Genomic DNA, 56,511 nt, shown 5'->3' with positions numbered 1-56,511 from the left:
TGGTGCCGGGTCTTCGATCCGGCGTCGGCGATTGCCATGCGCGTTGCGGAGATCGAGGGAAACGTCATCGGCTTCGCGCTCTACCTCACGCACGAGGGAACGTGGATCAGCGGCAAGGACTGCTATCTCGAGGATCTCTTCGTCGATCCCGAGGCTCGCGGCATGGGTGCCGGGCGGGCGCTGATGGACGACCTCGTCGCACTCTGCAAGATAAACGGCTGGGCGCGGCTTTACTGGCACACAAGCGAACAGAACAAGACGGCGCGGGCGCTGTACGACAGCTACGTCGAAAGCGACGGCCATATCCGCTATCGGGTCAATTTCTGAGCGGCGGGAAGCCCTCGTAGAACGAGGCGTGATCGCCTTCCCAATTCGCCATGCCTGGCTTGGTGAGAATGCCGCGCGGCCTCACATAGCTCTGGATCACGCGCAGCGGCCGCTCGTGCCATTGGATGTTGAAGGCCCAGAGCTTGGGGAAAAAGCAGAGCGCGGCATAGGGCAGATGATCGTGGATCCACCACGCCAGCTTCTGCCAATCCTGCTCGTTGCCGTAGGTGTCGAGCATCCACGGCACGACGATGCAGGCGGTCGCCCCCACGCACCCGTCGATATCGCGCCGGTCCCAAATGTGATCGGCAGCCGTTGCGGCGTTCGAGGAACAGTTGAGATTGTTCCTGTTGCCGAAGTGATTGACCTCTGCCGAGCGATATCCGGAGCGGATGTGCAGGCGGCCGAACGTCGCCTGAAGCGGCTCAAGCAGTTCCTCGCAGAGACGCTTTCCGGCTTCGATCGCGAGCTGCGGATCGTCGGGGATGTTCGGGATGCGGTAGAAATCGGCGATCTCAGAATGCAGGAAATCGCGCAGGAAGAAGTTCTTCGACAGGCGCGCGCGACCCAGATCCTCCAGCCCTTTCATCGATCCCGGCTTCTTCATCTGCGCCCCTCCTTTGAGATCAGAGTGCAACTTTGCCCGTTTTCAAACGCAACGCCACCCGAAACGATCGGAACAATTCGCAGCTCGCCACCACCGCCGCAAACCAGCGGCCCGGTCTTGCCCATCGGGTTCACCGAAACCGAAGTACCGATCTTGCCGCACTGTCTCATCGCGCTATGCTTTAACATAAAAGCCCGGGAGGCGAGACATGTCGGATCAGCAGGCAGTCGAGGCGGTTGTCCATCTCTACGTCGAGGGCATGACCTTCGCCAACGAAGCCGCGTTGCGAAAGGCGTTTCATCCGCAATGCGCGGTCATCGGACATTATGAGAATGCGGTGGAGTGGCTGACCCGCGACGAGTTCATTGCCGCCATCGTGGCCGAGGGGGCTGCACCTCCCGGCACACAGCCGCATATGGATATCCAGATGCTGGATATCGTCGGCGATGCAGCCAGCGTCAAAGTCAGCGACAACTTCGCCGGGATGCTCTTCACCGACTACCTGTCGATGCTGAAGATCGAGGGCCGCTGGACAATCGTCAATAAGCTCTACTATCTGCACACTTAAAGAGGCCGGCGACGAGGCTTTTGACCGCCTCATTCCTGTGCTTGTCACAGGAATCCAGCCACGGCGCGTCCGCGCCGTGAAAAGAGGTCTTCCGTGCTCAAGGACTTGAGCACGCTGGATCCCCACCACACGGGCGAGGATGAGGGGAGATTGGGGGCCTCGCCGGCCTCTAATCTCACGACTGCCTGCACTCAGGCTCTCAGGACGCCGCCGGTGAACTTCGTCACGCCGGCGACGATCTTCAGGGTCAGCGCCTCGAAATCCTCGTCGGTCAACGTGCGATCGACCGGCTGGATTTGCACTTCGATCGCCACCGACTTCTTGCCCTCGCCGACTGAAGCACCTTCAAAGACGTCGAAGACGTTGACCGACGTCACCAGCTTGCGGTCGGCGCCCGACGCAGCCTTGATGATCGCGCCCGCTTCGACCGACTTGTCGACCACGAACGCGAAGTCGCGCTTGACGGCCTGGAACGGCGAAAGCTCCAGCGCCGGCTTGGTGCGGGTGGCCTTCCTCTTCGGCTCAGGCATCGCGTCGATATAGACTTCGAAGCCGCAGAGCGCGCCCGACACATCGAGCGCTTCGAGCGCCGAGGGATGGAATTCCCCGAAATAGCCGAGAACGACCTTCGGGCCGATCTTGATCGTGCCGGCGCGGCCGGGGTGATACCATTCAGGACCGCCTTGCTCGATCTGGATGTTGCCCGTCGGCAGGCCGCAGGCTTCGATCACCGCCAGCGCATCGGCCTTGGCATCGAAGACGTCGACCGGCTTGCCGCCACCCTTGGAATTGTTCGACCACAGGCGGCCGGCGCCGGCAAGCGAGGCCGTGCCGCGGCGGATGCCGCCGGCAACGCGGCGCTGGCCTTCCGGCCTGTCGTTTTCGTAGGTGCCGGAGACTTCGAACATCGCGACGTCGCCATAGCCCTTGTCGGCATTGCGCTGTGCGGCAGTCAAAAGACCCGGCAACAGCGAAGGACGCATATCGGACATTTCGGCCGCGATCGGATTGGCGAGCTTGAGTGCCGCCGAGCCACCGCCAAAGAGCTTTGCCTGATCCTCGGGGATGAACGACCATGTCACGGCTTCCAGCATGCCGCGCGAGGCAAGCGCGCGTTTGGCCGTACGGGTGCGGATCTGCAGCGTCGTCAGGATCTTGCCGTTGATGGCCACACGGCTTTCCAGCGGCGCCGGCTTGATGTTGTCGACGCCGTGGATGCGCATGACCTCTTCGACGAGATCGGCCTTGCCGTCGACATCGGGCCGCCAGGAGGGGACGGCGACCGAAACGCGCGCGCCGGAACCGGACGCCTTGAAGCCGAGGCGCGTCAGGATCTGCACGCTCTCGTCGGTCGAGACTTCCAGACCGGTCAGGCGCTTGACCTCAGAGAACGGGAAATCGACGATCTTTGGCGTATACGCCTTGTAGCCGACGACATCGGCCTTGGCGGGCACGCCGCCGCAGAGTTCGAGAACGAGTTCCGTCGTGCGTTCGATACCCGGAACCATGTACTCCGGATCGACGCCGCGCTCGAAGCGGTAACGGGCGTCGGTGATGATGCCGAGACCGCGGCCCGACTTGGCGATGTTCATCGGATCCCAGAGAGCGGATTCGATCAGCACGTCCGTAGTATTCTCATCGCAGCCGGAATGCTCGCCGCCCATGATGCCGCCGATCGATTCGATGCCGTCGTCGTCCGAGATAACGACGTTGTTCGGATTGAGCGTGTACTCGCGCTGGTCGAGTGCTAGGACGGTTTCACCGTCCTTTGCCCGGCGAACAGTCAGATTGCCGGTGACCTTGGCGGCGTCGAAGACGTGCATCGGCCGCCCCTGGTCGAAGGTCATGTAGTTGGTGATATCGACGAGCGCGTTGATAGGACGCAGGCCGATGGCGGTGAGCCGTTGCTGCATCCATTTCGGGCTCGGGCCGTTCCGAACGCCGCGCACGAGGCGGAGCGCAAAGCCGGGGCAGAGCTTTTCGTCGTCGAGATCGAGCGTCACCTTGACGGGCGTTTCGCCTTCGACGGCAAAAGAAGGGGCAGGCCGCGTCTTCAGCGTGCCGAGGCCGGAGGCGGCCAGATCGCGGGCGATGCCGTAGATGCTGGTGCAGTCCGGACGGTTCGGCGTCAGGTTGATCTCGATCATGGGATCGTCGAGATGGGCATAGGCGGCGTAGCTGGTGCCGACGGGCGCATCCTGCGGCAGATCGATGATGCCGTCATGGCTGTCGGAGATCTGCAGCTCCTTTTCGGAGCACATCATGCCGTGGCTTTCGACGCCGCGAATGTTTCCGACGGCGAGCGTCACGTCGATGCCGGGAACATAGGTGCCGGGTGCCGCGAAGGCGCCGATCAGGCCGGCGCGCGCATTCGGTGCGCCGCAGACGACCTGGACGGGCTTGCCCGCGCCCGTGTCGACCGACAGAACCTTCAGGCGATCGGCCTGCGGATGCTTTTCGGCCGAGAGGACCTTGGCGATGACGAAGGGCTTGAACGCGGCCTTGTCGTCGACGTCCTCGACCTCCAGCCCGATCATCGTCAGGCGGGCGCAGATTTCATCGAGGGTGGCATCCGTTGCCAGATGATCCTTCAGCCAGGAGAGTGTGAATTTCATGATCTCAATCCTCCTTACGCGCTCAGGCCGCCGAACAAGGTCGGCATGTCGAGCGGGCGGAAGCCGTAGTGGGTCATCCAGCGAACGTCGGCGTTGAAGAAGTCGCGCAGGTCGGGCATGCCGTATTTCAGCATGGCGATGCGATCGAGGCCCATGCCCCAGGCGAAACCCTGATACTCGTCCGGATCAAGCCCGCCATGGCGCAGCACGTTCGGATGGACCATGCCGCAGCCGAGGATCTCCATCCAGTCGGTGCCTTCGCCGAACTTGACGATCGGGCCCGAACGGTCGCACTGGATGTCGACTTCGAAGGACGGTTCGGTGAACGGGAAGAAAGACGGGCGGAAGCGCATGGTCACGCTGTCGACCTCGAAGAAGGTCTTGCAGAACTCTTCGAGGACCCAGCGGATGTTGGCGACGTTCGCCTTCTTGTCTATGACCAGGCCTTCGACCTGGTGGAACATCGGCGAATGGGTGGCGTCCGAATCCTGGCGGTAGGTCTTGCCCGGGATAATGATGCGGATCGGCGGGCTCGAGGCCTCCATGGTGCGCACCTGCACCGGCGAGGTGTGCGTGCGCAGCACCTTGCGCTCGCCGTTCTCGTCCGGATTGAAGAAGAAGGTGTCATGCATCTCGCGGGCCGGGTGACCCTCCGGGAAGTTCAGCGCCGTGAAATTGTAATAGTCGGTCTCGACATCTGGACCTTCGGCGATCGAGAAGCCCATGTCGCCGAAGATCGCGGTGATCTCGTCGACGATCTGGCTGATCGGATGGATGCGGCCGCGCTCGGCAGGCGACGAGCGCACCGGGAGGCTGACGTCGACGGTCTCGGCCTTGAGGCGGGCATCGATCGCGACCTTCTTGAGGTCGGCCTTGCGGGCGTTGATCGCGTCCGTCACCGAGGTCTTCAGCGCGTTGATCGCGGCTCCGCGCATCTGCCGCTCTTCCGGCGACATGGCGCCGAGCGTCTTCAGCAGCTCGGACACCGAGCCCTTCTTGCCGAGCGCGCCAACGCGCACCGCTTCGATCGCGGGCTCATCTGCAGCGGCTGCCACATCAGACAGAAGTTGCTTTTCCAGAGTGTCGAGTTCGGTCATCTTTTCCTGCCTCACGGGGGCGTCAGTCTTGTCGATAATTCACGAAACATGCGTCAGATAGCTCGTCGCCACGATGAAACGTCGCAGATCACTACCCATGTGCACGCGGCCGATCAACCGGGCAGCCGATAAAAAGCCGCCCAGAAAGCCGGTAAGCTTGTGCAGCTCGGCAACGGCCTGCGGGGGTGCAACGTCTGCCCACGCCTTGTAAGCCCGATCATGCGTTTTCCTGCCCAGTTGCGCGCGTGTTGCCACCTGCAGAAAGAGCAGCCAAATATCGCGCGCCTGGGCGACCTCCAGCGGCATGACCGTGCCGGGCTCTTCCTCGAAATCCATGAAGCCGATGTGGCCCTCCTTGAGGAACATATCGCGCGGATAGGGGCGACCGTGGCACAGCCCCTTCGCATGCAGCCGGCCGAGTTCGGCCGCGCAATGGATCAGCATGTCGTCGTGCGCGGCGGCATCGACGTCAACGATCTCGTGCAGATACCGGTCGACCGTGCGTCCAGCATCGCTGAAGACCACGGCAGCGCCGGACGAATAGATGACACGCGCCGTCGGGACGTCGTGTGCGGAGAACTCCGCGATGCGGCGGATTTCGCGCTCCGCCATGCCTTCGTCACCGAGGACCGGCGACGGCCGCAGGAACGGCGCACGAAGAAGGTCGGCGATCGTCCGCTGAAGCGCGACCCACCGCGAGGCGCGCTCGGTGCCGTAGCGCTTGATCCAGACCGCACCACTCGACAGGACGACGCGCTCGACGCGCCCGGAGCCGCTGATGAGCGCCGATAGCAGGACGGGAACGTCCTCCTCGCGCAAGCCCCGATCGGCTATCAGATTTTCGAAATCGGTCGCCACGTCTTTCCGACGTCCTTGTCCAGTTGAAAACGAAAGAACCCGCGCAAGCATTGCCAGCGCGGGTTCCAAATCGTCGAAACGAGAGTCCGAATTGCGCCGGCTTAGTTGACGGCTGCTTCGAACTCGTTCTTCGTGCCGGCGTCCTTGAGGTACTCGAGAGCCTTCTTGGAGGCTGCGACGAGCGCGCCGAATGCTTCCGGCTCATGGATCGCCATGTCGGAGAGAACCTTACGGTCGACTTCGATGCCAGCCTTGTTCAGGCCGTCGATGAAGCGGCCGTAGGTCAGGCCGAATTCGCGGACAGCAGCGTTGATACGCTGGATCCAGAGAGCGCGGAAGTTGCGCTTGTTGACCTTGCGGTCGCGGTACGCGTACTGCTTGGAGCGATCGACCGCTGCCTTGGCCGTACGGATGGTGTTCTTGCGGCGGCCGTAGAAGCCCTTAGCCTGCTTCAGAACCTTCTTATGCTTGGCGTGAGACGTTACGCCTCTTTTTACACGTGCCATTTCATGATCTCCTTAATCTACAACGTTCGCGGAATAGTCTTAGAGACCGTTCGGCAGGTAGTTCTTCACGACCTTGCGGCCATCTGGTTCTGCGAGAACCATCGTGCCACGTGCATCGCGAATGAACTTGTTGCTACGCTTGATCATGCCATGGCGCTTGCCAGCAGCGGCGGCCTTGACCTTACCGGTTGCGGTGATCTTGAACCGCTTCTTGGCAGAGGACTTCGTCTTCATCTTGGGCATTTTGCTACTCCGTTTCTGTACCCCCTGCGCACTTCATCAAAGAAGCCTTCTCGCGATGTCCGGTTTTCCGGTCGTCGCAACAAGGTGCGGGAGCGTTCGTTGTTGATCTGCGGCTCCGGTGATGAACCGTTCCGCAAGCATTCGACACTGCCACGGCATGCCCTGCCGGTCAGTTCGGACGCGCGCTTATAACCGCAGCGCCATAAAAGTGCAACGGGGCGGACCGAGGAATCTTACCGGACCGGCTGCGGGACCCGACGATCGCCCAAAATACAAAAGCCGCCCTTGCGGACGGCTTTGATACGGTGGCGACGCGCCTTACTTTGGCGCGAGTACCATCATCATCTGGCGGCCTTCAAGCTTCGGCTCGGCTTCGACCTTGGCAAACTCCAGCGTGTCGGCCTTCACCTGCTGCAAAAGCTTCATGCCGAGTTCCTGGTGGGCCATTTCGCGACCACGGAACTTCAGCGTCACCTTGACCTTGTCGCCTTCTTCGAAGAAACGGCCCATTGCCTTCATCTTCACTTCATAGTCATGAGTGTCGATGTTCGGGCGCATCTTGATTTCTTTGACTTCAACGATCTTCTGCTTCTTGCGCGCCTCGGCGGCCTTCTTCTGGTTTGCATATTTCAGCTTGCCCAGATCGAGGATCTTGCACACAGGCGGTTCAGCATTGGGGGAAATTTCCACCAGGTCGAGGCCAGCTTCTTCAGCCATTCTCAGGGCCTGGTCGGTCGCCACGACGCCTAAATTCTGTCCTTCAGCATCGATCAGCTGAATTTTGGGAATGCGAATTTCCCGATTCGAGCGCGGCCCTTCCTTAACGGGCGCGTCGGTTTTAAAAGGTCTGCGAATGGTCGTATTCTCCTCGCGTTGTTTCGGATCGCTGCAGCAAGGTACCCCCCACCAAGGAGGGCAAACCTAGTTTCGCCGTCGCTGCAACGCAGTCATTAGCACGCTTTAGCGGAAAAATCACCCGCTGTCAGCCTGTCAAGAATCTGTTTTATAGGTCAAAACAACCGGAGTTCCGCCATGTCTGACGCAAATCTCGCTCATGATCACCAATTTCTGACCGTCGGAGACGGTGAGGCCGCCCGCGAGATTGCCTACATCGTGCGCCCCAGCGCCACGGCTGCGGCCGGCCCCGCGCTCGTCTGGCTGTCCGGATACCGATCCGACATGAGCGGAACCAAGGCGGTCGAGCTCGACAGGCTGGCGGCAGAAAGCGGGCTCGCCTGCATTCGGCTCGATTATTCGGGCCACGGGCTCTCCGGCGGGACCTTCGCCGACGGCACCATTTCACGGTGGCTCGAAGAAGCGCTTGCGGTCATTCTCCATGCCGGCCCGGCTCGCGCCATTCTGGTCGGGTCTTCGATGGGAGGATGGATCGCGCTTCGTCTCGCGAAGGAGCTTTCGAAGAAAGCCGGGGCGCCGGCGCTTGACGGAATGGTGCTGATTGCACCGGCACCTGATTTCACATCCGACCTCATCGAACCAAACCTCACCAAGAAAGAGCAGAAATCGCTGGCCGAGCGCGGCTTTTTCGAGGAACGGTCGGCCTACAGCCTCGAACCCAACATCTATACCCGCAGCCTGCTCGAGGACGGTCGCGAGAACCGCGTGCTGACGGGCATCATCGAAACCGGCTGCCCGGTGCATATCTTGCAGGGAATGAAAGATCCGGATGTTCCCTACCAGCACGCGATGAAGCTCGTCGAGCATCTTCCCGCAGACGATGTGGTCCTCACTTTCGTTCGCGATGGCGATCACCGGCTGTCGCGCCCACAGGACATCGACCGCATGCTGCAGGCGGTGAAAGGCCTCATTCGCTAACTCGACATCGAGGGGAACGGACGCGAAATCCTAACGCATTTTAACCATGTCCACCGCTTCTCACCCCTCCGCCAGAAGTATCGATTGACTCTCCGAGCGTCTCACCGTTAACTTTTTGTTAACAATATAAGGGCGATGCAAGGAACGGTGGGCGTGCGGATCAAGGGATTCCTGGTGGCCATGATGGCCATGTTTGCTATGTCGACAGCCGCGACGCCGGCTTCGACGAACACCCTCTCAATGGTGACCGGCGCCGCTACATCGCAGCCAATCGGCCACTACGAGTTCTGCCAGACCCATCACGATGAGTGCGGGGCAAACCGAATCACGGCCGCCGCCGAAATGTCGAACGAAAAGTGGGCGCTCATCCGCTCCGTCAATGGCACGGTCAACAACAGCATCACGCCTATGACGGACAAGGAAATCTACGGCAAGGATGAAGTCTGGGCCTATCCGACCACAGCCGGCGACTGCGAGGATTTTGCCCTCCTGAAGCGCCGCATCCTCATTCAGCGCGGTTTTTCGCCGGCAAATCTTCTGATGACCGTCGTTCGCAAGCCCGACGGCGAAGGTCATGCCATTTTGACGCTGCGCACGACGAAAGGCGACTTCGTCCTCGACAACCTCGCCTCCACCGTCAAGCCGTGGTTCGACACGCCCTATTCCTTCATCAAGCGCCAATCGAGCTACAATGCCGGCCGCTGGGTCACCATCGAGAATGGCCGTGACGTTCTGGTCGGCGCGCTGAAGTAGGCAGCGTAAGTTTGGATCAACAAAGGCCGGCGCCATGCCGGCCTTTTTCGTCGGCAGACGTCAACTATTTCCAATCAAGATGCCCGCGCCGAGAACAAGCCCGCCACCGACGACGACCTGGAATGCGGCGCGCAGGAACGGCGTTTCCATGAAGCGGTTCTGTATGAAGGCGATCGCCCAGAGTTCGAAGACGGCGATGACCACGGCAAGTGTCGTTGCCGTCAGGAAGTCCGGGATCAAATACGGCAGGGTGTGGCCGAGACCGCCCAGTGTCGTCATGATACCGCAGGCCAGGCCCCGCTTGATAGGCGAACCGCGCCCGGAGATCTTGCCGTCGTCGTGAGCGGCTTCGGTGAAGCCCATCGAGATACCCGCGCCGACGGATGCCGACATGCCGACCAGGAACGTCTGCCACGTGTCCTGCGTGGCAAACGCTGCCGCGAAAATCGGGGCCAGCGTCGAGACCGAGCCATCCATAAGGCCCGCCAGACCGGGCTGCACGTAGGTCAGCACGAACTGGCGCCGCACTGCCTTGTCCTCTTCCTGCCTTACCGCTTCAGGAGCGTGCTTCTCGCCGAGCATGCGCGTAATGTCCTCGTGGCCCTGCTCCGCGAGCGCCAGGTCACCCAGCAGCTGGCGCGTCTGCGCATCGGCAACGCGGCCCGCTGCCTCGACGTAGAACCGATAGGCTTGACGTTCCATGGCTTCGGCTTCGCCGCGGATCGTGTCCAGCGACAGGTTTCGCCGCAGCCAATCCGGCTTGCGTTCATAGAAGCCCCGGACGTGCTCCCGGCGGATCAACGTGATGCGTTCCCCGAAGCGTTGCCGATAGATCGCGATCAAAGACGTGCGGTGGGTATTTTCGACTTCGGCCATTTCTTCGAAGACCTTGGCGGAGGCCGGGTAGTCTGCCTTCAGCATCTCGGCATAGGCCAGATAGATCCGGGCATCATCCTCTTCGGATGCGATCGCGAGCGCCAGGATTTCCTGCTCCGACAGAGACTCGAAGGAACGTTTTGGTGATCTGAAAAGACGACTCAGCATGGCTTCCTCATTTTAGAATTATTCTAAAATATAGCGAGCCGAAATTGAGGTCAAGGCCATCGCTGCCGCAGCGCCGCAAGAGCCGTCTTCCGCGATCTGAGATCGGAGATCTGTCGGCATCCCCAAGAAGGCGCTTATAGTACAAAAACGAATGCGCCATCCGATGGAATGTAGACTTTTCTGCACGCAAAAGTATATTCAACTATTCTAACGGTAGGATTCAGCGCGAAACCAAAGAAAAAGCCGGTTGAATTTTGCAACTGTAGGGTTGAGATATTGAGAAACCTCGGCATAGTACAGGATGCAATTTATTGCTTCACAAGGGAACACTAAAGTGCCAGATCCGGTGGATATAATTGTCGGGCAGAACATCAGAACGCTTCGCGCGAAACGGCGGATCTCGCAGCTGGAACTGGGTGAAGCGCTCGGCCTGACATTCCAGCAAATCCAGAAATATGAGAAGGGCACCAACCGGGTGTCGGCGAGCAAGCTCCACCAGATAGCCGTGTTCCTGGGTGTGGATATATCGGCCTTGTTCGAAGGCGCCAACACGACTGCCAGACCGGGACTGAGCCCAGAGGCGTATGAACTGGGCGTCAGCTACGACAGGCTCCGCTCCACCGCAGGCAAGGAAGCGGTCAAAACCATTCTCGACCTGATGAGCGGCGAAGCCTATGCCTGAGGCCTTCGGGCCATGGCTCGGGTTTTGATAGCGTGATCAGTGCAGGTCACGCTCGTGCAGCGCGACGAGCAAGTCATCCTGCGTATCATGACCGGCATGGTACAGGTCGATCGCGATGCTGGCGATCGCAAGGCCTTGCTGGCTGCGAAGCTTGATATTGCGCTCTGCGCACCACGTGTAGAGTGCGCCCGCAAGTACGTCGACATCATCCGACTGCAAAGACATGGTGGCGGCTACCGTCATGGAAGTTGCCCTTGGTTTAATTTTTCCCCTGCCAGCATAGTGAATGCATTCGACGGCGCTGCAAAGCGCGATCCGATAGCTGCGTTAACGCAAGACAGATGAACCGCGTGACCTGTTTCAGAATGAAACGAAATGATGAACCGGACTACTCGGACGCCACCCTGAAACCGTCCTGCGAGAACGTGCAGGCTTCTATGGCGTCCAGCATCTTCTGGAATCGGGGATGGTCCCGGATCGAATCCAGATCCGAATCGTGCTCGAACCAGAGTATCTGGTAGCACGAGGACTGCGGCAGCAGCGCTTCGAGGATATCGAGCGCCGTATCGCACTCGTTCAACAGCGCGTAGACGCAAGCGACGTTATACTGGGCCACGATGTCGTCGGGGTCGATCGCCTGGGCGCGCTTTACCCACTCCTTGGCGCGTGCGTGATCGCCCATATGCGCCAAGGCAAGCGCGCCCCTGTGCGCCGGGCCGGCGTTCTCCGGATGGCTCTCCAAGGCGCGCTCGGCCCGTTCTATGCCGATGCGCGCCCAATTCTGTCGCTCCTCCTGAAGGCCGAGCGAACGGGAGGCGCTCATCAGATGGATGGGCGACAGGTAATCATCGGGGCGTATTTGCGATGCCCTCGTGAAGAAAGCGATCGCACTTTCGAATTTTCCCTGCATGAACAGGAAACGCCCATAGTGGAAATTGGCCTCATAAAGATCAGGCTCAAGCGCCAGGGCTTTCTCGAACTCGACCAGCGCTTGCTGGTCGCGCCCGTCCTGATGCAGCGCCAGGCCACGCGAGGCGTGCGCCTCGGCCAGATTCGGATCAAGCGCCAGCGCCTTGGCGGTGAGATCCAGAATGCCTTCGAGCGTATAATCCCCGGCGTGCCAATCCCGCAGAGCGGATTCGCAATCGGCAATACCGGCGTAGGCGCGAGCATAATCCGGGTCGAGCGCGACGGCGGTTGAGAACATCCGGCGCGCCATGAGCAGGTAGTGCCTCGTCCAGGTATGCGAAAACTGCCGGCCTCTCAGGTAGTAGGTGTAGGCTTCGACGTTGCGGGTCGGCTCCGTCGATATCGCCTGCTTTTCCTCCGGCAGCAGTTTGATCTTGAGTTGATCGACGATGGCATTTGTAATCTCGTCCTGAATGGCGAAAATGTCCGTCAGGTCGCGGTCAAAGCGGTCGGCCCACATATGCGTTCCGTTCCTCGCGTCAATCAGTTGTCCGGTGATGCGCACGCGCTCGCCGGCCTTGCGCACGCTTCCCTGCAGGACGAAGTTGACGCCGAGCTCGGCCGCAGCCTGCTTCACCTGCACCGACTTTCCCTTGTAGGTGAACGCCGTGTTTCGCGCGACCACATAGAGGTTCGAAATCTTCGAGAGGTCGGTGATGATGTCTTCCGTGATACCGTCGGAGAAATACTCCTGTTCCGGATCGCCGCTCATGTTGGTGAAGGGCAATACGGCGACCAGTTGCTTGTGCTTCTCCTTGGCTGCCGCGAGCGCTGCCTCGTTGACCTTGAGAGGCAAGGCGCGCTTGGCAGAGATCGCATAGACCCTGACGGGTTTTTCGATGTTCTTCAGCGCATACTCGCCCCTGTCCTCGAACGACAGGCTGAGCCGCGTTCCCACATGATCCCTGGCGGAAGCAGAAATCGCTATGCCTCCTGGGTCGGCAATCGCTTCCAGGCGCGCGGCAACGTTGACGCCGTCGCCGAAAATGTCGCCGTCCTCGACGATCACGTCACCGAGATGTATGCCGATTCGAAATTCGATGCGCTGATCGTCGGCTACCGTCTTGTTGCGTTCGGCCAGGGCCCGCTGCATTTCGCTGGCGCAGGCAACCGCGTTGACGATGCTGGAAAACTCCACCAGCATGCCGTCGCCCGTCAGCTTGACGATACGCCCGCGGCAATGCGCTATCTTCGGATCAACAACCTCGCTGCGGCAGAGTTTCACCGCATCCAGCGTTGCCTGTTCGTCAGTAGTCATCAACCGGCTGTAACCGACGATCTCGGCTGCGAGAATAGCTGCAAGACGGCGTTCCAAGTGAACCTCGGCGCTGGCTGAACAATCACGGGTGAAGTCTATTCTATTATAAACCTATACCGATAGATTTAGACTCAATTAATAGAGAGCTTAAAAATACAAAAGTCGAGTCTCTTCGACAAGAACATGTCTGATTGTTGCATCGACAAAATAGAAAGGCCCGGCTGAAACAACCGGGCCTTGGAAATGAAAGCGGACATCCGGCATCAGTTCTCGAAGAATTCCTTCATCCGGGCAAAGAAGCCCGTCGACTGCGGGTTGTTCTCCTTCGAAGACAACTCTTCAAACTCCTGCAACAGCTCGCGCTGGCGCTTGGTGAGTTTCTGCGGCGTCTCGATTTGGATCTGGATGTAGAGATCGCCCGTCTGCGCCGAGCGCAGAACCGGCATCCCCTTGGCCTTGAGGCGGAATTGCTTGCCGGCCTGCGTGCCTTCCGGCACGGTCACCCGCGACTTGGTGCCGTCGAGGGTCGCCACGTCGAATGTGCCGCCAAGCGCTGCCGTCGTCATGGAGATCGGGATGGCGCAATAGAGGTCGGCCCCGTCGCGCTGATAGAACTCATGCGGCTTGACGGAGAGGAAGATGTAGAGATCGCCTGCCGGTCCGCCACGGGTGCCGGCTTCGCCTTCGCCCTGCAGACGGATCCGCGTGCCGTCCTCGATGCCCGACGGGATGTTGACGGAGAGCGAACGCTCTTCCGTCACACGGCCCTGGCCGTGACACTTGGCGCAGGGATCGGGAATGATCTGGCCGCGGCCATGGCAGGTCGGGCAGGTGCGCTCGATCGAGAAGAAACCCTGCGCCGCGCGAACACGACCCGACCCCTGGCAGGTGCCGCAGGTCTTCGGCTGCGTGCCAGGTTTCGCGCCGGAACCGGAACAGACGTCGCAGGTGATCGACGTCGGAACGCGGATCTGCGCGGTCTTGCCGGAGAAGGCTTCCTCCAGCGAAATTTCCATGTTGTAGCGAAGGTCGGCGCCGCGTTCGCGTCCACCTGCCGAGCGCTGCCGCTGTCGGCCGCCGCCCATCATCTCGCCAAAGATGTCCTCGAAGATGTCGGAGAAGCCACCGCCGGCGAAACCACCGCCGCCGCCGCCCATCCCGCCATGCTCGAACGCTGCGTGACCGTAGCGGTCGTAGGCTGCCCGCTTCTGCGGATCCTTCAGCGTCTCGTAGGCCTCGTTGATTTCCTTGAACTTGTGCTCGGCGCTGTGGTCGTCCGGATTCTTGTCCGGATGGTACTTCATGGCCAGCTTGCGGAAAGCGCTTTTCAGCTCTTTTTCGTCCGCCGTCTTGGCGACACCCAGCGTTTCATAAAAATCGGCTTTTGCCATTAAGGATCAGACCCCGGAAATGGATATCCGGCTGCCATGGTGAGCAGCCGGAATGTCAGTTTCAAGCTTGACCGGCAGGTCGCTTACGCGGACTTCTTGCGGTCGTCGTCCTTGACTTCTTCGTAGTCGGCATCAACGACATTGTCGTCGCCGCCTTCCGCGGAGGCATCTGCCGAGCCACCTTCGGCCTGCTGGGCCTCATAGATCGCCTGACCGAGCTTCATGGAGACTTCCATGAGGGTCTGGGTCTTCGCCTTGATGTCTTCAGCATCCGGGTCGGCTGCTTCGGTAGCAGACTTCAACGCTGCGATCGCATCGGAGATCGCCGTGCGATCGGCTTCGGAAACCTTGTCGCCGTAATCCTTCAGCGACTTCTCGCTGGAGTGGACAAGGCTTTCAGCCTGGTTCTTGGCTTCCACGCCTTCGCGACGCTTCTTGTCGGATTCGGCATTGGCCTCGGCGTCCTTGACCATCTTTTCGATGTCGGCGTCGGAGAGACCACCGGAAGCCTGGATGCGGATCTGCTGTTCCTTGCCGGTGCCCTTATCCTTGGCAGACACCTGCACGATGCCGTTGGCGTCGATATCGAAGGTGACTTCGATCTGCGGCATGCCGCGCGGAGCCGGCGGCAGGCCGACGAGGTCGAACTGACCGAGCAGCTTGTTGTCGGCAGCCATTTCGCGCTCGCCCTGCGAAACGCGGATGGTGACGGCCTGCTGGTTGTCGTCAGCGGTCGAGAAGGTCTGCGACTTCTTCGTCGGGATAGTGGTGTTGCGCTCGATCAGACGCGTGAAGACGCCGCCCAGGGTTTCTATGCCGAGAGACAGCGGGGTTACGTCGAGGAGCAGAACGTCCTTGACGTCACCCTGCAGAACGCCGGCCTGGATGGCGGCGCCGAGCGCAACCACTTCATCCGGGTTTACGCCCTTGTGCGGCTCCTTGCCGAACAGCTGCTTGACGACTTCCTGGACCTTCGGCATGCGGCTCATGCCGCCCACGAGAACGACCTCATCGATTTCAGCCGGCGTGACGCCTGCATCCTTCAGGGCCGCCTTGCACGGTGCGATCGTGCGTTGAACCAGATCGTCGACCAGGCTCTCGAGCTTGGCGCGCGTCAGCTTCAGCGTCAGGTGCTTCGGACCGGTCGCATCAGCGGTGATGAACGGCAGGTTGATTTCGGTCTGCTGGGCAGACGACAGTTCGATCTTCGCCTTTTCCGCAGCTTCCTTGAGGCGCTGCAGGGCAAGCTTGTCGCCCTTGAGGTCGATGCCGTTGTCCTTCTTGAACTCGCCAACGAGATATTCGACGAGACGCATGTCGAAGTCTTCACCGCCAAGGAAGGTATCGCCGTTGGTGGACTTCACTTCGAAGACGCCGTCGCCGATTTCGAGGATCGAAATATCGAAAGTACCGCCACCAAGGTCGTAGACGGCGATCGTCTTGCCTTCCTTCTTGTCGAGACCGTAGGCAAGCGCTGCCGCCGTCGGCTCGTTGATGATCCGGAGAACTTCAAGACCAGCGATGCGGCCTGCATCCTTGGTTGCCTGGCGCTGCGCGTCATTGAAATATGCGGGAACGGTGATGACGGCCTTTTCAACCTTTTCACCGAGATAGGATTCGGCGGTTTCCTTCATTTTCTGAAGGATCATCGCGGAAATCTGTGCGGGGGAATAACCCTTGCCCTGGGCTTCGACCCATGCATCGCCGTTGTCGCCCTTGACGATGTTGAACGGTACGAGGCCCTTGTCCTTTTCGACGGTCGGATCTTCGTAGCGGCGGCCGATCAGGCGCTTGACAGCGAAGAGGGTATTCGTCGGGTTGGTGACCGCCTGGCGCTTTGCCGGCTGGCCGACGAGGCGTTCGCCGTCATCGGAAAATGCCACCATCGAAGGCGTCGTGCGCGCACCTTCGGCATTCTCAATGACCTTCGCGTCCTTGCCGTCCATGACCGCGACGCAGGAATTCGTTGTTCCAAGGTCGATACCAATTACTTTTGCCATGTCATTCTCTCCTTGAAGCAAGCTGTCGGAACCCCGAGAAGGCATTTCGCTGACAGCCCCTTACGGGATTGGTCTTTAAGATTAACGCAATCGTGATTGCGGTGATGCGGCGTATATAAGGAGCGGTTTTCGCGACTGCAAGGCGGGAAATAGGCTGAAAACCGGCAAAACGAGCCTACGACAATTAATTTTCACAGAGGCGGGATCAGCACATTTTTTCTTTCGCGGCTGTGCCGCTATTGGCCCATGATCAGGTCGAGAAGCGTCGTGCGACGAGGACGCCCCGAAGGAGCCTCTTCGGCGCTGCCGATATCGCCCGGAGGAACAGCGTCTCCATAGCCATAGCGGCCGTCCTCTGCGATATCGGCGGGCGGAACCGGACCGCCGCCATCCGGGGAAAGCGGCTGCCGCCCGGGACGGGACGGCGCCTGCGGATACTGGCTTTCCGAGCCGCCGAAAACGCCGGAAATGATATTGCCGATGGTGGTCCGCTCCTGGGCAGGCTGCTGCATGCCGGGTTCGGCCGAGACCATCGGCTGGCCGCTGCCGCTCAGGGCGCCCGGGTCGCTCATGAACTGGCCGCTGCCGAAGAGCGGGGCTGGCGACAGTCCCTTGTGGGCGGCAGTCATGAATTCCTGCCAGGCCTTGGCCGGCAGGCCGCCGCCCGTCACCTTCTTCATCGGCTTGCCGTCATCATTGCCGAACCAGACACCGGTGGTCAGATTGCTGGTGAAGCCGACGAAGAGCGCGTCGCGCGAGTTCTGGGTGGTGCCGGTCTTGCCGGCCGCCTGCCAGCCCGCCAGCTTGGCGCTCCTGCCGGTGCCCTGATCGATCACGCCCATCATCATCGCGTTCATGTTGGCGGCGATCGTCTCCGAAAGGACACGCGGCGGGCTGTCGTAGGTGTTCTCGTAAAGCACCTTGCTGCCATCGGCCGTCGTGACGCGGCGAATGACGTGCGGCGTCGCCTTGTAGCCGCCGTTCATGAAGGCCGCATAGGCGCCGGTCAGTTCCATGAGCGACACTTCCGAGGTGCCAAGCGCGATGGAGGCATTGGGCTGCAATTCCGACTCGATACCGAGGCGATGCGCCAGCTTGATCACCTGGTCAGGGCCGTCGTACATCACCAGCTGGGCGGCCACGGTGTTCAGCGATTTTGCCAGGGCGGTAGCGAGCGTCACCTCGCCGTTGTATTTCTTCTCGTAATTTTCCGGCGTCCAGTCGCCGATCCGGATCGGAGCGTCGTTGAAGACGGAAAATGGCGTCAGGCCCTTTTCCAGGGCCGCGGCATAGACGAACGGCTTGAACGACGAGCCCGGCTGGCGCTTGGCCTTCACCGCGCGGTTGAACTGGCTGTCGGCATAGTCGCGGCCGCCGACAAGGGCGCGAATTGCGCCTGTGCCGTCGAGGGAAACGAGCGCTGCCTGCGAGGCGTCGAGCTTCGCACCGTCCTTGTTCAGCACGTCGGTCAGGGACTGCTCGGCGCGTTTTTCCAGCCCCTTGTCGATGGTGGTGTCGACGACGACGTCCTCCTTGACGTCACCGATGAGGCCGGGCAGCTGGTCCATCACCATATCTGCGACATAGTGGCCGGCGCCGGACCAATAGCGCTTTGCCTTGGCCGGCGTCTGCGACATCGCCGTCTTGACCTCGTCGCCCGATATGTAGCCCTGATCGCGCATCGCCTGGAGCACCACCTGCGCGCGGGCATTGGCCGCTTCCGGATCGCGTGCGGGCGACAGGCGCGACGGTGCCTTGACGAGGCCGGCAAGCAGCGCCGCCTCACCGAGGTTCACATCCCGTGCGGACTTGTTGAAATAGCGACGCGACGCCGCCTCGACCCCATAGGCGTTCGAACCGAAAAACACGCGGTTCAGATACATCGCGAGGATCTGGTCCTTGGTGTATTTCTGCTCGAGCCACAGCGCCAGCAGCACCTCCTGCACCTTGCGCTCCAGGGTGCGATCCGGCGACAGGAAGAGGTTCTTGGCGAGCTGTTGGGTCAGGGTCGAGCCCCCCTGAACCATGTGGCCGGTGGTGATATTGGTCACAAAAGCGCGGGCCAGTCCGAGGGGATCCACGCCGAAATGGGAATAGAAGCGGCGGTCCTCGATCGCGACGATGGCTTCGGGAATGTAGGGCGACATCTCCTCAAGCGCGAGCGCCTCGCCGCCGGTAGTGCCGCGATTGGCAATGACGCTGCCGTCGACGGCGGTGATCTTCACGTTCGGGGGACGATCGGGGATGGCCCAGGTGCTGGCGCTCGGCATACGCGAGCCGTAGTAGACGACTAGGCCCGTCACCCCGATGCCGGCCCAGATACCAAGCACGATGCACCAATAGACCATCCTGCGGATAAAACCGAAGAAACCGCCGCCTTCGCGCTCGCGCGGCTGCCGGCGCTTGCGACGCTCGGGCTGGCGGGATCGCGGCGACTTCGATGCCGGCCGTTTTGCAGCCCGCCCGCCGGCCACGCGGTCGTCGGCGTCGAGCGCGAAATCATCGTCATCGTCGCGGCTGTCGCGGCCACTGAAGGACGGCTCGATTCTATCGCGTGATCTGCCTCTGCCTGCCATCTAGGACCGGTCGAACTCCATTTTTGCCATGCAAACCCGATGTTTGCGGCGTCCGCCCTCAACCGGACGGTTCTCTACCCGGTTGAACTTTAAATGAGGCGATTTAAGGGGTGGTTAAGAAGTCGTTAGGCACGCACAACGGCTTTCAAATCCAGCCCTCGGAGATGGAAACGGCGCAAATTTTCGCCGCAATAATGCCCAGTTTGGTTCAGCCTCCATTCACCTGCCGAGCCTTCTAATCGCGAAGCAAGGGACTTGCAGAACAGAGGTGTAGAGATGCGCATGACAACGATCGCCTTGGCGATTGCAATGAGTGGATTTGGCGTTTCAATCGCCGAAGCAATGCCGATCGCGCCAGTGGAAAGCGGTGCGACCAAGAATGCCGTGCTTGTCGATTATGCCTGCGGACGCGGTTATCACCTGACGCCCTGGGGCAATTGCCGACCGAACTGGAGGCAGCCACCGCCGCCACGCTACGGCTGGCGCTACGAGCGCTCCTACGGATGGGGTGATCGTCCGCCTCCACGCCGCGGCTGGGACGACGACCGATCATGGGGTCGTCGCCCACCCCCATGGATGGGAGAGGGCTACGGTCGTTATTGACCGTCGGCATTGACCTAGACGTCGGCAAGCATTCAACGAGGCCCGGCAGTTTGTCCGGGCCTTTTTACTGGCCGCATCGAGCCACGTAATTTTAGCATGGCTGCCATTCGTTGCGACCGTCACAAATCTGACATATAGCCAGCCGACTTGCGCCTAAGATTAGCGCAGCACGCGCAATATGTAGGCACACATGACCATTGATTCTGCAACCACCGACGAGTTCAGGCCCCGCGAAATCTGGAGCGTCCAGGAGTTTGCGCGCCGATATCGCCTGACCAAGATGGAAGAGAGCCGCCTCAAGATGCTGTACGGTCCGGTCGCGGAGATGCGCGACCTGATGGCTGGACGGGAGAAATCTGTTTCTGCCTGGTGAGCGGGAACCATTAGCGCGCGGATGAATTTCAGATGTAGCGAAGCATATTGAAGCTTCGTCGTTGATCGGCCCTCTCCCCTCAAACGAGCCGATCGAAATTAGGCCCGGAGTCTCCCTAGAGCGCCGGGCTTTTCTGTGTCTCGAAGCAGAGGGTGCGAAACAAGAAGGGGGCGATCTTGCGACCGCCCCATTCGTCTTACTGCCTGTTTGGATCGCAGGATGGGTCGCCGGGCTGGCATGCCGGCGGCCCCCGATGATCGCGGCGGCGGCCTTGATTGGCGCCGTCATCTTGCTGCGGCGGCCGCTGGAAATTTCCACGATCATGATCGCGAATGCGCTGGTTCTCACCCCGATCGAACTGGTTTCGATCTCGAGTGAACTCCGGCGGCCGATTGTCGGGCCGACGATCAGGGCCGCGGTCAGCGTTTGGACGACGATCCGGCTGGCCATTGAAATCCGGCCGCCAGTCAGGATTGCGGTTGTTGTCCGGCCGGCGATCCGGGCCTCGCCCGAAGTCCGGCTGGGGACCGGGACCACGGTCGAAGCCGGGGCGCGGTCGCCCGGGGCGGTCGAAATCCGGGCCGCGATCGGGCCTGACGATGGCCGGGCGGTCATAGACGGGATTACGGCGCCAGCGATCGCGATCGCGGTAAAAATCGCGGTTGCGATAATAGCGGTCCCAATAATTGCCGACGCTAAAGACAACGGTCGGGATCCCCAACGGGCGGTAGTATTCCGGCCCGACATAGACGCGACGTTCCTGGTAGAGAGCCTGCACGTAGCGTCCGGCGACCCAGCCGCGCCCGCCGTAAAACTCGACGTCACACCATGGAACATCTGCAAGGCAGCCGTGGATCTCAACCGATTCGCCGGCGGGAATAACGGTGACGGACGGATATTGCGTACTCGGCCCTGCACGCATGTTGACGTTGGCCGTCGCAAAGCCGTCCGCCGCTTCGGCAATGGCCGGAGACAGCAAGAATGCGGCTGCGGCTGCGATTTTCATCAATCTGGTCTTCACACTTTCACTCCCTGCTGATGCAGCCCGTCTGCGCCGCACCGAAACGTTCCGGGCGGGCATCCGCCCGCCAAAGGACAAATGTAGAGTGCCTGCCGCCAATCGCTCGACGGCAATCATTCAGCTTTGTCTTTCAATGACTTATATGGATGGTTCGATGAACCCAGCTTGAATGGCGAAATTTGCCGCCAGCCCTTGAAAGCGGACCCGGGCATACCGATATAAGGTCCATAGATTGCAGCTGTCGAAATGCTGTGCGCGCCTAGCGTTTGCCGATTTCGACAACTTGATCCGGATAAGACGTTAACGATTCGTTAACCTTTCGGGATCAGTCTAGCTGCAGTATTCGCTTCCTCCTTGACCACGGATGTACTGGCATCGATGCGAAGCGAATGACGAAAGGCCGGTTTCATTCCGGCCTTTTTGTTTTCATGGCGCACCGGTGAAGATCGGCGCGCCTTTTTTTGTCTCAAGCGGCCGCCAGTGCGGCCAGGATGCGGATCCAGGAGCGGATACCCTTGTGGTAGGACGCGAGCTCGTACTTTTCGTTGGGTGAGTGGATGCGATCGTCGCTGAGGCCGAAGCCGACCAGCAGTGACTCCATGCCGAGCATCTTCTGGAAATCGCCGACGATCGGGATGGAGCCGCCCATGCCGATGACGACCGCGGGCTTCGGCCATTCGTCGGAAAGTGCGGTCTTGGCCTTGGTGAGCACCGGCGAATCGTAGGAGAGATGTATGGCAGGCGAGCCGCCGTGCGAATGAAACTCGACCGAGCAATCGGCCGGAATCTTCGACCTGATATAAGCGCGGAAGCTCTCGCGAACGGCATCGGGGTCCTGCGTGCCAACCAGACGGAAGGAGACCTTGGCAGATGCCTTGGCCGCGATCACGGTCTTGAAGCCTTCGCCGGTATAGCCTCCCCAGATGCCGTTGACCTCAGCCGTCGGGCGCGCCCAGGTCAGCTCCAGTACGGATCGCCCTGTCTCGCCCGCGGGGATGGAAAGGCCGACCTCGCCCAGAAAGGTCTCGGCTGTATTGCCGAGCGTCTCCCATGACGCCTTGACGTTGGAAGGGGTTTCTTCGACCCCTTCGTAGAAGCCTTCCAGGGTGATGCGACCGGTTTCGTCATGCAGGCCGGCAAGTGCGGCCGTCAGGACATGGATCGGATTTGCGGCCGCGCCGCCAAACAGGCCTGAATGCAGGTCGCGATCGGCGGCCGTGATGACCACCTCTTCACCTACCAGACCGCGAAGCGCGGCGGCAATCGCCGGAGTATCACGATCCCACATGCTGGTATCGCAAACGAGCGCGTAGTCCGCCTTCAGCTCGTCCGCATTGGCCTCCAGGAACGGCTTCAGCGACGGCGAACCGGATTCTTCCTCGCCTTCGAAGAGAATGGTGATGCGGCAGGGGAGCGCGCCTTTCACGTCCTTGTAGGCGCGGCAGGCCTCGAGGAAGGTCATGAGCTGACCCTTGTCGTCAGCTGTCCCGCGGCCGGTGAGCACCTTGCGGCCATTGCTGACATCCTTGATCGACGGCTCGAACGGGTCGTTTTCCCACAGCTCGATCGGATCGACCGGCTGAACGTCGTAATGTCCGTAAAAAAGCGCATGCGGCGCATCGGCCGCCGCCCCTTCATGATGCGCGACCACCATGGGATGACCGGGCGTGTCACGCACCCTCGCTTCGAAACCCAACGTCTCGAGGTAGGCCACGAGCCATTCAGCCGCCTTGCGGCACTCGGCCCTGTAGGCAGGATCGGTCGAAATCGACTTGATCCGCAGAAGCTCGAACAGCTTTTCGAGGCTCGATGTCAAATTCTCGTCCGCGCGTGCAAGTACCGGCGTTACATCAGTCATTTCCGACTCCTTTCGAAATTCGGCCGGACGATAGACCAAAGGCCCATCGCTTTCGAGGTCAAAAACGAGACTGAGGCGCGATAGTCGAGGGGCTTGCGACGTGTACTAGAGGGGGAAGTCCGCTTCGCAAACTGCAATTTACAGTTATTTAGCTACCGCTTGATAAGCTTTATATGTTCATTGCATGAGGTGACCTATGTTCTCTGTAATCAGCTGCATTCGTGACCACCACGACTGGCGCCTGGTGGTTGCTGCGGTCGTCGTTTGCCTGATCGGCAATCTCACTGCCATGCTGCTTCTGTTCCGCGCTCAGCAATGCGATCGGGCACAGCGGCGAAACTGGATCATCGCCTCGGCTTTCGCCTGCGGCGTGGGAATATGGGCAACACACTTCATCGCGATGTTGGCCTACGATGGGGGCTACACGATCACCTATGGGGTGGGCATGACCACACTCTCGGTGGTGCTGGCCATAGGCGTATCACTGGTTGCAATCCTTGTCGCATCCGAAGCAACAAACCTATACGCCTTCATCTCGGGCGGTGTGCTGATGGCGCTCGGAATCGGCGCGATGCATCTGACGGGCATGCACGCAATCAAGGCGCCGATGGATATCGTTTACGATCCCTATGCAACGCTTACAGCACTTTTCATCGGCGCCCTGCTCGCGAGCACGGCCTTTCTTCTCTTTCAGAAGCTCAGAGGCGCGCGCCGGCTGCTGCTGTCGGCGACGGCGATGGTGCTGGCGATATCCGCCATGCATTTCATATCCATGAGCAGCATCCGGCTTATCCCGCAACCCGATATCGCCGCCACGGCAGCGATACTGGAAACCAAGACGCTGGCCTCGCTCGTCATCGGGGTCTCGACCACTCTTATCCTTGCCGCCCTCGGCGCCGTGTTCCTTGCAAGCCACCTGACTGATTTGAGGGGTCTGGCAAACGCCTCCATGGAAGGGCTTCTCGTCCTTCGCGAAGGCTTGATCATCGACGCCAACGAACGCTTCCAGGACATGTCAGGCTGGCAACTGGCCGAATTGCGTGGAAAGCAGCCCGACGCAATTTTGGTTCATTTAGACAGCACGTCCACGACCGCCAATCAGGAAACGCTGCTGACGACCAAGGCCGAGCTTGAAGTCCCGATCGAGGTCATGATCCGAAGAATGATCTATCGCGGCCGGAATTGCGAAATCCTGGCGGTACGCGACCTGACAGAGCGCAAGCGCGCCCAGCAGATGATCGAGCATCTCGCACAACACGATGTGCTGACGGGGCTGCCGAACCGATCGCTGTTCGATACACGCATTCGTCAGGCGATCCAGGTTGCCCAGCGCAAGCACGCAGAGGTCGCCGTTTTCTATTTGGACCTCGATCGGTTCAAAGCGGTCAACGATATCTTCGGTCATGCCGAAGGCGATCGCATCCTCTGCAAGATTGCCACAATCCTGCAGCGCGCAACCGAAGACATGACAACTATCGCGCGACTTGGCGGCGACGAGTTCGCAGTCATCCAGACCGGCCAGCCGCAACCCGACGGAGCGCGCAGGCTGGCCGATCTGATCCTGGACGGCGTGGGGGCAGAGATGGATGTTGTCCGCGATCCGACCGCTGTCGGGATCAGCATGGGCATTGCCATCTACCCTGCCGATGGCGCGACCGCGGAACAATTGTGCTGCAATGCCGACACGGCGCTCTATCGTGCCAAGCATGCCGGTCGAGGGAAGGCCTGTTTCTTCGATGCGGAGATGGATGCAACCGTCCGGGCGAGACGCGAGATCGAAAACGAGCTTCGGCACGCCATCACCCGCAACCAGCTCTACGTCCACTACCAGCCGATTCTCGAGAGCAGGACCGGCGCGATAGGCGGCTACGAGGCTCTCATGCGATGGAACCGACCTGGACACGGCACAAGCGAACCGGATGTCTTCATCACCATAGCCGAAGAAAGCGGCGTTATCGTTCAGCTGGGCGAATGGGTGCTGCGGGAGGCCTGCATTGAAGCCGCGCGTTGGCCGCAGCCGTTGTCGATTGCCGTCAACGTTTCTCCGGTGCAATTCATGCTTGCGAACTTCTACGACAGGGTTGCGAGTATCCTCCAGGAAACCGGACTTGCGCCGCAAAGGCTGGAACTGGAGATTACCGAGGCAGCCTTTGTGAGAGACAGAAAGGCCACCGTTTCAACGCTGATGCGCATGCACGAACTCGGCATACGGATCGTTATGGACGACTTCGGGACGGGCTTCTCCTCGCTGTCGAACCTGCGCGCGCTTCCCTTCGACAAGATCAAAGTCGACAGGAGCTTCACCGGCATACTCGAGCACGACGCGGCAGCGCGCTCGATCGTTCGGGCAATCATCGGGCTCGGCCACAGTCTCGGCATCCGGGTGGTGACAGAGGGCGTCGAAACAGAACTGCAGCGCCAGATCGTCATCAACGACGGATGCGAACAAATCCAGGGCCTTCTCCTCGGCAAACCTGATATCGAGCCCAGCGTCAAGATGGCGGCGCGCGCCAACTTTCTCGCGCGGACCGATACGGACGAGCCGATCCTCATGCATGCGCAGCCGGGATCGACCTGGACGTAGGCCGCCTCAAAGCTTCTTCATAGCTTCTTGGCATTCGCCAGAAGGCGGCGAATGTACTCGAGCGTCAGCTCGCGCTCGAACGCCTTGAACCCCTCGAAAAGCGCCAGATCGGCCTCGCGTGCCGCTTCTATCGCGTCGCCTTGCATGCCCTTTGCCTTGCCGGTGAGAAAGACGAGCTGGGCGCGCTTGTCGGATGGGTGGGGACGACGATCGATGAGGCCGTCGCGCTCCATGCGCGCGAGCGTATTGGCCATCGTCGCCTGCTCGATGTCGACGCGAGCCAGCAACTGCTTCTGCGTTAACCCGTCCTCGGCCCAGAGTTCGAGCAGAATCGGGAATTGTCCGGGTGAGAAACCAAGCCTTGCCGCGCGCTGTTGCAGCGAGCGAGCAAAGCCCTTGGCCAGTTGGCTGGCAAGATAGGCTCCCGAGTCCATTCGATCAGATCCCATTTTTCTCAGTTAGGCGCAAAACGCCGCCGCGAGCAATGCAACAAATCGCATGCGATGCATCAAACAATGTTCATCGTCATTCATACAGCTAGAGATAGAGCAGAAAAACAAAGCCGCCATAGCCTGGAGGTTGGCTATGACGGCTTGAAAATGGGGACAAAGGCCCGGAGAGGGGATTAGGCCTTTGTCCAAGTCTAACGCGGCGGGGGACGAGCCGGCTATCAGACCCTCGACGCGATCAATGATCAGCGTCGGTAGTCATTATTTGTGATCCCGAATGTGGCTTTTCAAGGGAGATTTATTATTTGACTATTACATTTTAGTAACAGTTTGGTGAGGCGCGATCTTTTCGCCAGGAACTTTATATGGACCTTGCCATGGCGCCGCGCTATCCATGCGCCATGAAAAAAGGCGATCATCTTTTCCTTGTCGACGGCTCCGGTTTCATCTTTCGAGCCTTCCACGCACTTCCACCCCTGACGCGCAAATCCGACGGCTTGCCTGTCGGCGCCGTATCGGGCTTCTGCAACATGCTGTGGAAGCTGCTGACCGACGCCCGCGATACGTCTGTCGGCGTGACGCCGACGCATCTCGCGGTCATCTTCGACTACTCCTCGAAAACCTTCCGCAAGGATCTGTACGACGCCTACAAGGCCAATAGATCAGCGCCGCCGGAAGAGCTCATTCCGCAGTTCGGGTTGATCCGCCAGGCGACGCGCGCCTTCAATCTGCCCTGCATCGAGACCGAGGGCTTCGAGGCCGACGACATCATCGCCACCTACGCCCGCCAAGCTGAAGCGCTTGGCGCCGATGTGACGATCGTGTCGTCGGACAAGGATCTGATGCAGCTGGTGAGCGCGAACGTCCACATGTACGACAGCATGAAGGACAAGCAGATCGGCATCCCCGACGTCATCGAAAAATGGGGTGTGGCGCCGGAAAAGATGATCGACCTGCAGGCGATGACCGGCGACTCGGTGGACAACGTGCCCGGCATCCCCGGCATCGGCCCGAAGACCGCGGCACAGCTGCTTGGCGAATACGGGGACCTCGATACGCTGCTTGAGCGCGCGACCGAGATCAAGCAGGAGAAGCGCCGCCAGACGATTATCGAGAATGCCGACAAGGCGCGCCTTTCGCGCGAACTCGTGCGGCTGCGCACCGACGTGCCGATCGATCTCGCCGTCGAAGACCTTATCCTCGAGCCACAGAACGGGCCGAAGCTGATCGGCTTCCTGAAGGCGATGCAATTCACGTCACTGACGCGCCGCGTTGCAGAAGCCTGCGAATGCGACGCCGGCGCCATCGATCCCGTCGACGTGCCCGTCGAATGGGGCGCCAGTGCACGCGGTCCCGATCTCGACGCGGCCGAACCCGAGCCCGTTGCCGGCGGCATTCCGGCTATTGAGGGGCAGTCGGTGCCGGTGCCGGCAAAGCCGAACGGCGAGAGCAGCGGCGGCGAGGGAACGTTCCCGCCCGGCGATCTTGTCAGGGCCCGCGCCGAGGCGTTCGCCGCCCTGCCCTTCGACCACTCACGCTATGTCACCATTCGCGACCTCGCGACCCTCGATGCTTGGATCGCAGCCGCCCGCGACACCGGGATCGTCGCCTTCGATACGGAGACCACCTCTCTCGACGCCATGCAGGCGGAGCTTGTCGGTGTCTCGTTTGCCATCGCCGAGAACGGCCAGAACCCAACCGGCACGAACATTCGCGCGGCCTACGTTCCGCTTGCCCACAAGACCGGCGTCGGCGATCTGCTGGGCGGCGGCCTGGCCGAAAACCAGATCCCGATGCGAGATGCCCTGCCACGGCTGAAGGCGCTGCTGGAGGACGAATCCGTACTGAAGATCGCGCAGAATCTGAAATACGACTACCTGCTGATGAAACGCTATGGCGTCGAGACGAAGAACTTCGACGACACCATGCTGATCTCATATGTGCTCGACGCCGGCACGGGCGCGCACGGGATGGATCCGCTGTCGGAAAAATTCCTCGGCCACAAGCCGATCGCCTACAAGGACGTCGCCGGCAGCGGCAAGTCGAACATTACCTTCGATCTGGTCGATATTGACCGTGCGACGCATTATGCGGCCGAGGACGCGGATATCACGCTGCGCCTGTGGATGGTGCTGAAGCCGCGCCTGGCTGCCGAGAAGCTGACCACGATCTATGAGCGGCTGGAACGGCCGCTATTGCCTGTCCTGGCGCATATGGAGGCGCGCGGCATCACAGTCGACCGCCAGATCCTGTCGCGCCTCTCCGGCGAGCTGGCGCAGGGTGCGGCAGCGCTGGAAGACGAGATCTACAAGCTGGCCGGCGAGCGCTTCACGATCGGCTCGCCGAAGCAGCTGGGCGATATCCTTTTCGGCAAGATGGGGTTGACCGGAGGCAGCAAGACCAAGACCGGCCAGTGGTCCACCTCCGCAAGCGTGCTGGAGGACCTTGCGGCGGCCGGCTTTGAGCTGCCGCGCAAGATCGTCGACTGGCGCCAGCTGACCAAGCTGAAATCGACCTATACCGACGCGTTGCCGGGCTACATCCACCCGCAGACGAAACGGGTGCACACGTCCTACTCGCTGGCATCGACCACGACAGGACGCCTCTCCTCGTCGGAACCGAACCTGCAGAACATTCCCGTACGCACGGCAGAGGGCCGCAAGATCCGCACGGCCTTCATCTCCACGCCCGGCCACAAGCTGATCTCGGCCGACTACAGCCAGATCGAGCTGCGCGTGCTCGCCCATGTCGCGGAGATCCCGCAATTGACGCAGGCCTTTGCCGAGGGCATCGACATCCATGCCATGACGGCGTCCGAAATGTTCGGCGTTCCGGTCGAGGGCATGCCGTCGGACGTGCGCCGCCGCGCCAAGGCGATCAATTTCGGCATCATCTACGGTATCTCCGCCTTCGGCCTCGCCAACCAGCTCTCGATCGAGCGCTCGGAGGCGGGMGACTACATCAAGAGGTATTTCGAGCGCTTCCCCGGCATTCGCGACTATATGGACAGCCGCAAGCAGATGGCGCGCGACAAGGGCTATGTCGAGACGATCTTCGGACGACGAATCAACTACCCGGAGATTCGCTCCTCCAACCCGTCGGTCCGCGCCTTCAACGAACGCGCTGCCATCAACGCGCCGATCCAGGGATCGGCGGCCGATGTCATCCGCCGGGCCATGATCAAGATGGAGCCGGCACTTGCGGAAGCGGGGCTCGGCGATCGCGTTCGTATGCTGTTGCAGGTGCACGACGAATTGATCTTCGAGGTCGAGGACAGCGACGTCGAGAAAGCCATGCCGATCATCGTTTCTGTCATGGAAAACGCCACGATGCCGTCACTGGAAATGCGCGTGCCGCTGAAGGTGGACGCCCGTTCGGCGATGAACTGGGACGAAGCGCACTGAGCGCTTCGTCGAAAATTCGCTAAAATTTTCCGTATCAATCAAACCATTGAATATGCTACTTTTTTGTCATTATTCTCATGCCGATGCGGCACGGACTGAAGGAACTTATTAACCTTCATTTCCTAAGCCGGAAGCGGGTATTAGTTGCTAATCATGAGTGAGTAGCTGTCGTATGCGCTTTCCTAGAACCAATCTGACGGATGCCGGGGATCCTTCCACGGAGGTCGACGGTGAACAGCTGCAGGAGCATGCAGGCGAAAAGCCAATCCCGCCGATCTGGCAGAACAACTTTTCGCTGGCGCCCAACGTTCGTTTCACGCGAACGCCGGAGAGCCAGATCAATCCACGCAAGGTGCTGAACGAACCGGCTCGGCACCGGGTGATGGAGACAGAGCAGGTGGTCGCGCCGCAGCAGGGCCACGTGCCGCAGCAGGGCTATGTGCCGTCGCGGGCGCCCGTCGTCGTCAACGTGCCGTTCGATGTCTACCAGCCCGAGCCGACAACCGTTGTCGCGCAGCCGGCACCACAGGCCGTCGCTCCGATCGTCGTACCCGTAGGGTCTGTCGAGACGCATTTCCGTGCGTCGTCCGAACTCGCGTCAATTTCGGATTTCGCCTTCTGGGAAGTCATGTCCTTCGAGGAAACCGAGGAAGCCACAGCGATCCGGCTGCCGCAGGCCGTGTTGCCCCAGGCCGAGGTCAGCCCCGAATCGATCACCAGCCGCTTCCGCATCATGGAATGGCGCCCGGGCAAGCAGCCGGTTGTCGCCTTGCCTGTTGTTGTCGCTCCGCCTGTCACCGTTGCCCAGCCTGCAGCGGCAGCACCTGCCGCCATCCAGGTTGCGGCCGTACGCAAGCCGAGCCGGCCGCCACTGGTCACGGTGGCTGCACCGCAGCCCGTTGTCGCAGAGCCGAAGGCACAGCCGATCGCCCCCATGCCCGTTCGCGCGCAGCCCGCCGTGGCGCCGCTGGCGCCGGCCCCGCGGATGACAACGCAGCGGATGGTGCCTTCCAAGGTCGACGCATCGGGCTACGAGTTCCCGTCCAATTCGCTGCTGCAGGAACCGCCGGAGCGGATCGGCGAGATCATGTCGCAGGAAGCGCTGGAGCAGAATGCCGGGCTTCTCGAAAGCGTGCTGGAGGATTTCGGCATCAAGGGCGAGATCATCCACGTCCGTCCCGGCCCTGTCGTCACGCTCTATGAATTCGAGCCGGCGCCCGGCGTGAAGTCCTCCCGCGTCATCGGCCTCGCCGACGATATCGCCCGCTCGATGTCAGCGCTTTCCGCCCGCGTTGCCGTCGTTCCCGGCCGCAACGTCATCGGCATCGAACTGCCGAACGTCTTGCGCGAAACCGTCTATTTCCGAGAGATGATCGAGAGCCAGGACTTCGAGAAGAGCGGCTACAAGCTGGCGCTCGGTCTCGGCAAGACGATCGGCGGCGAACCCGTCATCGCCGAGCTTGCGAAGATGCCGCACCTGCTGGTCGCCGGCACCACCGGGTCCGGCAAATCGGTCGCCATCAACACGATGATCCTGTCGCTGCTCTACCGGATGTCGCCCGAGCAGTGCCGCCTGATCATGGTCGATCCGAAGATGCTGGAGCTCTCCGTCTACGACGGCATTCCGCACCTGTTGACCCCCGTCGTCACCGATCCGAAGAAGGCTGTGATGGCACTGAAGTGGGCGGTGCGCGAGATGGAAGAGCGGTATCGCAAGATGTCGCGCCTCGGCGTGCGCAATATCGACGGCTATAACGGCCGCGTCGCCCAGGCACGCGAAAAGGGCGAGACCATTCACATCATGGTGCAGACCGGCTTCGACAGAAGTACGGGGGCGCCCGTCGAGGAACAGCAGGAGCTCGACCTGACGCCGATGCCCTACATCGTCGTCATCGTCGACGAGATGGCCGACCTGATGATGGTCGCCGGCAAGGAAATCGAAGGCGCAATCCAGCGTCTGGCGCAGATGGCGCGCGCCGCCGGCATTCACCTGATCATGGCGACGCAGCGCCCCTCGGTCGATGTCATCACCGGCACGATCAAGGCGAACTTCCCGACCCGCATTTCCTTCCAGGTCACTTCGAAGATCGACAGCCGCACCATCCTTGGCGAACAGGGCGCCGAACAGCTGCTCGGCCAGGGCGACATGCTGCACATGCAGGGCGGCGGTCGCATATCCCGCGTCCACGGCCCGTTCGTCTCGGACGCCGAAGTCGAGAAGGTGGTGGCGCATCTGAAGACGCAGGGACGGCCGGAATATCTCGACACCGTCACGGCGGATGAAGAGGACGAGGTCGAAGAGGAAGACGGCGCCGTCTTCGACAAGGGCGACATGGCCGCCGAGGACGGCAACGACCTCTACGACAAGGCTGTCAAGGTTGTCCTGCGCGACAAGAAGTGCTCGACCTCCTACATACAACGCCGCCTCGGCATCGGCTACAACCGCGCCGCCTCGCTCGTGGAGCGCATGGAGAAGGAAGGCCTTGTCGGCCCCGCCAACCATGTCGGAAAGCGCGAGATCGTTTCCGGACGGAACGGCGAGAACGATTGACGCGGAGGGCGGGCCCGGCCGTTGGTGCGAACAGATTCGTGGCTAGACCCCGGCTTCAAGCAAACGCCGTCAGCTTGGCATTGTGCCGGTGCCACCTGTCACTTCTCCCCAGCGGGGAGAAGTGCTCAACGATGTAGCAGGCCACCCCGCGCGCTTAGCGTCGGCGGTGCCGCCCCCTTGAGCGGCGCCCGCCTGTAGCCGTTCTCCTTGCCCGTCTGCGGCAAGGCACGTCGACCAGCACTACCGTGCGTCCTGGCAGGCCTTCAGCGCCTTGAAGGCGGCATCCGTGCCAGTCAGGTTTACAACTACGGGAGTGCCTCCCTGGGGCGTGATCGTCACTGCCTTCTTTTTGGCGAGGTCGTAGATAAAATCAGCGTTGTTGACCCACACGAACGCTCCCCTGTAGCCATCCATCACCTGGCCCTTGGCTTCACCACTGAATTGCTGGCCGTCGACATCAAAAAGAACCGGAAGTTTCTCGCCTGAGGCGACTTTGGCGTCAGCCTTTGTATACAGCGCCATGTAGCCGCGCAGCTTGCCCGTTGCATCGATGCCCATCTGAATCTGTGTGCCGTCTGCATTTGCTTTGGTGATCAGACATCCGGGCCCCATGTCATTTTTGATGATAATATCCCAGCCGGCTTCCGAACCGTATTTCGCCTGGGCCATCACTTCAGGCGCAACCAGTGCGGAACAAAGCAATGCCACTCCAACTATAATCTCACTTCTCATAGCTATCTCCTTCTGACTTTCAGGGAAACACCAATCTAAGTGCGGACTATGTCTCGTAATTCACGGCGTTCTATCAGCAAAACTGCTTCTGCGTGAGCCCGCAGGTAAGACCGAAACACGAAACTACGGCTTTATAGTGGAAGAAAAGCAAGTCTCTTCCCGGAAATCTCTATCGAGCCGCCGCAATTCCGTTGGAAATAACCTACGAATTGTCGATCCATCAGGCTTGGCGCCGCTCGAAATACTAGTTGGTAGGTGTGGAGTTGACCGCTGCCTCGGGAGACCGTCGGCCCCGACAGCACCAAAACCCGCGCCGGAGAGATCTCCGCGACGGTTTCGATCAGCTGGGAATGGGCAGGCAATGCTCGTGATTGGTAGGGAATGTCAGGCTGTACCGCCTGCGCGGTCGTGGTCGGATGCAGCGGCGAGAGCGATCTGATCCCTCCAAAGCAGGAATGGAGACCACCACGCAGGCCGCGATAAAATGCCCGGACGGTGTGATGATCGACGGAGTGGTTCAAATAGATCAGTGAAGGAGGAGAGTCCGATGCAGCGCAGTTATTTGGAATTGCCCCGCGCCTTGCTGAGAGCTGGAGTGACTTTGGGACTGACATTGCTTGCTGCAAGCGAGCTGCATGCGGCGACAGTCGTCGCATTGGGTGCGAGCCAGACGCAAGGCAAGGGCGTATCGCGCGAAGACGCGTTCCCCGCGCAGCTCAAGGCACTTCTGAAAAGCAAGGGGATTGACGTCACAGTGAGAAACGCCGGAAAAACGGCGACACGACACACCATATGCTGCGTCGACTCGACCATCTCCTTGACCCCGATACACCGGTCGTCATTCTGCAGCCAGGCTCAAACGACGCGCGGAAAGGTCGTGGCGACGAGACAGAGGCCAATGTCGGTGCCATGGTGCAGGAACTCCGGTCACGACATATTCGGGTCGTGATGGTGCCGAACAGAATGTTCCAGAATCTGCCCAAAGGCCCGGACGGACAGCACCTGACGGTCGAAGGGTATAGCGAGCCTGCACACGAACTGCTGCAAGGTAAGCGCGGCACTCGGGCACGGGTGATCCCGCGCGACTGTTGAAACAGCGGGACGCTGCGTTGGCACGCGACCGCTTTGTGCTGCCTAGTCCAGGCTTTCCAAGAAGCCGGTCAGCACCTCGACCATGCGGCGCTCGCCCTCTTCCAGCGAATCGCTGTTGTCGAGGTCGACGACGTCATAGTCGCCGCGCACGGTCAGCGGACCGCGGGCGAGGCGTGCCATGATGTCCTCTTGGGTTTCGCGGCCCCGGGCTTCGAGACGTGTGGCAAGCACCTCGGCGCGCGCGGTGACGTTGACGACCTTGAGGCGCGGGAACACCGCCTGGAACCTGTGCAGCGCGGACCGGGAGCCATTGGCGACGACGAGGTTGCCGTTGGCGAGCGAGACCGATACCTCTGCCGGAATGCCGTATTTCAAACCATGCGCTTCCCACCAGACGGAGAAGCTTCCGGCCTGCTCCATCGACGCGAAGCCCTGGTTCGAGACGGCGAGATGATGCTCGCCGCCGGCATCGCCATCACGGGTGATGACGCGGCGGACGAAGTGCACATCCGGCCGGCCTTGGAAGTGCCGGGCGGCAAGCGCCATCAGCGTGTCCTTGCCGGCGCCGCTTGGCCCGACGACGACGACCATGAGGCCGCGTTCGGTGCCGGGAACGATATGAGGTTCGTGCGAGGGGATCATGCGACACGGCGCCCTTCGCGCCAGACGGAGCGGGTGACTGGTACGCCGTGATCGCGATAAACGCGAACCAGGTCGGCGCGCAGGCCGGTCGCAATGCGGCCGCGGTCGTTCAGGCTGACCGTGCGGGCCGGCGTCGAGGTGACCATGGCGATCGCCTTTGGCAGCGAGATGCTCTCGACTTCGTCGGCGAGGATGAAAGGCGCATAGAGCAGGCTGAGCGGCACATAGTCGGACGACAACACGTCGAGCACGCCGTGCTCGGCAAGATCGCGGGCGGCGATGTTGCCGGAATGCGACTTGCCGCGCACGACATTCGGCGCGCCCATCAGAACGCTCATGCCATGCCCGTGCGATGCTTTCGCCGCATCGAAGCTGGTCGGGAACTCCGCAAGGCGTACGCCGTTCTCGATCGCCTCGTCGACATGCGCCAGCGTCGCGTCGTCATGGCTTGCGACAGTGATGCCACGCTCGGCACAGACCTTGGCGATGGCGGTCCGGTGCGGGGTCGAATTGCGCTCGGATTCGCCGACACGCTTTTCGATGAAGCGGGCGAACTCGGCGTCGGAAAGGCCGCGCTTCTTCTGATAGTAGAAGATGTACTGGTCCATGGTCTGGAACTGGCGCTGGCCGGGCGCATGATCCATCAGCGAAACGAGACGGACATAGGGATCGTGCTCGAAGTCCGCGAAATGCTCCAGCACGTTGTCGGCCGAGACCTCGCAGCGCAGGTGAATCAGGTGCTCGGCGCGCAGGCGGCCTTCCTGCTCTGCCTTCTGGATGGCATCGGCCATTTCGCGCATCTCGCCGTGCTCGAAGCCGCCGTCCTCGTCGGCGCCCATGCGCAGGCAGTCGAATACGGTGGTGATTCCAGAGGTGACGATCTGTGCGTCATGCGCCTGGATAGCCGCCGTCTTGTGCCAGCGGAGGCCGGGTCGGGGGGAATAGTGGCCCTCCAGGTGGTCGGTGTGCAGCTCGACGAGACCCGGGATCAGATAATCGCCCTCGAAATCCTCACCGACCGCGGTGCTGCCAGTCGAGATGTCGGCGATCTTGCCGCCACGGACGAGGACCGATCCTTCGACAATTTCATCCTCAAGGACGATGCGGGCGTTGGAGAAGACTGTTTCTTTGGTCATCGATCAGGTCTTTCAGCGTTTGGCGTCGGCAAGCGGCCACCAGGAATGAACTTTGAACGGCGCGCCGCGCGCCTCTTCGATAAATACCGCTAGGCCGGAGATCGACAGCGGTCGGTTGGTGAAGGCAGAAAAGCGTTCCGCCAGGATGGTCTTCATCACGCCCGCGCGCTCCTCCGGCACTTGGCCGGTCAGCGTCATATGGAAGCCGAAGTCATCCATCACATAAGGGTAGCCCCAACGCAACAGATTGGCCCTTTGGCTTTCGCTCAGCTTTTCCGGGTTCCGGCGCGCGATGTCGGCGTCCGACAAGGCGGCGCGGAAGGGTTCGAAGGACTTTACCGCCCTGGCCGCGAAATCCTGGAGCGGCGGATGCAGCGACCCCGGCACGAGCGCGAAGAACCGGCCCAGCTGCCCCAGCACGAGCTCCGGAATGTCGAAGGCGGCCGTGCGGGCGGCGAAATCCTCGACGACATCAAGCAGGTCTTTCTCGGTGACCGATGCGGCCAGGGCGAATGGCGCCTTGATCGTTGCGTGGAAGGCATATCGACGGGGATCGGCGGTCAGCTCGAATTGCTCGCCGGCAGGCAGTTCGCGGTGATCGGGAGCCGGATAAGTTTCGCCGGTGAAGGCATCGCGGCCGAGCCAGAGCGCGGCCGCTCCGTTCAAAGGATCGTCCTTCGGCGGCGTGAAGTAGAGTGCGTAGCGCAAGGCCATTATCCTGGAAATCGTTCGGAATGCGGATGGAAGTCTTCAGTGATTTGACCGCTCACCGCAAGCTGGCTTCCGGCTAAAAGATCTCCGTGACAGAATGATGATGGTCCGAGGCGATCCCGATATTTTTTCAGTGCACCTTTGTTCCCATCAGCCGGTGACGCAGCACATTCGATGCCATATCGAACAGGAAGACGACGATCAGGATCAACAGCACCATGTAAGCGACGTTTTCCCAGTTTGCGTTCGTCCGCATCGCTTCCCAGAGTTTGAGGCCGATGCCGCCGGCGCCGACCGCGCCGATGATGGTCGCGCCGCGGACGTTCGATTCCCACTGGTAGAGCGTCTGGCTGACGAAGACAGGAACGATCTGCGGGATGATGCCGTAGCGATGGGTGAGCACCGTCGAGGCGCCGGTCGACTTGATGCCCTCGCGCGGCTTGTTGTCGACGTTCTCCAGCCCCTCGGAGTAGAGCTTGCCGAGCGTTCCCGTCTCTGTGAGGAAGATCGCGCCGCTGCCTGCGAGCGGGCCTGGACCGAAGGCGCGTGTCAGGAACAGCGCCCAGATCAGCATGTCGACCGAGCGCAGGAAATCGAAGAAGCGTTTCAGGACCTGGTTGAGCAGGCGGTTCCGCGTGATGTTGCGGGCAGCGAAGAAGGCCAGCGGGAAGGCCACGAGCGCGCCCAGCAACGTGCCGAGGAAGGCCATCACGATCGTCTGGAACAGCTTGGTCCAGACATCGCCGTGCTGCCAGGCACTGTTGTTCCAGACGTTGTCGAAGGCAAGCGACAGGTTTGATTGGCCGGGATTGAGCTCGGGGCCTGAGACGATCAGGCGGATCACCTCGCCAGCCGGCTTGTCGAAGAAAGGCGACTGGGTGTCGAAGACGAAATTTGCCCAGCCGAGGAAACGCTTGCGCACCTTGACGCGATCGACCGAGATGCTGACGTCGCCGGCAAAGCCGAGGTCGGCCAGGACGTTGTCGTCATAGACGGTCATCCAGCTCGGCACCGGGCCGATGACCTTCGGCGCGCCGCTCGAAACCACTACCGGGACGCTGATGCCGTGGGCGGTGACTATCGTTTCCGCCTTGGAAACGGCGACGGTACGGCCGGCGCCACGGATCGAAACGCTGACGCTGCCGTCCGGATTGTTGACGACCCAGTCGGGGTGCGGATTGTCGCCCAGCGGCGAGAAGCGCGGGTACTTGACCGTGATGCCGCTGTCGCCGATGCGGAATTCCGGCTGCACATCGTAGCTTACCCATTGGCTGAGATAGAGGCCTATGCGCTCCCAATGGGCTTCGGCAAGGAGCTTCGGCAGGTCGAAGAACCATGTCGCGTAAAGCGCATAGACGAGCGTCGCGATCACCACCGTCAAGCCGCCGAAACGCTGGCGGAAGGAGCGTTTGAAATATTCGGGATAGCGCGCTTCGATCTCGTGCATCCGGTTGGCGTCGATCACCGTCATGGCGGACCTCAATGCTGCAAAAGGAAGGCATGCTCACCGACAAGGCGGCGACGCAGCCACGCGGAGAACTGGTCGACCGCAACGATGGTGATGAAAAGCAGGAGCACCAGCGCCACCGTCTTGGCGCCGAAGCCGCGCGAGATGGAAAGCTTCAGCTCCTCGCCGATGCCGCCGCCGCCGACCGCACCGATGATGGTGGAGGCGCGGACGTTGATCTCGAGGCGCAGCAGCGCATAGGACACGAAATTCGGCATGACCTGCGGCATGGCCGCGAAACGCACGCGCTCCGACCAGCTAGCGCCGACCGCCTTCATGCCCTCGTCCGGCTTCATGTCGATGTTTTCGACAACCTCGTAGAACAGTTTGCCGAGCGCGCCGATGGTGTGCAGGCTGACCGCGATGATGGCGGCGACCGGGCCGATCGACAGGATCGCCGAAAACAGGCCGGCAATGACGATCTCGGGGAAGGCGCGCAGGAATTCGGTGAAGCGCTTGGCGACAATACGCAGCGGATTGGACGGCGCAAGATTGCGGGCGACGAGGAAACTCAGCGGTACGGCGAAGATGAAGCCGATGATGGTCGAGACGAGCGCGACGTTGATCGTGATGATCATCAGCTCGAAGTACTCGGGAATATAGAAGCCGCCCCAGAGGGGTACCCGACCCTCCGCAAAATTGAACTCTTCGCCGGTCTTGTGCGTCGGGGTTGCGATGTCGAACAAGGCGCGCCAGACGTCGTTCCAATCCTTCGGAATGAGCCAGCTCAGGAAGTCGAAGAGGTGCGGCAGACGGTCGAAGAAGTGACCGGCGTTGCTTTCGTCGGCAAAACGGACGGACGCGACGAAGGCGGCAAACAGGATCACGAGGCCGAGGCCGGTATAGAGACGGCGGCGAGCCGCCATCCTGCTCCAGGCATCGCCGATTTCACGGGCGCTCTGCTGCGTGGCCGGCGCGTGGGCGTGGGGATCGGCAAAAGTCATGAACAGGGTCCGCTTTCTTCGCAGGAAAAAGGGCGGCCGTTATCGGCCGCCCTCCAGCTATCAGGATCGATCAGCCGCCGATGGCAGCCTTACGCGCTTCGATGATGGCGTTGTAGAAGTCCGGCTGAACCTTGGTGTAGCCGTGGTAGTCGCCGCCTTCGATAGCTGCGAAGCACTTGGCGTCCTTCTCCGGAAGCTTCATGAAGAAGTCCGAGAGCTTTGCCTGCCAGGCGGCACCGATTTCGTTGCGGACGACGAGCGGGCCGTTCGGGATCAGTGGCGAGCGCCAGACTTCGACGAGCTTGTTCGGATCGATCGTGCCCTTGTCGACGCCCTTGCGGAAGGTACCGGAGGTGTAGCCGTCCTTGAAATCGCCGATGCCCGAGCTGTCGTCGACAGCGATGTCGACCTTGCCGTCATAGGCAGCGAGGAGGTTGTTCTCGTGGCCGCCGTTGAACTGCGTGGACGCGAAATACTGGTCATTCGGCATGCCGGTGTCCTTCGGAATCTGCGTCAGCGGAATGAGGTAGCCCGAGGTGGAATCCGGGTCGGCGTAGCCGAGCTTCTTGCCCTTGGCATCCTTGATGGTCTTGATGCCGGAAGACTTGAGGGCCAGACCGATCGAGTGATAGCCGGTCGAACCGTCCTTCTGGACCGTTGTCAGGATCGGCGTTACTGCCTTCTCGTTCTTGATCGCGATCGCTGCGTAGCCGGAAGCGCCGAGTTCTGCGAAGTCGAGCGTGCCACCGAGGAGACCCTGGATAACGCCGTCATAGTCGGCGGCCGGGAAGAGCGAAACCTTCTCGAAGCCGAACTCCTGCTTCAGGTGATCGGCGAGGCAGGCGTAGTTGCGCAGGCGGTCGGTTTCATTTTCACCACCGAGGATGCCGATGCGGAATTCCTTGAGCTCTGCCGCGTGCGAGGCGCCAGCCAGCGCAAACAGCGCCGTCGCGGCAAAAAGTGCTTTCTTCAACATGGTTCTCTCCTGATTGACCGGTGTCCCCGGCGATCTCTGTTTACGAAGAACTGTGCCCATAACGCGGGCTTGCGATCGAGGCCGCCCCTCTCAGAGCCCGGCCAGCGCCAGCGGTTGCAGGCCGGCGGATTTTTGCGCGGCCGCAGCCGCGGGAATGTTGATCGAGGTCGAGGTCATCGTCTCGTCGATACCGGCGCCGTCCTTGTCGGTACCGTAGATCTGCTTGACGGCATCCGCCGTCAGTTCGGAGGGCTTGCCGTCGAACACCACGCGACCGGCGGCCATGCCAACGATGCGTTCGCAATAGTTGCGGGCCGTATCGAGCGTATGCAGGTTGGTGATCACAGTGATGCCGTCGCGCTCGTTGATGTCGCGCAGGGCGTCCATGACGATCTTGGCATTCAGCGGATCGAGCGAGGCGATCGGCTCGTCGGCGAGCAGCATCTTCGGGTGCTGCATCAAGGCGCGGGCGATCGCGACACGCTGCTGCTGACCGCCGGAGAGCGTGCCGGCCATCTGCAGCGCGGTCTGCTCGATGCCCAGGCGCTCAAGGGCTGCAATGGCATGAATGCGCTCTTCACGACTGAAAATACCGAGAAGGCTCATCGTGGTGGAGCGGTGGTTCAGGCGACCGAGCATAACGTTGGTGAGGACGTCCAGGCGCGGCACGAGATTGAACTGCTGGAAGATCATGGCGCAGTCGCGCTGCCAGTTGCGCAATGCCTGGCCGCGCAGACCGGATACTTCGACACCGGCGAAATGGATAGAGCCGGCGCTCGGCTCCTGCAGGCGGTTGATCATGCGCAGAAGCGTCGACTTGCCAGCGCCGGATCGACCGATGATGCCGACCATCTGGCCCTGAGGAATGTCAAGCGTCACAGCATCAACGGCTGTCTTCTTTCCGAAACGGCGGGTGACATTCCTCAGCTCGAACATCATGCTCTTCCTCATATTCCAAACGCGATATGAAGGAGTGCATTAGTCCGGCTTCGTGAACGGTGAATGTCAGTTTTGTGTAACGACTGTCACAATCGGGCTTTGCCGGATGCATTGGTCACAGCTCATTGAGCCAGTCACCGAACGGGCGCTGCCCTTGGCGCGCAGGGGAAACGGGCGTGCCGTGAGATTCGTGTTATTGTTTCAATGGCATGCCCGAGCCCTCCGAACGAACGGCGCGCCGGTGCTCGTGAGGGGTCGGGCAGGTCGGCAAAATGACCCGTGCGGCGCCACAAAACCACCGCCAGTCGTGCCGCATTCGTCGCGTCCTCCCGGCTCGCGGGTTCCCCCTCGCCTGTCAGCGCTTCTTCTGAAAGATCTTGTTGCCGCGCGGTCCGGTCAACTGCGGCGTGTTCTTGCGGTTTTCCGCAAGCAGGGTCCTCCAGCGCGCCAGGCGTTCTGCCGGCAGGGTGCCTGCATCGACGGCAGCCTGGACGGCGCAGCCGGGTTCGTGGTCATGGGTGCAATCGCGAAAGCGGCAGAGCGGTGCGAGTTCGGTGATCTCGGAAAACACAAGGTCGATGCCCTCGGCCACATCGCTCACATGCAGCGTGCGCATGCCGGGGGTGTCTATGATCCAGCCGCCGCCCGCCATGGCATGCAGGGAGCGTGCCGTGGTGGTGTGGCGTCCCTTGGCATCGCGCTCGCGGATGCCGCCGGTTTCCTGCAAGCTCTCGCCCGACAATCCGGCCAGCGTATTGACCAGCGTCGACTTGCCGACGCCGGAGGAGCCGATCAGTGCGATCGTCTGCCCGAACTGGCACCAGGGGGCGAGCGCGGCTGCCGCATCCTGCGTCTTGGCATTCAGCACGATCACCGGCAGATCGCGCTGCAGCGCCTTTGCCTGCTCTTCGTAGGTCTCTGCATCGGGCACCGTGTCCGCCTTGGTCAGCACGATCACCGGCGTCGTGTCGGCCTGATTGGCGAGCGCGATGTAACGCTCCAGGCGGGCAACATTGAAATCAGCATTGCAGGAAGTGACGATCAACAGGGTATCGACATTGGCGGCGCCGAGCTGCTGGCTATGTCTGCCCTCGGTTCGACGCTGCAGCAATGTTTTGCGTTCCAACCGGCGAACGAGCGAATGATTCTGCGGGTCGGTCAACACCCAGTCACCGACGGCAAAGTCGCCGGTATTGACCTGATGCGAGATGCCGAGCCTGGTAAGGCCGCCCAACGAGACGACGCTGAGACGGCTACGATGAACCTCGGCAATGCGTCGCGCCGCGAGCCCAAGTTCGGCAGGCTCCAACTGGTCGGAAAAAAACACCGACCAACCCAGCGATTCAAGGAATGCCGCTTCGGCGTCTGCGGTCAAAGTCTCACCGAAGGGTGCGGCGTTTCATTCACTGTTGTCATCTCCGTCGTGCCATAACCCAGGACATCGGCAGCAGAAGCATGTCGGGCTTGCTTGCGGCCAGTTCGTGGCGGACAATGACATCATCTGCGGGTTAGCGGAACCTCGGAATTTAAGATATTCGGACTGCGACACATCTCAATCATCATGCCGGAACTCCAACATGCAAATCTTGAACAGACCTCTGAGCGATGCTCCATACAAGGACCGTGATATCGGTTGCCAGGAAGCGCTTGAAGGCGCCTTCAACGAAATCGCCCGCGGCGTGCCGTCGAGCCAGATCGTTGATGCCGCGGGCGGCCGGCTTTCGCCTGTCATATCGGCTCTTGCAAAACGCGCTGAAGCGGTCGGCTGGACGCTTGAGGAGGCTGAGGTCGCGATCAGCGAACTGGCGCAGAATATTCTCGACGAGTCTGCGGCGGATTAGGGTCGATTGTCAGGGCCAGAGCATGGCTCCGGCCGGGAATTGGGTCGGCGTAGGCCAAAGACCGGTCAGGATTGGCGGTCCATCTATTCTCAGCGTATAGTGTAGCTCTGACGACCGTCTGTACAAATGTCCATGCGCCTAAATGGAGTTCGAGATTGAGCGTTGCCTTCACCAAGGAAGAGAGTTCCGAAACCGCTTCGGAAACCCTGCTGCCCGACCGCACGATTTCGCCTCACCCGAACCTTGTTACGGAAGCGGGATTGAGGGCTCTGGAGTTGCAGCTCCAACAGGCGCGCGAGGCCTACGATGCTGCCGGTACAATTGAAGACGTGAATGAACGACGACGACAGGCGGCAAACCCCTTGCGTGACACGCGTTACTTTGCGGCACGAGTTCGCACGGCTCAGGTTGTCCCTGATCCCGCTTCGGTCGACGCCGTCGCCTTTGGAAGCACGGTTACCTTTAGCCGTGACGATGGGCGCGTACAGACCTATCGTATCGTGGGAGAGGACGAGGCTGATCCCAAGGCCGGATCGATTTCCTTCGTATCGCCGGTAGCAAGGTTTCTGATGGGCAAATCTGTCGGGGATGTTACTCAAGTCGGCGGTCAGGAACTCGAGATCATTGCCATATCGTAGAGCGCCACGACCACCATTTGAACGCTGCGGCCCTAACGCGATTCAATAGCAGCATCCGTTTCCGCCAATCACGGGCGTTTGCCACGCTGCATCGACAGGCGTCCGTTATCGGCGAGTACATCGGCGCGTTCGTTGCCGGCAATGCCGGAATGGCCCTTGCACCAGGCGATGCTCACCAAGTGGTTGTGGGACAACAGACGATCGATGGCTTTCCAGAGTTCCGGATTGGCTATCGTTCGGTTCCGCAAATTCGCGTTCGCGCCTATTTTCTTCCAGCCGTTGTTCTTCCAGATATGCCGCCAGCTGTTGCAGCCTCTGACGACATAGATGGAATCGGACCAGATGACCGCCGGTTCACCGATGGCATTGCTGCCGATCCATATTGCGGCCTTGAGCAGGGCCATCAATTCCATAGAATTATTGGAGGAATCCTGAACACCGCCGAAGTCGGACGCGATTTCCACGACATCGCGGTAGGCGACAAATGCCCACCCCCCTTCTCCGGAGAGCGGTTCGTAACAACCGTCCGCGAAGAGATGAAGCCCGTGTTGGGTTTCCGCCATGCCGGTTGCATCGGCGGGGGAGCATAGCTTGCCGGGAATGTCGGCCATTTCGCCGTGTGGAGACTCAGCCGTCAGCACCTATTCGGCAGCGGCGAGAAACAACTGGTTTTGAGAGGACGCGGCAAGGGCGTGTACCCTGGCTTCCGCCTTGGCGATCAGCTGATAGAATTCGTCTTGCGCTTCAACATCCAGCTGAATGACTGCGTTCACATCATCCGGCGTATCGCAAACGCAGGCGACGACCGATATCGGACAGATGCCGCCGGGATAGCGCTTGCCGGTGCCGGTATAGGCGCGGCGACCCCATCGTTCGGAGTAGACCGTCTCCTCTCGGTCGATCTGCAAGATCGATCCTTTGCACGCGGTCACGATACCGGCCTTGCCGTAAGCGAACCAATGATAGTTCAACTTCCGCAGAATATATTTGCCAGTGATATCTTCGCCTGCCAGTTCGGCAGGGTCTTCAATCATTCTGATCATGACGGCTTCCTCAAGATGATTCTAATATCCATCATGTCGGTTTCCGCCACAAGTCGAAAAACGCAGCTTTTGTAACGACTTAGTCACAAAGTGTTTCCGATTCTTACAAGAATTCCCACTTTTTTGCGTCCACACGTTCACCGAAATGTCGAGCCGCGCCCGCACCTGGCGATAGGCATCCTCCGACAGGCAGATCGCACCTGGCAGCGCCACGCCTTCCAGCCGCGCGGCTATATTGACCCAATCGCCCGCCAGGTCGCCGTCGCTCTCTTCCACGACGTCGCCGATATGGACGCCGATTCGAAACTCGATGCGCCGATCTTCGGGCACGGCCATGCTGTTCTGTACCTCGATGGCGCAACGCACGGCATCGACGACGCGGAACTCGACGATGGCGCCATCGCCTGAACGTTTGACCCCGCGCCCGTTGTACATAGAGACAGTGGGTCGATCAGGTCGCTGCGCAGGGCTCTCAGCCGTGCCAGCGGCCGGTCCTCGTCAGCCTCGGCCATGCGGCTGAAGCCGACAACGTCGGCGGCGAGAATGGCTGCATGTTTGCGGGATTCCTCTGTGATGCGCGTACTCACAGCTCGTTTCGCGAAATCGTGAATTAGCGCGCACTTACATAACGCCGCAATTGAGCCAACTTCGGCTGCGTTCGAGATCAGCACACAGTCGCCGAGGGCCAACTGCGATGTATTGAAAGATTGAACCGCTCGCCGGGACAACCGTGCCCGTGTGGTGACGGAGCACGGGAGCCCGGAAGCGTCAGACGTTACTTGACCGAGAAATCGACGGCTTCCATCGGCTTGCCATCGACCGAGAAGACAACTTCGTAGTCTCCGACGGGCCAGCCGCTGTTCGGCCTGCTAAGCGCCGAATTGACGTGGTTGTCGATCATGTTGATATCGAGATCGACCTCGTCGATCTTGTAGTTCGCCGGAGCTGCGCCGCCTGTGTCGACGGCGATCCAGGATACGGTGACCTTGGAGCCCGATTTGACCTCGTCCGTCAGATCCGCCGAGACGAATATCTTTGCGGTCTCCGGCGAGAAGTTGGTTTCGGTTGTCTCGGCGTCCTCGGCTGCGGAGAGGATGATGTTGTCAAAGCCCGCCGACCACGCCGCAGAGGCGATCGCCATTACCGCGCCAAAAGTCAAAGTCCGAAGTGCATATTGAACGCAACGCATAGCCGAAGCCTTTCTTGTGAGGATCATCGGAGCCGTAGCAGCTTCCGTCTAAGAAAGGCTTAAGTCGGGGACTGCCCTGCCGGAAGGCATCGAGCGCGTTATGGCCACGGCGGCGGCAATACCGCTGCCGCCGCCGATCGCTATGGCAACCTCAATCAACCTCATACCGCGCCAGAAAATCCTCGGCGCTCAGGTTCCGGAAATCCTGCAGCGCGACCCGCAGGCCGTCGTGATCCCAGTCCCACCAGGCGAGCCTGTCCATGCGCTCTCCGATCTCCTTCGGAAACCGGTCGCGGATGAGCTTGGCGGGCACTCCGCCGACGATCGTGTACGGCGCGATATCCTTGGAAACCACAGCGCCTGCGCCGATCACGGCGCCGTTGCCGACGGAGACGCCGGGCAGGATCGTTGCGCCATGGCCGATCCAGACGTCATGGCCGATGACGACGCGGTTGGAACGGCGCCAGGCGAAAAAATCCGTTTCCATGTCGGCGTCCGGCCAGTAGTCGGCGGCGCGGTAGGTGAAGTGGTGCAGCGTCGCGCGCCAGGTCGGATGGTTTGTGGCGTTGATGCGCACCGAGGCTGCAATGTTGACAAACTTGCCGATCGTCGCGCACCAGATGGCGCCGTCCTGCATGACGTAAGAGTAGTCGCCGAACTCGACTTCGTCGATGCGGCAGCGTTCCGACACCTCCGTGAACGGGCCGAAACTGGCGTTTTTCACGAAGGCGGTTTCGTGGATATATGGCTTTTCGCCAAGCTGCCTGGTCATGCGGCGATCGCCTTGCGCGGCGAGAATGCCTGGACATCTAGGATGCGATCGGCAACCGCTTCGCGGACTGCCTCGTCGTGGAAGATGCCGAGAAGGGCGACGCCCGCCTTCTTCTTTTCCTCGATCATGCCGACGACGACCGCACGGTTCTTCGCGTCAAGGGAAGCGGTTGGCTCGTCGAGCAGCAGGATCGTGTGCTCGGTGATGAAGCCGCGGGCGATGTTTACGCGCTGCTGCTCGCCACCGGAAAAGGTCGCCGGGGGCAGTTGCCAAAGCGCTTCGGGGAGGTTCAGCTTAGCAAGCAACTCTGCCGCCCTTTCCCGCGCCACCTCGGCCTTTGCACCGCGCGCGACGAGCGGCTCGGCGACGACGTCGATTGCCGCGACGCGCGGGACCGTGCGCAGAAACTGGCTGACATAGCCCAGCGTCCGGCGTCGGACGTCGATCACCGTGCGCGGATCGGCCGTCGCAAGATCGACGATGCGCTCCTGATGCTTGACGAGGATCTGGCCGGTATCGACGGCATAGTTGCCGTATATCATCTTCAGGAGCGAGCTTTTGCCGATGCCCGAAGGACCGCCGAGGACGACGCATTCGCCTGACGCCACCGAGAAGGACACGTCGGACACGACAGGCAGCTTGATGCCGTCGCGCAGGTGCATGGTGAAGCTCTTGGCGACTTCGGAAACAACGAGAGGCGTTGCCATGATTTCTTTTCCTTAGTTTCGCGGACCGAGGTCCGGAAGCCGCTAGACGGCTTGCGGAGGGGAGGTGCGATCAGACCTGCAGGATCGAGGAGACGAGAAGCTGCGTATAGGGTTCGCGCGGGTCGTCAAGGACCCGGTCGGTCAGCCCATGTTCGATGACGTAGCCGTCCTTCATCACCATCATGCGATGCGAGAGCAGGCGCGCGACCGCAAGGTCATGGGTGACCACGATTGCGGCAAGGCCAAGATCGTTGACGAGACCGCGGACGAGATCGAGCAGGCGGGCCTGGACCGACACATCGAGGCCGCCGGTCGGCTCGTCCATAAACACCAGACGTGGCCCGGTCACCAGATTGCGGGCGATCTGCAGGCGCTGGCGCATGCCGCCGGAGAAGGCCCGCGGCTGGTCGTCGATGCGGTCCGCGTCGATTTCCACGCGTTCCAGCCAGTCGACGGCAGTCGAGCGGATATTGCCGTAGTGGCGGTCGCCGATCGCCATCAGGCGCTCACCGACATTGGCGCCGGCCGACACCGTCATGCGCAGACCGTCAGCAGGATTCTGGTGCACGAAACCCCAGTCAGTGCGCATGAGGAACCGGCGTTCCGCTTCGCTCATGCGGTAGAGATCGCGATAGGCGCCGTCGCGCATGTGATACTCGACGCTGCCGGTGGTCGGCATCAGCCGTGTCGAGATGCAGTTGAGCAACGTCGTCTTGCCGGAGCCGGATTCGCCGACGATGGCAAGCACTTCGCCCGGCCAGAGTTCGAAGGCGACGTTCCGGCAGCCGATGCGGTTGCCGTAGAATTTCGAGACGTCGTTGACTTTGAGAAGTGGCGTGTCGGTCATTGTAGTGTCTCCGCGGCGGCGTGTCCTCTTCTCTCCCACGGGGAGAAGATGCCCGGCAGGGCAGATAAGGGGGTGAGCGACTGATGGAGCGAACGGCCGGAGCGGGACGCGACGGACGCGTGTGCGGCGAAGGCCCCCTCATCCGACCCTCCGGACCACCTTCTCCCCGACGGGGAGAAGGGAGAGACAGAGGCGCGCATCATTCCGCCGCCTCCCGGCTCGGTGCCAGCATGTCGCCGGCATGCCCGTGGGCGCGGCGGTCCTCGCAATGGTCGGTATCGGAGCAGACGAACATGCGGCCGCCCTTGTCGTCGAGAACCACTTCGTCGAGGTAGACTTCCTCGGCGCAGCAGAGCGCGCAGGGCTTGCCGAAGCGCTGGATTTCGAAGGGGTAGTCTTCGAAATCGAGGCTTACGACCTCGGTGTAGGGTGGCACGGCATAGATGCGCTTTTCGCGGCCGGCGCCGAAGAGCTGCAGGGCATCCGACATGTGCATTTTCGGGTTGTCGAACTTCGGCGTCGGCGACGGGTCCATGACGTAGCGGCCGGCCACCTTGACCGGATAGGCGTAGGTCTTGGAGATGCGGCCGTTGTGGGCGATGTCCTCGTAGAGCTTCACATGCATGAGGCCGTATTCCTCAAGCGCATGCATCTTGCGGGTCTCGGTCTCGCGCGGCTCGAGGAAGCGTAGCGGCTCCGGGATCGGCACCTGGTAGACGAGCACCTGATTGGCCCCGAGTTTTTCCTCCGGGATGCGGTGGCGGGTCTGGATGATCGTCGCGTCCTTGGTATGCGTGGTGACCGCGACGTTGGCGACCTTCTGGAAGAAGGCGCGGATCGAGACGGCGTTGGTGGTGTCGTCGGCGCCCTGGTCGATAACCTTCAAGACATCGTCCGGGCCGATGATCGAGGCCGTGACCTGCACGCCGCCGGTGCCCCAGCCGTAAGGCATCGGCATTTCGCGCGAAGCGAAGGGAACCTGATAGCCGGGGATGGCGATCGCCTTCAGGATCGCGCGGCGGATCATCCGCTTGGTCTGCTCGTCCAGGTAGGCGAAGTTGTAGCTGGCAAGATCGGTCATTCGGCTGCCTCCTTGATGCTGTCGTCGCTGCCGCTGCGGACGGCTTCGAATTCGTTGCGCATGCGCCGGACGAGATCGAGTTCGGCCTGGAAGTCGACATAGTGCGGCAGCTTCAGGTGCTCGACGAAGCCGGTCGACTGGACGTTGTCGGCGTGCGAGATGACGAATTCCTCGTCCTGGGCCGGTGCCGTGATGTCTTCACCGAGTTCCTCGGCGCGCAGCGCACGGTCCACCAGCGACATCGACATGGCCTTGCGCTCGCTCTGGCCGAAGACCAGACCATAGCCGCGGGTGAACTGCGGCGGCGCCTTGGACGAGCCCTTGAACTGGTTGACCATCTGGCATTCCGTGACCTGGATGGCGCCGAGTGAGACGGCAAAGCCGAGTTCGGGAACATCGAACTCCACCTCGACCTCGCCGATGCGGATTTCGCCAGTGAAGGGGTGGTTGCGGCCGTAGCCGCGCTGGGTGGAATAGCCGAGCGCCAGGAGGAAGCCTTCGTCGCCGCGGGCAAGTGCCTGCAGGCGAAGGTCGCGGCTCATCGGGAATTCCATCGGCTCACGCGTCAGGTCGCCGATTTCGTGATCCTCCGGCATTTCGCCGTCGCCCTCGATCAGGCCTTCTTCGGCCAGAATCTCGGAGACGCGCATGACGCGGCCGCTTTCGGCGTCGCGCAGCGTCGGCTCGTCGACGGCTTCATCGGTCAGGAGCGTGGGGTCGAGCAGGCGGTGGGTATAGTCGAAGGTTGGGCCGAGTAGCTGGCCGCCAGGAAGATCCTTATAGGTGGCAGACACGCGGCGCTCGATCTTCATCTTCGATGTATCGACCGGCAGGGAATAGCCGAAGCGCGGTAGCGTCGTGCGGTAGGCGCGCAGCAGGAAGATCGCCTCGATCATGTCGCCGCGCGACTGGCGGACAGCAAGGGCCGCCAGCGTGCGGTCGTAGAGCGATGCTTCCGCCATGACGCGGTCGACGGCGAGCGCCAGCTGCGCGACAATCTGGTCGATGCCGATGGCGGGCAACGAGCGGTCGCCGCGGCGGCGGTCGGCCAGCAGGCGGTGGGCGTTGGCAATGGCGGCCTCGCCCCCTTTGACAGCAACATACATGGCTCACATCTCCGTTGCGGTGATTTTGGTGGTGCGCGGCAGGCAGAGGAACCGGCTGCCCGAGGTCAAGACGATGTCGATGCCGCGCGGGAAGAGCGCGCGGTTTTCCGTCCAGAGGCGCAGGAAGGAGTCCGGCAGGCCGAGGGGCGCCACGTCGGTGACGCTCTTGATGCCGGGCCCCATCAGCGCAAGCTTGCGGCCGCCTTCGAGATCGGAAAGTTCGATGACGAGCGTCGTGGAGCGATCGGGATACTCCTGGGTGCCCGATGCAAAGAGGCCGAAGGAGGAAAGCGAGGCGCCGCTTTCGACAACCGCAAAACGCGCTTCCGCCTTTTCCGATGTGACTGGCGCGCCAGTGTGGAAACCCAGCCATTGCGGAACGGCCGACTTGACAAGGCCCGCAGACAACCAGACCGGTGTGTCGTGGTCGCAAAGCGTCAACGCAATCGCGCCGGCAGCAATGCCGAGTGGAGCCGGCGGTGTGGCGTCCGGGGAGACGGTCTGGATGGTGCCCGGTCTGGCCATCGCATCCATCATCAGCTTGAAAACGCTCTGGGCGTGGAACACCGGCTGGGCAAAACCACCGGTCAGGGCTTCGGTCTTGAGGCTCATCAGTCGTCTCCGCGAACCATGGTGAAGAAATCGACGCGCGTTGCCGCCGTCTCGTCTGCCTTGCGGCGGTCGGCGCCGGCGATGCGGGCGGCGACCGGCGTCAGCAATACCTGCTCGATGAAGGGCTGCGTTTCGGCTTCCTGCCAGAGTGCATCGACGATTGCCGAGAGCCTGGCCTTTTCGCGATCCGTGCCGAGCGCCTGGGCATGGCCGACCGTGCCGGAAGCGAACCGAACCGTCGCGCGCGTCACCGTGATCTCACCGAGATTGAAAGGCGCACCGCCCCCGCCCATGCGACCGCGAACCATGACGAGCCCGGTTTCCGGGCCGCGCACCGGCTGGACGGCAGGCTTGTCGGCCAGCGCTTCCCAGGCCGCTTCCAACTCCTGCCGCTCTGCACGGGCCAGCAGGTCGGCAACGCGCTTGCGCCCGCTTTCGGCCCGTCCTTTTTCGTCTGCCGCTTGGTTCGTTTCCGTCGAGGTCATCGCCATATCCTTTAAATGTCTATTGATATAGACAACTATACAAGGTATGGTTACGCTTAAATGACCGACGTGACAAGCGTGTGACATCAAGGGGTAAAATGGCTGGGCAGGTGCAAAGACAGACAGGCGTCGCGCTCTGGCGCCAGATCGCCGACCGCATTCGGCAGGCGATCAGCGCAGGGGCCTATGACGGGACCGGCATGGTGCCGCCCGAGACGGTGCTGGCGCTGCAATTCGGCGTCAACCGCCATACGGTGCGTAGCGCTCTTGCCGCCCTCGCCCAGGAGGGTATCGTGCGCGCCGTGCAGGGCCGCGGAACGCTGATCGAGCGCAAGGAGCGCCTGAACTTCCCGATCACCAAGCGCACGCGATTTACAACAGGGATCGGCGAGCAAGCGCGCGAGATGCGCGGGCTGCTGCTTGCCTCTGGCGAGGATAGAGCCGATGCCGAAGTTGCCCGATGGCTGAAGCTGCGGCCGGGAGCGCCGGTCATCAGGATGGAAACCGTCCGCAAGGCCGACGGCCGCCCGGTTTCGTGCGCCACGACATGGTTTCCCGCCGAGCGCTTTGCCGGAATGCCTGCGGCCTACGAGAAGACGGAATCGATCACGCGGGCATTCGCCGAACTCGGCCTTTCCGACTACGTGCGCGCGACGACGGAGATCACGGCCACCCATGCCGATACCGGCGATATCGCAGCACTCGAACTGACGCCGGGCGCGATCGTTCTGATTACCAAGGCGATGAATACGGATCTGGACGGCGTGCCCGTACAGTATTCGATCAGCCGCTTCTCAGCGGACCGGGTGCAGTTCACGATCGAGAACTGACGGCTGTCAGGAGCACTGCGCCGGCGGTCATTGACGCGGTACTATACCAGAACGTCGAGCCCATGCTTTTCAACGACGGCCAGCAGCTTTAGTGCCATCCCGCTCGGCCGCTTGGCGCAGCTCTCCCATTTCTGCACCGTCGACTCGCTGGTGTTAAGGTAACGGGCGAAGACAGGCTGGCTCACGCGATTTCGCTCGCGTAGCGCCTTGATATCCCTGGGCTGGAATTCCGACGGCGCTCAAACATGCCTCATCGAAGCTGCGCAACGTCGCCTTGTCCACGGTGCCGACCTTGAAAAGGGCTTCCGCCGAGGAATGGACCGCCTCAAACGCACCAGACTTCTACTTACGGCGGGTCGTCATTGCATATCTCCTTGAAGTGGGCGTCCTGCAGCAATTGGCCTAGCTGCTCATCGCTCAAAACGGTGTAGACTTTTTCAAGCTGGCGAAAGGCGGCCGGTTCATCATCCCTGATGTTGTCTCGATCCTTCTTTGCGAACAGATATTCGAAGACCCATAACCGGCCGCTTTTCGCCAGGATGACAGAGCGATGATGATTGTCGTTGAGGCGCTTCTTAACAGATCGTCGGCCTGCCCAGATGCAAATGAGGAATGCGTGCCTCCGGGGTGCCCTGGCGAATCACGCCGTTTTGAACACGCGCTCAATCATCGCGCATAAGGTCGCACCGAGTCCTACCGATTTCGATCGGTCTCAAGACGTAAAGGCGCGGCCGTGAGGGCCGCGCCTTTCGATTCTATGCGCTACGGTCTCAATGCGCGCCGGACATGTCGCCGAGCACTTCCTTGGAAGCGACCGTGCTGTCGACGTTGAGCTTGTAGACCATGGGAACGCCGGTCGCGAGGTTGACGCCAAGGATCTGTTCCTTGGTCAGGCGGTCGAGCACCATCACCAGCGAGCGCAGCGAATTGCCGTGGGCGGCGACTAGAACCTTTTCGCCGCGCAGGACGCGCGGGAGGATTTCCGTCAGGTAGTACGGCCAGACGCGGGCGCCGGTATCGCGCAGGCTTTCGCCGCCCGGAGGCGGGACGTCATAGGAGCGGCGCCAGATGTGGACCTGCTCCTCGCCCCACTTGGCGCGCGCGTCGTCCTTGTTGAGGCCGGAGAGATCGCCGTAGTCGCGCTCGTTGAGCGCCTGGTCGCGGATCGTTTCAAGGCCGGGCTGTCCGACATTGTCGAGAATGATCTTCAGCGTGTCCTGGGCGCGCTTCAGGTCTGAGGTGAAGGCGATGTCGAACTTGATGCCGTAATCGGAAAGCGCCTTGCCGCCTGTATTGGCTTCCTGAACGCCGAGCTCGGTCAGCTCAGGGTCTTTCCAGCCGGTAAAAAGGTTCTTCAGGTTCCAGTCGCTCTGGCCGTGGCGAACGAGGACGAGGGTGCCGCTCATGAAAAATGCCTCCGAAAAAGATCAGTTTTGGGAAAGCCCGAGTACGTCGAGCATGGAATAAAGACCCGGCTTCCTGTCGCGGGCCCAAAGTGCCGCCTTGATTGCGCCGCGCGCGAAGATCGAGCGATCGCCGGCGCTGTGCGACATGGTGACCAGCTCGCCTTCACCGGCGAAGATGACGGAGTGCTCGCCGATAACGGAGCCGCCGCGCAGCGTGGCAAAACCGATGGTGCCGACCTCGCGGGGACCTGTATGGCCGTCGCGAACACGAACCGAGCTGGCGGCCAGATCGATACCGCGTCCCCTGGCAGCGGCCTCTCCCAGCAGCAGCGCGGTGCCGGAGGGCGCGTCGACCTTGCGCTTGTGATGCATCTCCAGAACTTCGATATCCCAATCTACGGGATCGAGTGCGCGGGCCGCCTGCTCGACGAGAACGCTGAGCAGGTTGACGCCGAGGCCCATATTGCCTGATTTGACGATGCGGGCGTGGCGGCCCGCGGCCGCGATCTTCGCCTCGTCCTCAGTCGAGCAACCTGTGGTGCCGATCACGTGCACGATGCGGGCCTGCGCTGCGAGCGCAGCAAATTCGTTCGTCGTCGCCGGCGTGGTGAAATCGAGGACGCCATCGGCATGCAGAAAGGCGGCCAGCGGATCGTCGCCGATGATGACGCCATTTGGACCAAGGCCTGCGATCTCGCCCGCATCCTTGCCGATGAATGCCGAGCCGGGGCGCGCCACCGCCGCATGCAGCGTGACGCCTTCCATGGAATGGAGGAGCCGTATGAGCGTCTGCCCCATGCGACCTGCTGCCCCAACCACCACCAGCTTCATCGCAGCATCGTCCATGTCAGGCTGTCGTCCCAATTGATCAGTGTGAATCCGAGGCAGCGGGCCTCTGAAGGTTGTTGAGGCGAGCGTAGAGTCCGTTACTGCGCTTCGCAAGCGCCTCGTGGTTGCCCTCCTCGACGACGCGACCCTGCTGCATGACGACGATCTTGTCGGCGCGGACCACAGTCGACAGCCGGTGCGCGATGACAACGACGGTGCGGCCGGTCATGGCTTCGTCGAGCGCCTTCTGAACGGCCGCTTCCGACTCCGTGTCGAGCGCCGATGTGGCTTCGTCGAGCAACAGGATCGGCGCATTGCGCACGAGCGCCCGGGCAATCGAGAGACGCTGGCGCTGACCGCCGGAGAGCGTCACGCCGTTTTCGCCGACGGGGGTGTCGTAGCCTCGGGGCTGGGCAAGGATAAAATCGTGTGCGTAGGCCAGGCGGGCGGCATCCTCAACCTCGGCATCCGTCGCGTCCGGCCGGCCATAGCGGATGTTGTCGCGGATGGAACCCTCGAACAGGTAAGGTTGCTGAGAGACGTAGGCCAGTTGCTCGCGGAGCGACTGCTTGGTGACGTGGGCTATGTCCTGGCCATCGATCAGGATATCGCCGGACGCCGGGTCATAGAAGCGGGGAATGAGATTGATGATCGTGGATTTTCCGGCGCCGGAAGGACCAACGAGAGCGGTTGTCCTGCCCCCTTCGGCCACGAAATTCACGCCGTTGAGAACCGCATCGCTGCCATAGGCAAAAGCGACGGTGCGAAACTCGATACGGGCCTTGGTCACGACGAGGGGCTTGGCGTCCGGCAAATCGCGCTGGCGCGGCTCCATGTCCAGGAGTTCGTAGATCATGCGGGCGTTGACGGCCGCCCGCTCCATCTGCACCTGCAACTTGGCAAGGCGGCGCGCCGGATCGTAGGCAAGAAGCAGTGCCGTCACGAAGGAGAAAAAGGCGCCCGGCGGCGCGTTGAAATAGATCGACCGATATGCCGCGTAGGCCAGCACGCTTGCGACCGCAAAGCCCGCGAAGGTTTCGGTCATCGGCGCATTGCGCTCCGACAGCTTGGCGATCTTGTTCCCACGCTCTTCCGCGGCGACGATGATCTTGTTGATTTTCTGCTCGAGCTGCCTCTCCATCGTGAAAGCCTTGACGATGGAAATGCCCTGGATGGTCTCCTGCATCGCGCCCAGCACGTGGCTGTTGAGATCGATGGCCTCTTTTGTTGCCTGACGCAGGCGCTTGGACAGATAGCGCAACGCCAGCAGCAAGGGCGGGGCGAGGATCAGCACCGCCAAACTGAGCAGCGGGTCCTGGTATACCATGACGCCGATCAGCGCCACGAAGGTCAGAAGGTCGCGCGCGGTCGACGTGATAGTCAGGTTCAGCACATCCCGGATGCCACCGACATTCTGGCTGACCTGTGCCGCGATCCGGGCGGAACGCGCTTCGTTGAAATAGCCGACCGACAGCGTCATCAGATGCACGTAGAGACGGCTCTGATAGCGGGCAACGATATTGTTGCCGATCTTGGACAATGCCACCGCCTGGCCATAGCTGGCAAAGCCACGCATGACGAACGCGATGAAGATCGCAAGACAGATGATCCAGACGACATCAGCACGCCGATTGGCGAAGGCTTCGTCGATAATCGAGCGCATGATCCAGGCGGTGAAGGCCGTCGATAGCGCCACGATCACGAGGCAGCCGATGGCAATAGCATATCCCCAGATGTGCTCGCGCCCATTTTCGGCAATGATGCGCTTCAGAACGGCGGTGACCGTACCGCTGTCAACAGGTCGCTGCTGGTTGTTGGATGAAGTCAAAAAAGCTTCCTGTCTCGGACCATGCGAACCGAAACGTCGGCTCGCGCTCGAGCGGCTCTATAAAGAGTTGACGCCCGTTTGGCTAGGGTCGGCTAACGTCGCCAGCGACGCCCGTCCGTCGAAACGCCGAAACTTTCCGGTTTGCGCGCGTAGGAGGAGAGGCCAGCCAGCGCCGCAAGCGGATGGGTGACGACGTAGGTAGGGATGGTCGCGAGCAAGGCAGAATGCGGCGCCTTGTCCTCGAATGCGGCCCGGAACTCCGGCTTTCTCAACGCCGGCAGAATCTTCTGCGAGATGCCGCCGGACAGGAAGACGCCGCCGCGAGCCATGAAAATCATCGCCATATCGCCGGCGACGCGGCCGAGATAGGTCGAAAACAGCGCGATCGTTTCGACGGCGACGGGGTCGGTTCCAGCAAGCGCGTGCGCGGTGATGTCAGCCGGGTCGGC

The 56,511-nt window shown here is 61.4% G+C and carries 54 protein-coding genes and 2 pseudogenes (2 of these 56 running past the window's edge); 14 read left to right on the top strand and 42 right to left on the bottom strand.

Going from position 1 to position 56,511, the window contains the following annotated elements; all coding sequences use genetic code 11:
* Positions 1 to 327 carry the 3' portion of an N-acetyltransferase family protein gene (locus AC1DMK_RS13520; RefSeq protein WP_477859623.1) on the top strand. The gene continues 117 nt to the left of window position 1, outside the view, so the window shows 327 of its 444 coding nt (coding positions 118-444); the start codon falls outside the window, past its left edge; it ends in the stop codon at positions 325 to 327.
* Here the strand turns inward: AC1DMK_RS13520 and AC1DMK_RS13515 are convergent.
* A complete protein-coding gene (locus AC1DMK_RS13515; protein WP_037062669.1) occupies positions 317 to 934 on the bottom strand; it encodes a hypothetical protein in 618 nt (205 codons plus the stop codon). The genes AC1DMK_RS13520 and AC1DMK_RS13515 overlap by 11 nt on opposite strands.
* 208 nt (positions 935 to 1,142) lie before the next feature.
* On the opposite strand from AC1DMK_RS13515, the gene AC1DMK_RS13510 reads away from it, so the two are divergent.
* Complete coding sequence (locus AC1DMK_RS13510; RefSeq protein WP_037062671.1) at positions 1,143 to 1,502, top strand: nuclear transport factor 2 family protein; 360 nt, start codon at positions 1,143 to 1,145, stop codon at positions 1,500 to 1,502.
* A gap of 191 nt (positions 1,503 to 1,693) precedes the next feature.
* Here AC1DMK_RS13510 and pheT read toward each other — a convergent pair whose 3' ends face one another.
* From pheT to infC, 6 genes are all read right to left on the bottom strand, one after another.
* A complete protein-coding gene (pheT, locus tag AC1DMK_RS13505; protein ID WP_037062673.1) occupies positions 1,694 to 4,117 on the bottom strand; it encodes a phenylalanine--tRNA ligase subunit beta in 2,424 nt (807 codons plus the stop codon).
* Positions 4,118 to 4,131: 14 nt separating this feature from the next.
* Positions 4,132 to 5,214, bottom strand: a complete 1,083-nt coding sequence (pheS, locus tag AC1DMK_RS13500; RefSeq protein ID WP_477859621.1) for a phenylalanine--tRNA ligase subunit alpha — start codon at positions 5,212 to 5,214, stop codon at positions 4,132 to 4,134.
* A 39-nt stretch (positions 5,215 to 5,253) separates the two neighbouring features.
* On the bottom strand, positions 5,254 to 6,072 hold the full coding sequence (locus AC1DMK_RS13495) for a BUD32 family EKC/KEOPS complex subunit (RefSeq protein ID WP_477859619.1): 819 nt from the start codon (positions 6,070 to 6,072) through the stop codon (positions 5,254 to 5,256).
* A gap of 101 nt (positions 6,073 to 6,173) precedes the next feature.
* Entirely contained in the window at positions 6,174 to 6,578 is a 405-nt protein-coding gene (gene rplT / locus AC1DMK_RS13490) for a 50S ribosomal protein L20 (RefSeq protein ID WP_037062676.1), read from the bottom strand.
* 39 nt (positions 6,579 to 6,617) lie between these two features.
* Positions 6,618 to 6,821 (bottom strand): 50S ribosomal protein L35, encoded by a 204-nt coding sequence (gene rpmI, locus AC1DMK_RS13485; RefSeq protein WP_007813308.1) that lies wholly within the window; start codon positions 6,819 to 6,821, stop codon positions 6,618 to 6,620.
* A 318-nt stretch (positions 6,822 to 7,139) separates the two neighbouring features.
* Entirely contained in the window at positions 7,140 to 7,676 is a 537-nt protein-coding gene (gene infC / locus AC1DMK_RS13480) for a translation initiation factor IF-3 (protein ID WP_057472423.1), read from the bottom strand.
* A 177-nt stretch (positions 7,677 to 7,853) separates the two neighbouring features.
* Here infC and AC1DMK_RS13475 point away from each other — a divergent pair, with 177 nt between their 5' ends.
* Positions 7,854 to 8,654 (top strand): alpha/beta fold hydrolase, encoded by an 801-nt coding sequence (locus AC1DMK_RS13475; RefSeq protein ID WP_037062680.1) that lies wholly within the window; start codon positions 7,854 to 7,856, stop codon positions 8,652 to 8,654.
* 153 nt (positions 8,655 to 8,807) lie between these two features.
* Positions 8,808 to 9,407, top strand: a complete 600-nt coding sequence (locus AC1DMK_RS13470; protein WP_037062681.1) for a transglutaminase-like cysteine peptidase — start codon at positions 8,808 to 8,810, stop codon at positions 9,405 to 9,407.
* A gap of 60 nt (positions 9,408 to 9,467) precedes the next feature.
* Here the strand turns inward: AC1DMK_RS13470 and mbfA are convergent, their stop codons facing one another.
* Complete coding sequence (gene mbfA, locus AC1DMK_RS13465) at positions 9,468 to 10,451, bottom strand: iron exporter MbfA (RefSeq protein ID WP_477859616.1); 984 nt, start codon at positions 10,449 to 10,451, stop codon at positions 9,468 to 9,470.
* Positions 10,452 to 10,785: 334 nt separating this feature from the next.
* Here mbfA and AC1DMK_RS13460 point away from each other — a divergent pair, with 334 nt between their 5' ends.
* Positions 10,786 to 11,133 (top strand): helix-turn-helix domain-containing protein, encoded by a 348-nt coding sequence (locus tag AC1DMK_RS13460; RefSeq protein ID WP_037062684.1) that lies wholly within the window; start codon positions 10,786 to 10,788, stop codon positions 11,131 to 11,133.
* Positions 11,134 to 11,169: 36 nt separating this feature from the next.
* Here AC1DMK_RS13460 and AC1DMK_RS13455 read toward each other — a convergent pair whose 3' ends face one another.
* The 5 genes from AC1DMK_RS13455 to AC1DMK_RS13435 form a co-directional block, all read right to left on the bottom strand.
* Positions 11,170 to 11,376 (bottom strand): hypothetical protein, encoded by a 207-nt coding sequence (locus AC1DMK_RS13455; RefSeq protein WP_037062685.1) that lies wholly within the window; start codon positions 11,374 to 11,376, stop codon positions 11,170 to 11,172.
* 145 nt (positions 11,377 to 11,521) lie between these two features.
* The gene (locus tag AC1DMK_RS13450) at positions 11,522 to 13,417 is read right to left on the bottom strand and encodes a TPR end-of-group domain-containing protein (protein WP_037062686.1); all 1,896 of its coding nucleotides are present in this window, start codon (positions 13,415 to 13,417) and stop codon (positions 11,522 to 11,524) included.
* A gap of 206 nt (positions 13,418 to 13,623) precedes the next feature.
* Complete coding sequence (dnaJ, locus tag AC1DMK_RS13445; protein ID WP_037062688.1) at positions 13,624 to 14,751, bottom strand: molecular chaperone DnaJ; 1,128 nt, start codon at positions 14,749 to 14,751, stop codon at positions 13,624 to 13,626.
* Between the two features lie 83 nt (positions 14,752 to 14,834).
* Entirely contained in the window at positions 14,835 to 16,751 is a 1,917-nt protein-coding gene (dnaK, locus tag AC1DMK_RS13440; protein WP_037062690.1) for a molecular chaperone DnaK, read from the bottom strand.
* 236 nt (positions 16,752 to 16,987) lie between these two features.
* Complete coding sequence (locus AC1DMK_RS13435) at positions 16,988 to 19,327, bottom strand: transglycosylase domain-containing protein (RefSeq protein WP_477859613.1); 2,340 nt, start codon at positions 19,325 to 19,327, stop codon at positions 16,988 to 16,990.
* 276 nt (positions 19,328 to 19,603) lie between these two features.
* Here AC1DMK_RS13435 and AC1DMK_RS13430 point away from each other — a divergent pair, with 276 nt between their 5' ends.
* Complete coding sequence (locus AC1DMK_RS13430; RefSeq protein WP_477859611.1) at positions 19,604 to 19,930, top strand: GCG_CRPN prefix-to-repeats domain-containing protein; 327 nt, start codon at positions 19,604 to 19,606, stop codon at positions 19,928 to 19,930.
* 190 nt (positions 19,931 to 20,120) lie between these two features.
* Positions 20,121 to 20,303 (top strand): hypothetical protein, encoded by a 183-nt coding sequence (locus AC1DMK_RS13425; protein ID WP_477859609.1) that lies wholly within the window; start codon positions 20,121 to 20,123, stop codon positions 20,301 to 20,303.
* 196 nt (positions 20,304 to 20,499) lie between these two features.
* On the opposite strand, the gene AC1DMK_RS13420 is transcribed toward AC1DMK_RS13425, so the two are convergent.
* Both AC1DMK_RS13420 and AC1DMK_RS13415 read right to left on the bottom strand, forming a co-directional pair.
* A complete protein-coding gene (locus AC1DMK_RS13420; protein ID WP_477859607.1) occupies positions 20,500 to 21,324 on the bottom strand; it encodes an SH3 domain-containing protein in 825 nt (274 codons plus the stop codon).
* A gap of 466 nt (positions 21,325 to 21,790) precedes the next feature.
* Positions 21,791 to 23,182 carry a M20/M25/M40 family metallo-hydrolase gene (locus AC1DMK_RS13415; protein ID WP_477859605.1) on the bottom strand — a complete coding sequence of 464 codons (1,392 nt, stop codon included), beginning with the start codon at positions 23,180 to 23,182 and terminating at the stop codon, positions 21,791 to 21,793.
* A 196-nt stretch (positions 23,183 to 23,378) separates the two neighbouring features.
* On the opposite strand from AC1DMK_RS13415, the gene AC1DMK_RS13410 reads away from it, so the two are divergent.
* Complete coding sequence (locus tag AC1DMK_RS13410; RefSeq protein ID WP_477859603.1) at positions 23,379 to 25,766, top strand: bifunctional diguanylate cyclase/phosphodiesterase; 2,388 nt, start codon at positions 23,379 to 23,381, stop codon at positions 25,764 to 25,766.
* 17 nt (positions 25,767 to 25,783) lie between these two features.
* Here AC1DMK_RS13410 and AC1DMK_RS13405 read toward each other — a convergent pair whose 3' ends face one another.
* Positions 25,784 to 26,200 carry a MarR family transcriptional regulator gene (locus AC1DMK_RS13405; protein ID WP_037062700.1) on the bottom strand — a complete coding sequence of 139 codons (417 nt, stop codon included), beginning with the start codon at positions 26,198 to 26,200 and terminating at the stop codon, positions 25,784 to 25,786.
* Positions 26,201 to 26,616: 416 nt separating this feature from the next.
* On the opposite strand from AC1DMK_RS13405, the gene polA reads away from it, so the two are divergent.
* Both polA and AC1DMK_RS13395 read left to right on the top strand, forming a co-directional pair.
* On the top strand, positions 26,617 to 29,619 hold the full coding sequence (gene polA, locus AC1DMK_RS13400) for a DNA polymerase I (protein ID WP_477859682.1): 3,003 nt from the start codon (positions 26,617 to 26,619) through the stop codon (positions 29,617 to 29,619).
* A 172-nt stretch (positions 29,620 to 29,791) separates the two neighbouring features.
* Positions 29,792 to 32,170, top strand: a complete 2,379-nt coding sequence (locus tag AC1DMK_RS13395) for a DNA translocase FtsK (protein WP_477859601.1) — start codon at positions 29,792 to 29,794, stop codon at positions 32,168 to 32,170.
* A 240-nt stretch (positions 32,171 to 32,410) separates the two neighbouring features.
* Here the strand turns inward: AC1DMK_RS13395 and AC1DMK_RS13390 are convergent, their stop codons facing one another.
* Positions 32,411 to 32,902 (bottom strand): hypothetical protein, encoded by a 492-nt coding sequence (locus tag AC1DMK_RS13390; protein WP_037062702.1) that lies wholly within the window; start codon positions 32,900 to 32,902, stop codon positions 32,411 to 32,413.
* A 792-nt stretch (positions 32,903 to 33,694) separates the two neighbouring features.
* Here AC1DMK_RS13390 and AC1DMK_RS13385 point away from each other — a divergent pair.
* Entirely contained in the window at positions 33,695 to 33,994 is a 300-nt protein-coding gene (locus tag AC1DMK_RS13385) for a hypothetical protein (RefSeq protein ID WP_477859599.1), read from the top strand.
* A 42-nt stretch (positions 33,995 to 34,036) separates the two neighbouring features.
* On the opposite strand, the gene phnN is transcribed toward AC1DMK_RS13385, so the two are convergent.
* From phnN to rsgA, 8 genes are all read right to left on the bottom strand, one after another.
* On the bottom strand, positions 34,037 to 34,636 hold the full coding sequence (gene phnN / locus AC1DMK_RS13380; protein ID WP_037062703.1) for a phosphonate metabolism protein/1,5-bisphosphokinase (PRPP-forming) PhnN: 600 nt from the start codon (positions 34,634 to 34,636) through the stop codon (positions 34,037 to 34,039).
* Complete coding sequence (locus tag AC1DMK_RS13375; RefSeq protein ID WP_477859597.1) at positions 34,633 to 35,772, bottom strand: alpha-D-ribose 1-methylphosphonate 5-triphosphate diphosphatase; 1,140 nt, start codon at positions 35,770 to 35,772, stop codon at positions 34,633 to 34,635. Before AC1DMK_RS13375 ends, phnN begins: the two co-directional genes overlap by 4 nt.
* Positions 35,773 to 35,784: 12 nt before the next feature.
* Positions 35,785 to 36,480, bottom strand: coding sequence for a DUF1045 domain-containing protein (locus tag AC1DMK_RS13370; protein WP_477859596.1), 696 nt, complete (start codon positions 36,478 to 36,480; stop codon positions 35,785 to 35,787).
* Between the two features lie 133 nt (positions 36,481 to 36,613).
* Complete coding sequence (phnE, locus tag AC1DMK_RS13365) at positions 36,614 to 37,954, bottom strand: phosphonate ABC transporter, permease protein PhnE (RefSeq protein ID WP_477859594.1); 1,341 nt, start codon at positions 37,952 to 37,954, stop codon at positions 36,614 to 36,616.
* 8 nt (positions 37,955 to 37,962) lie between these two features.
* A complete protein-coding gene (gene phnE / locus AC1DMK_RS13360) occupies positions 37,963 to 38,934 on the bottom strand; it encodes a phosphonate ABC transporter, permease protein PhnE (protein WP_037062706.1) in 972 nt (323 codons plus the stop codon).
* Positions 38,935 to 39,004: 70 nt separating this feature from the next.
* Positions 39,005 to 39,910, bottom strand: a complete 906-nt coding sequence (gene phnD / locus AC1DMK_RS13355; protein ID WP_477859592.1) for a phosphonate ABC transporter substrate-binding protein — start codon at positions 39,908 to 39,910, stop codon at positions 39,005 to 39,007.
* 90 nt (positions 39,911 to 40,000) lie between these two features.
* Positions 40,001 to 40,846: a phosphonate ABC transporter ATP-binding protein gene (gene phnC, locus AC1DMK_RS13350; protein WP_037062709.1), complete on the bottom strand. Its 846-nt coding sequence runs from the start codon at positions 40,844 to 40,846 to the stop codon at positions 40,001 to 40,003.
* A 358-nt stretch (positions 40,847 to 41,204) separates the two neighbouring features.
* Entirely contained in the window at positions 41,205 to 42,224 is a 1,020-nt protein-coding gene (gene rsgA, locus AC1DMK_RS13345) for a ribosome small subunit-dependent GTPase A (protein WP_477859590.1), read from the bottom strand.
* Between the two features lie 202 nt (positions 42,225 to 42,426).
* Here rsgA and AC1DMK_RS13340 point away from each other — a divergent pair, with 202 nt between their 5' ends.
* The gene (locus AC1DMK_RS13340) at positions 42,427 to 42,690 is read left to right on the top strand and encodes a hypothetical protein (protein ID WP_037062712.1); all 264 of its coding nucleotides are present in this window, start codon (positions 42,427 to 42,429) and stop codon (positions 42,688 to 42,690) included.
* A 155-nt stretch (positions 42,691 to 42,845) separates the two neighbouring features.
* Entirely contained in the window at positions 42,846 to 43,328 is a 483-nt protein-coding gene (gene greA / locus AC1DMK_RS13335; RefSeq protein WP_477859588.1) for a transcription elongation factor GreA, read from the top strand.
* Between the two features lie 68 nt (positions 43,329 to 43,396).
* Here greA and AC1DMK_RS13330 read toward each other — a convergent pair whose 3' ends face one another.
* From AC1DMK_RS13330 to phnG, 11 genes and pseudogenes are all read right to left on the bottom strand, one after another.
* On the bottom strand, positions 43,397 to 43,939 hold the full coding sequence (locus tag AC1DMK_RS13330; RefSeq protein ID WP_477859680.1) for a ribonuclease H family protein: 543 nt from the start codon (positions 43,937 to 43,939) through the stop codon (positions 43,397 to 43,399).
* A gap of 30 nt (positions 43,940 to 43,969) precedes the next feature.
* Entirely contained in the window at positions 43,970 to 44,371 is a 402-nt protein-coding gene (locus tag AC1DMK_RS13325; protein WP_477859586.1) for a hypothetical protein, read from the bottom strand.
* A gap of 135 nt (positions 44,372 to 44,506) precedes the next feature.
* Positions 44,507 to 44,883: pseudogene (locus AC1DMK_RS13320) on the bottom strand (adenylate/guanylate cyclase domain-containing protein); the annotation flags it as partial.
* Between the two features lie 263 nt (positions 44,884 to 45,146).
* Positions 45,147 to 45,512, bottom strand: a complete 366-nt coding sequence (locus AC1DMK_RS13315; RefSeq protein WP_477859584.1) for a hypothetical protein — start codon at positions 45,510 to 45,512, stop codon at positions 45,147 to 45,149.
* Positions 45,513 to 45,711: 199 nt separating this feature from the next.
* Positions 45,712 to 46,332 (bottom strand): DapH/DapD/GlmU-related protein, encoded by a 621-nt coding sequence (locus AC1DMK_RS13310; protein ID WP_477859583.1) that lies wholly within the window; start codon positions 46,330 to 46,332, stop codon positions 45,712 to 45,714.
* On the bottom strand, positions 46,329 to 47,039 hold the full coding sequence (gene phnL / locus AC1DMK_RS13305; protein WP_477859581.1) for a phosphonate C-P lyase system protein PhnL: 711 nt from the start codon (positions 47,037 to 47,039) through the stop codon (positions 46,329 to 46,331). The genes AC1DMK_RS13310 and phnL overlap by 4 nt, the downstream gene beginning before the upstream one ends.
* 70 nt (positions 47,040 to 47,109) lie before the next feature.
* Positions 47,110 to 47,886, bottom strand: coding sequence for a phosphonate C-P lyase system protein PhnK (gene phnK, locus AC1DMK_RS13300; protein WP_477859579.1), 777 nt, complete (start codon positions 47,884 to 47,886; stop codon positions 47,110 to 47,112).
* Between the two features lie 199 nt (positions 47,887 to 48,085).
* Positions 48,086 to 48,967, bottom strand: a complete 882-nt coding sequence (locus AC1DMK_RS13295; protein ID WP_477859577.1) for an alpha-D-ribose 1-methylphosphonate 5-phosphate C-P-lyase PhnJ — start codon at positions 48,965 to 48,967, stop codon at positions 48,086 to 48,088.
* Positions 48,964 to 50,073, bottom strand: a complete 1,110-nt coding sequence (locus AC1DMK_RS13290) for a carbon-phosphorus lyase complex subunit (protein WP_477859575.1) — start codon at positions 50,071 to 50,073, stop codon at positions 48,964 to 48,966. The genes AC1DMK_RS13295 and AC1DMK_RS13290 overlap by 4 nt, the downstream gene beginning before the upstream one ends.
* A 3-nt stretch (positions 50,074 to 50,076) precedes the next feature.
* A complete protein-coding gene (gene phnH, locus AC1DMK_RS13285; protein WP_477859573.1) occupies positions 50,077 to 50,685 on the bottom strand; it encodes a phosphonate C-P lyase system protein PhnH in 609 nt (202 codons plus the stop codon).
* A complete protein-coding gene (gene phnG, locus AC1DMK_RS13280) occupies positions 50,685 to 51,170 on the bottom strand; it encodes a phosphonate C-P lyase system protein PhnG (RefSeq protein WP_477859571.1) in 486 nt (161 codons plus the stop codon). Before phnG ends, phnH begins: the two co-directional genes overlap by 1 nt.
* A 98-nt stretch (positions 51,171 to 51,268) precedes the next feature.
* Between phnG and phnF the strand changes: the two genes are divergently transcribed.
* Complete coding sequence (gene phnF, locus AC1DMK_RS13275; RefSeq protein ID WP_037062733.1) at positions 51,269 to 52,000, top strand: phosphonate metabolism transcriptional regulator PhnF; 732 nt, start codon at positions 51,269 to 51,271, stop codon at positions 51,998 to 52,000.
* 41 nt (positions 52,001 to 52,041) lie between these two features.
* Here phnF and AC1DMK_RS13270 read toward each other — a convergent pair.
* The 6 genes and pseudogenes from AC1DMK_RS13270 to AC1DMK_RS13245 all read right to left on the bottom strand — a co-directional run.
* Positions 52,042 to 52,363 (bottom strand): annotated as a pseudogene (locus AC1DMK_RS13270) (helix-turn-helix domain-containing protein).
* Positions 52,347 to 52,601, bottom strand: a complete 255-nt coding sequence (locus tag AC1DMK_RS13265) for a type II toxin-antitoxin system RelE/ParE family toxin (RefSeq protein WP_477859678.1) — start codon at positions 52,599 to 52,601, stop codon at positions 52,347 to 52,349. Before AC1DMK_RS13265 ends, AC1DMK_RS13270 begins: the two are co-directional and overlap by 17 nt.
* Before the next feature lie 169 nt (positions 52,602 to 52,770).
* Positions 52,771 to 53,406 (bottom strand): 2,3-bisphosphoglycerate-dependent phosphoglycerate mutase, encoded by a 636-nt coding sequence (locus AC1DMK_RS13260; RefSeq protein WP_037062735.1) that lies wholly within the window; start codon positions 53,404 to 53,406, stop codon positions 52,771 to 52,773.
* Between the two features lie 21 nt (positions 53,407 to 53,427).
* Positions 53,428 to 54,252: a 4-hydroxy-tetrahydrodipicolinate reductase gene (gene dapB, locus AC1DMK_RS13255; protein ID WP_037062738.1), complete on the bottom strand. Its 825-nt coding sequence runs from the start codon at positions 54,250 to 54,252 to the stop codon at positions 53,428 to 53,430.
* A 22-nt stretch (positions 54,253 to 54,274) separates the two neighbouring features.
* Entirely contained in the window at positions 54,275 to 56,062 is a 1,788-nt protein-coding gene (locus AC1DMK_RS13250; protein WP_477859568.1) for an ABC transporter ATP-binding protein, read from the bottom strand.
* Between the two features lie 92 nt (positions 56,063 to 56,154).
* Positions 56,155 to 56,511, bottom strand: partial view of a glucokinase gene (locus AC1DMK_RS13245; protein WP_477859566.1) — the final stretch only. 669 nt of this gene lie beyond the right edge of the window; 357 of the gene's 1,026 nt are visible here — the last part of the coding sequence; the start codon falls outside the window, past its right edge — the gene reads right to left on this strand; the stop codon is at positions 56,155 to 56,157.

It is taken from the genome of Rhizobium sp. 05L419 (assembly GCF_056397845.1).
Note: the sequence above shows the minus strand (reverse complement) of the source record. Positions and strands in the feature narration are given on the sequence as shown.

Bases quoted from the DNA above. Each gene is read 5' to 3' on its own strand.
- AC1DMK_RS13515 (WP_037062669.1), bottom strand. From the start codon at position 934: ATGAAGAAGCCGGGATCGATGAAAGGGCTGGAGGATCTGGGTCGCGCG.
- AC1DMK_RS13510 (WP_037062671.1), top strand. From the start codon at position 1,143: ATGTCGGATCAGCAGGCAGTCGAGGCGGTTGTCCATCTCTACGTCGAG.
- pheT (WP_037062673.1), bottom strand. From the start codon at position 4,117: ATGAAATTCACACTCTCCTGGCTGAAGGATCATCTGGCAACGGATGCC.
- pheS (WP_477859621.1), bottom strand. From the start codon at position 5,214: ATGACCGAACTCGACACTCTGGAAAAGCAACTTCTGTCTGATGTGGCA.
- rplT (WP_037062676.1), bottom strand. From the start codon at position 6,578: ATGGCACGTGTAAAAAGAGGCGTAACGTCTCACGCCAAGCATAAGAAG.
- rpmI (WP_007813308.1), bottom strand. From the start codon at position 6,821: ATGCCCAAGATGAAGACGAAGTCCTCTGCCAAGAAGCGGTTCAAGATC.
- AC1DMK_RS13475 (WP_037062680.1), top strand. From the start codon at position 7,854: ATGTCTGACGCAAATCTCGCTCATGATCACCAATTTCTGACCGTCGGA.
- mbfA (WP_477859616.1), bottom strand. From the start codon at position 10,451: ATGCTGAGTCGTCTTTTCAGATCACCAAAACGTTCCTTCGAGTCTCTG.
- AC1DMK_RS13455 (WP_037062685.1), bottom strand. From the start codon at position 11,376: ATGACGGTAGCCGCCACCATGTCTTTGCAGTCGGATGATGTCGACGTA.
- dnaJ (WP_037062688.1), bottom strand. From the start codon at position 14,751: ATGGCAAAAGCCGATTTTTATGAAACGCTGGGTGTCGCCAAGACGGCG.
- dnaK (WP_037062690.1), bottom strand. From the start codon at position 16,751: ATGGCAAAAGTAATTGGTATCGACCTTGGAACAACGAATTCCTGCGTC.
- AC1DMK_RS13435 (WP_477859613.1), bottom strand. From the start codon at position 19,327: ATGGCAGGCAGAGGCAGATCACGCGATAGAATCGAGCCGTCCTTCAGT.
- AC1DMK_RS13430 (WP_477859611.1), top strand. From the start codon at position 19,604: ATGCGCATGACAACGATCGCCTTGGCGATTGCAATGAGTGGATTTGGC.
- AC1DMK_RS13425 (WP_477859609.1), top strand. From the start codon at position 20,121: ATGACCATTGATTCTGCAACCACCGACGAGTTCAGGCCCCGCGAAATC.
- AC1DMK_RS13415 (WP_477859605.1), bottom strand. From the start codon at position 23,182: ATGACTGATGTAACGCCGGTACTTGCACGCGCGGACGAGAATTTGACA.
- AC1DMK_RS13410 (WP_477859603.1), top strand. From the start codon at position 23,379: ATGTTCTCTGTAATCAGCTGCATTCGTGACCACCACGACTGGCGCCTG.
- AC1DMK_RS13405 (WP_037062700.1), bottom strand. From the start codon at position 26,200: ATGGACTCGGGAGCCTATCTTGCCAGCCAACTGGCCAAGGGCTTTGCT.
- AC1DMK_RS13395 (WP_477859601.1), top strand. From the start codon at position 29,792: ATGCGCTTTCCTAGAACCAATCTGACGGATGCCGGGGATCCTTCCACG.
- AC1DMK_RS13390 (WP_037062702.1), bottom strand. From the start codon at position 32,902: ATGAGAAGTGAGATTATAGTTGGAGTGGCATTGCTTTGTTCCGCACTG.
- AC1DMK_RS13385 (WP_477859599.1), top strand. From the start codon at position 33,695: ATGCTGCGTCGACTCGACCATCTCCTTGACCCCGATACACCGGTCGTC.
- phnN (WP_037062703.1), bottom strand. From the start codon at position 34,636: ATGATCCCCTCGCACGAACCTCATATCGTTCCCGGCACCGAACGCGGC.
- AC1DMK_RS13375 (WP_477859597.1), bottom strand. From the start codon at position 35,772: ATGACCAAAGAAACAGTCTTCTCCAACGCCCGCATCGTCCTTGAGGAT.
- phnE (WP_477859594.1), bottom strand. From the start codon at position 37,954: ATGACGGTGATCGACGCCAACCGGATGCACGAGATCGAAGCGCGCTAT.
- phnE (WP_037062706.1), bottom strand. From the start codon at position 38,934: ATGACTTTTGCCGATCCCCACGCCCACGCGCCGGCCACGCAGCAGAGC.
- phnD (WP_477859592.1), bottom strand. From the start codon at position 39,910: ATGTTGAAGAAAGCACTTTTTGCCGCGACGGCGCTGTTTGCGCTGGCT.
- phnC (WP_037062709.1), bottom strand. From the start codon at position 40,846: ATGTTCGAGCTGAGGAATGTCACCCGCCGTTTCGGAAAGAAGACAGCC.
- AC1DMK_RS13340 (WP_037062712.1), top strand. From the start codon at position 42,427: ATGCAAATCTTGAACAGACCTCTGAGCGATGCTCCATACAAGGACCGT.
- AC1DMK_RS13330 (WP_477859680.1), bottom strand. From the start codon at position 43,939: ATGGCCGACATTCCCGGCAAGCTATGCTCCCCCGCCGATGCAACCGGC.
- AC1DMK_RS13325 (WP_477859586.1), bottom strand. From the start codon at position 44,371: ATGATCAGAATGATTGAAGACCCTGCCGAACTGGCAGGCGAAGATATC.
- AC1DMK_RS13315 (WP_477859584.1), bottom strand. From the start codon at position 45,512: ATGGCGATCGCCTCTGCGGCGTGGTCGGCGGGCTTTGACAACATCATC.
- AC1DMK_RS13310 (WP_477859583.1), bottom strand. From the start codon at position 46,332: ATGACCAGGCAGCTTGGCGAAAAGCCATATATCCACGAAACCGCCTTC.
- phnL (WP_477859581.1), bottom strand. From the start codon at position 47,039: ATGGCAACGCCTCTCGTTGTTTCCGAAGTCGCCAAGAGCTTCACCATG.
- phnK (WP_477859579.1), bottom strand. From the start codon at position 47,886: ATGACCGACACGCCACTTCTCAAAGTCAACGACGTCTCGAAATTCTAC.
- AC1DMK_RS13295 (WP_477859577.1), bottom strand. From the start codon at position 48,967: ATGACCGATCTTGCCAGCTACAACTTCGCCTACCTGGACGAGCAGACC.
- AC1DMK_RS13290 (WP_477859575.1), bottom strand. From the start codon at position 50,073: ATGTATGTTGCTGTCAAAGGGGGCGAGGCCGCCATTGCCAACGCCCAC.
- phnH (WP_477859573.1), bottom strand. From the start codon at position 50,685: ATGAGCCTCAAGACCGAAGCCCTGACCGGTGGTTTTGCCCAGCCGGTG.
- phnG (WP_477859571.1), bottom strand. From the start codon at position 51,170: ATGACCTCGACGGAAACGAACCAAGCGGCAGACGAAAAAGGACGGGCC.
- phnF (WP_037062733.1), top strand. From the start codon at position 51,269: ATGGCTGGGCAGGTGCAAAGACAGACAGGCGTCGCGCTCTGGCGCCAG.
- AC1DMK_RS13260 (WP_037062735.1), bottom strand. From the start codon at position 53,406: ATGAGCGGCACCCTCGTCCTCGTTCGCCACGGCCAGAGCGACTGGAAC.
- dapB (WP_037062738.1), bottom strand. From the start codon at position 54,252: ATGGACGATGCTGCGATGAAGCTGGTGGTGGTTGGGGCAGCAGGTCGC.